Here is a 57671-nt window from a genome sequence, read left to right as displayed (position 1 = left end):
TGGCTGAGTCTGAGTGCTTCCTCCATAATCCAGCAGAGGCCCCAGGTGGGGGTCCTGGCCGACAATGTTGCCATCGAGGCCGTCTGACACGCCGCAGGTCCCGACGGGGCCTGCGATCAACGTGAAGCGCGCCGTCAGGCTTGACCCGGATGCACCAAGACAATCGCCATCTGGATGGCCGGCAACGATGCTATTGTGCATCGTTAAGCTGCCGCTGTTGTAAATTCCGGCGCCATCGCCATCTTCAGAGGACTTCAGAAGTAACGGCAACAGGGCAGCCTGATGGACGCCCGGGGCGCCAACCAGGCTGTTGTTTGCCACAGTAACGTGGGTCAATGTGAGCGTTCCGGCATTCTGTATGCCGCCTCCACTGCCGCCCTGCGTTTGCCACGCCAGATTGCCGCTCACGGTGCCGTTGGTCATCGAGGCATTTCCGCTGGAAAAAAACCCGCCGCCTGAGCTGGTAGACCGGTTGCCGCTCACAGTGCTGTTTACCATCGAAATCGTTCCCGAATTGAACACGCCACCTCCGGGAAGAGCGCAGAAGTTATTCCGGACAGTGCTATTCTCAAGCCGAAGCGTGCCCTCGTTGCGAACTCCGCCACCACCATAGGCGAAACTCTCGTTTTCCTCGACAATGCTGTCGGTCACCAGGGCCAAACCCGCGTTGTAGAGGGCACCACCGGCATTGTCTCCCACCGTGCTTTTCTCCAGCAACACGGTTCCCAGGTTGACAATAGCGCCCGGGCCCGCTGACTGATTAAAGGTGACACGGGAACCAGCGATTCGAATGAAACCAGAGTTGAAAATCGCCCCCGTCTCGCCAGCAGTCGCACCATTGCTGGCGATGTTGCTGTCGTCAAGGAACATGGTGCCACCGTTGGCGATGCCGCCGATACCCTGATCAGAGTGGTTATCACTAACCAGTACCTCCGTGAAGGTCATCACACCGCTGTTGGCGATTCCACCGACATATCCGTCAACTGGCGCCCGGTTGCCAGTGATGTGGCTGGAAGTTAAACGCACCCTGGCACCACGAACAACTATGCCGGCGCCATAACCAGACACATCTACCTGGTTATCCCTGACAGAGCTATTGGAAAACAGCCCATCACCGTTGTCAATGTAAACACCAGCGCCCAAACCCTCAGCATCGATTTGGTTGCCTTCGATCACACTGTCGACCACAGTGAGGCGACCCGTGGCGCTGTGGATACCGCCGCCAGTGCTGCCAGTTCCACCATGGTTGCTGGAAATGTACGAATTCGTAAGGGTGACCGTGCCCGTGTTGAAGATTCCGCCGCCAGCGGCGTGTTCGCCTTCGACCATATTTCCAGCCACAACGCTGTCGACCAGTTGCAGGGTGCCGGCATTGTAGATACCGCCACCCTGCACAGCCTTGCCGCTTGAGACGCGGATTCCATCCAGAAGCAGGGCGCTCGACGGGTTGACATAAATTATCCGGTTCTGGTAATCTCCCGTCAGAGTCACAGTGTGGCCATTGGCCAGTAGGGAGGTGTCGGAGCCGATCTGTATCTCCGGCACCAGGATAACGCCGTCACATTCAAAAGATATCTCGCCTCCAGCCGGTAGGGCGGCATGCAACGTGCCGGGACCGGGGCCAAATCGGCTGCAGTCGGTCACCACACTGATGGTTCCCGGGCTGAGCAGGATGGGGAAAAGGGTTAGAATGAACAGGTAGGGCAGGCTAATAAGGGAGTCTGGAATTCGAAACATAAAACAGCACCATTTCACAAGTTCACAAATAAAGCACAAGTATTTACATAACATTCTATTCCACACAGCAAACACTGCTGAGTCCAGGAGGGGACCACGGGATCTCGCCAGGAGACATTCGTGCGCCATCTGATCAGGTTACGAAACTGAGCAATAAACAGGGAGGAATCGGCCGAGCGGCGCGGGTCGACGCGGGTTTGCCCGGGCTGGCTTTCCATCCCAAATCGGGATTGCAGTTGCAAATGATAGAGCGCTGGCGCGGGAACAGGGCTAATGGAGGCCGATTCTGATGTACACACTATGGCTGTTATGTCACCCAATATCCCTTCGGAGGGCTGTATCTGGTCCGAACTTGACATAGTTACCACTCCTGACCGGAAATTGCTCTTTTGCTCACCCCCTACTGCCAGGACCGACGAATCCAGCAGTTGCCTGCGTACACTCCAAAGAAAACTGGTTGAGTTAGCCCGGAGAATCGAGGAGATGCGAACGTGCGACGCCGAAGACGAGCGAAATAATCTCCCGCAGCATCTTTTATGTCAACAAATTGCTTCGCATAGTATACGAGTTTCTAGAAAACCCTCTCCTCCGTGCCAGCAACGATCCCGATATTGCTCCAAGGATCGGAGCTCCCAGCTATTTTCAGAGAACCCTGACCGGCCGCGATGGCAGGTGGGGCAGAATCATGAAGGCAGCTGCCCTGATGAACCAACCGCCCCACTTTGCCGGGTCTCTCTGGTCCATTTTCAGTTCAGCGCTCGGATTCCCTGTCTCATTTGCTCCCGTTCCAGAAGGCTTTCCCAGCGGCTCCGGATGACACCGAAGCTGTCGACAAAGAAAGTTGTCGGCAGGTAATCAACATCCAGGTATTGCCGTGCGCTTCCCTGCTCGTCCAGAAGTACGAGCAGGGACATGCCATGCCTGTCGACGAATTCCTGCACAGCAGCCCGGTCTTCCCCTTGATTGATTGCCACGATCAAAACATCGTTATTTCCGTAAGCAAGCTGCGCCTCCTGCAAGGCAGGCATTTCTTCAATGCAGGGAGGGCACCAGGTTGCCCAGAAATTGAGTAACAAAGGCTGTCCAGCCAGATCCTGGAGATTCATTGGTTGCCCTTCCAACGTTTCCAGCTCGATATCGGGCAATCGTTGCGCCATAGGATCGCCGGGCAACGAAGCCTGATTCCAGGCCAGGAACAACCCCACTGCCCCACCGATGATCAATGCCACCGGCACCGCAATGGCAATTCCCTTGACCAGCATATTCCACCAAGTGGATTCAGCACGCATTTCGCTCATAAACCACCCTTCAAATCCGTTTCGCAAAGCCTATCGTTTAGTCAGGAGCATCAAAGTGTAAAGATATAGCGGAAATTACTACACGAAGACCTGGTATAACCACCCGCATTCTCCTGCTCCCGAACAAATAGCCTGTCCGGACGTACCGAGGGTGCAGCGCTCGGGAAGCTGGGTCACCCCATTTTCCTCGCCATCCAGGTATACTTGAGGCGCTGCATTGCCCTGCTGGTCGGTGTTTTGCGCCACCGATTCTTGTATGCTACAATCAGTTGATTAAAATTAACCAAAACATACTCGATTTCGTTGATTTCCATGCAGCTGTTACGCACACTTTCCATTGCCGGTCTTGTTCTGGCAACCATTGCGCTTATCTTCCTGGCGGGCTTCGGCACCCACGCCCTCATTACCGGCTCGGGTCGGGATCCGTTGTCGGTTGCCAGCGTTGGATTCGCGGAAACCCAGGCCGACCTGCAGGATACTGATTTCGATGTCTTCTGGGAAGCCTGGCATATTTTACAACGAGATTTCTTTGGTGACCAACCGGATACCCAACATCGAACGTACGGAGCGATCCAGGGGCTCGCACAAGAGTACGAGGACCCCTACACTTACTTCATCGAACCACAGCCACGGCAACGGGAGCGTGAAGAACTAAGCGGAGAGTTCGGTGGCATTGGCGCCTGGGTCACCAGAGACGAATCTGGAAATATCCGGCTCGATCCTATGCCAGACCGGCCAGCGGACAGAGCCGGCATTGAAAAGGAAGACATCCTTGTCTCGGTCGATGACACGACCATCCAACCTGATATGACCGCCGACGATGTCGTAGCCCTGATACGCGGCCCGGTTGGCGAGCAAGTAAGCCTTCAAATCCGGCGCGGTGACGAGCCGGCACTGCTTACGATGGCTATCGCCCGCGAACGCCTTGAGACGCCCTCTGTGGAATGGCGCATGCTCGAAGAGGTGCCCCAGGTTGGATACGTTGCTATCAGCCTGTTTAGCGATCGAACGGCCAATGAGCTGGATCAGGCGCTTACGGAGTTGCGAGATCAGGAAGCCCGGCATCTGATAGTTGACTTGAGAAACAACAGTGGAGGCCTTCTTCAGGCTTCTGTTGACGTGGCTAGCCGCTTTCTGAAGGATGGGGTCGTGTTATTTGAACACCACAGCGATGGCAGTGAACAAACGTTCCGTGTTTCAGGGGGCAACAAGGCCCCCAACTGGCCCATGGCGATCCTGGTCGACGGAGCAACGGCCAGCGCGGCGGAAATCGTGGCGGGCGCGCTGCAAGACCGTGCACGAGCAAAATTGATCGGTGAGAAGACCTTCGGCAAGGGATCGGTACAGCTGGTCCACGATCTCAGCGACGGTTCATCCATTCACGTGACAGTTGCTCGCTGGTTGACACCTAATGGCCACGAGATCAACGAGATCGGGCTGACTCCCGATCTGGAAGTATCCCATGAGGACGAGCGAGATGCTCCCCTTGAAGAAGCAATCAAACACCTGCTCAATCAGCAGGGATGACAACGAGATACCGAGGATTTGATGGAAAACAACGATAGCAACAATACCTGGAAATGGATCCTTGTCCTCGCCGTAATCGCGGGCCTGGGGTTCATGACTTTTTTCGCCGGCTTTGGTGCCGGTTTCGGCACGGGCAGAGTCACCTCACCGCAGATTGCATCGCTGAAAGACATGCCCTTTGAACGGACCGGGCCAGAGGGCATGAACCTTCCCCGGATAACTGCCAATAGCGATCTTCCCAGAGAATTCGATCTGCTTTGGGAGGCCTGGGATGCTTTGAACGAAGACTTTTACGGTGAGCTGCCAGAGACACCGGAAATGGTGGGCGCCCTGGTCACCGGAATGTTGCGTGCGGCCGAGTATGAGCAAGACGAGTCTCTGGATCTGGAAGACACTTCTGACGACATCCTGGAAGCGGTCGTTGAAACGCTGGAGCAGCAATTCGGCACTCTGCCCGAGCCCAGCCCTCTGATTTACGGAGCTATCAATGGCGTGACGTTTGCCCTGGAAGATGATTACACATTCCTGCGAAACCCGGAGCAAGCTGAGTTCTTCAACGAGGGGCTCAACGGCAGTTTCGAGGGCATTGGTGCCCGGGTGGATACGGCCGAGGATGGCGGCGTCCTGATCGTGGAACCCTTCGAAGGCCAGCCGGCATGGGAAGCCGGTATCCGCCGCGACGACATCATTCTGGCGGTTGACGATGTCGATGTGACCGACATGAGCCTGCAGGATGCCATCCAGCTGATCCGAGGCCCCAAGGGCAGTAAGGTCGTTCTTCTAGTTCGTTCGCCCGAACAGGAATCACGCGAGATCACCGTGAAGCGAGACCGGATATCCATTCCAGCGGTCGAATATGAAATGCTGGACAACAATATCGCCTACATCCGGTTAGGGGAATTCAGCACGCCGTCAACCCGCCAACTAAGAGATGCCCTGGATGAATTGCAGGAGCAGGAGCCGGTCGGGCTTATTCTCGATCTCCGAGGCAATCCTGGCGGTTTTTTGCGCACCGCCGTCGATATCTCCAGTGAGTTTATCGAGGATGGGCCCATATTGGTAGAACGATTCAGCGACGGAGAGGAACAGGTCTACGAAGCCAGTGGGAATGGACGCGCCCTTGACATCCCACTTGTCGTTCTGGTCAACGAGGCCAGCGCCAGTGCCTCCGAGATACTGGCCGGTGCCATACAGGATACCAGTCGTGGCGTTTTGGCCGGCGAGACCACCTTTGGCAAGGGGTCGGTTCAGGTGCCCCATGAGTTGAGCGATGGGTCGATGCTCAGCGTTACGACTGCCCGCTGGTTTACGCCGGCCGATCAGCAGATCCACGGTGCAGGCCTGGTGCCGGATATTCAGGTGGAACGATCCCTGGAGGATCGAGCCGAAGACCGAGACCCACAGCTGGAAAAGGCAATCGAATATCTACTGGAGAACTTCGGACAGTAGCTGCAAACAATGAAATCTGACGATAACGGGATCAAGGTAATCGCGACCAATCGAAAAGCCCGCTATGACTACCACATCAACGATACGATCGAGGCGGGTATCGTGCTGACCGGCACCGAGATAAAATCAATTCGGGCCGGTCGCGTGAACCTTCGAGACAGCTTTGCCCAGATTCGCAGCGGCGAGGCGTGGCTTGTGGGTGCTCATATTGCACCTTATGCCCATGGCAATCGCGAAAACCACGAGCCCCGGCGAGACCGCAAATTACTTCTCCATCGCCGCGAGATCAACAAGATGGCCGGTCGGATCCAGGAAAAAGGCTGGACACTGATTCCCTTGCGGCTTTACCTGAAGGATGGCCGCGCAAAGGTTGAACTGGGACTTGCCCACGGAAAAAGACAATACGACAAACGGCAGACCATTGCCAAACGGGATATCGACCGGGAAATGCGTCGGGTTGTGAAAGATATGCACCGCTGACTTTGGCGCGACAGCCGGTCCGTGGTATAATCTCGAGTAATCATGGGGATGATCGGCTTCGACGGGGCAGGCTGACCCAGGATTGCAAGCCGAGGTGCGTTACCTCGTAAAACAGGCGCAAAACCTTTAACTGCCAACACTGGCAAGGCTTTCACCTTTGCTCCGCGCAGCAATGCTGGCCAACTGGCCCTCGCTGTCTAGAGTAAGGTAGCCGCCCCCTCGGGTAACAACTCGAGGCAGCCCTTGCGATGGTTCTCGCGGGTCGCAAGACAAGCTGTCATAACTGCTGAGATGCAGCAAGTCTGACGCAGATGGGACTTGCCCAAGGCCAGAGGCCCCCCTCTGGTTCATCTGCTAGCCATCCAACGGTAGACCGTCGCTGGTCGGCCGGACGGCGAACACCCAAAGCAGCGACTAAGCTTGTAGTATATCCTCGGTTGAATGTTTCGGACGCGGGTTCGATTCCCGCCATCTCCACCTGGCACGGGCTGGCCATCTACACGGTCAGCCCGTACTTTTTTACGATCAGAGTTGACTATCGCTGGAGGAACATATTGCACCACGCCGAGCTTCTGGAACTGGAACTGCCCACGGCTGAACGCCTGGTCCGGGAGGCAGGTGTCCTGGTCCAAAACGTCTACGACGGAAATATCGACGTTGAATGGAAAGGGACCAACGACCCGGTCACCGCCGCCGACCGGGCAGCCAACGAATACCTGGTGAGGGGTCTCCAGCATGCCTTTCCCGGCGATGGGATCCTTTCAGAGGAAGCGACAGATGATCTCGATCGCCTTTCGCGGCAACGGGTGTGGATCGTCGACCCCCTTGACGGTACCAGGGAATTTATTGATAGGATCGGTGAATTCTCCATCATGGTTGGCCTGGCTATCGACGGCAAACCGGCACTGGGTATCGTATTTCAACCGGTATCTGATTTGCTGTATCGCGCCGTTCCGGGTGAACTCGCCGAAGTCGTCCGCGAGGGAACAGTATCCGCTCTCTCGGTCTCCACCGAAACCTCCCCCTCACAGATGCGTTTAGTAGCGAGCCGGTCCCACCGTGACCCCCTGGTAGATACCGTCTGTCGTAAACTGGGCGTCATCCTGGATCAACCGAGCGGCAGCGTGGGTTTGAAGGTCGGTTTACTCAGCACCGGCGTCTGCGATCTCTACATCCATCCCGCCCCCGGCCTTAAGGAATGGGACACTTGCGCTCCGGACGCCATTCTGCGGGCAGCAGGAGGTACGATCACCGATGCCTGGGGACGGCCCCTGGTATACAATAGGTCGGATTTCCGCCAGCGGTGGGGATTGATCGCCAGTAACGGCGTCATCCATGCGCAAATCGTTGCCGCGACGATCGAGGCAGCCGAAGAAGCTGGCTACACCGAAGAAAGCGGCTTCTGGTAGATCTCAGCTGCGGTTCCAGTTGCCCATTTCCCGGAAAAAGCAGTAAAATAGCCAGGTCATTCACTCACACTCCTGGAAGAAAGGAAGCTGGCACCTATGGATCCCGTACGTATAGGCGTGATCGGCGGCAGCGGCGTCTATCAAATGGACGCTCTCGAGAATATTGAGGAGGTGTGGTTAGACACACCCTTTGGCAAACCCTCCGATGCCTTCATCGTTGGATCCCTCGAAGGACAACGAGTCGCATTTCTCAGCCGCCACGGTCGCGGGCACCGTATCAGCCCGACCCGATTGCCCTTTCGAGCCAATATCTGGGGCTTCAAGAGACTGGGGGTAGAATACCTGATCGGCGTAAGCGCCTGTGGCAGCCTGAGAGAGAGATTGACTCCCGGCGACATCGTAATACCGGATCAGGTCTTTGACCGCACACGCCTGCGAAGCCTTTCATTTTTCGATGATCCAAAAGTGGGCACAGAGGGGATCGTCGCCCATATCGCCGTAGCGAACCCCTTCTGCGAATACCTTTCCGAGGTCTGCCTCCGCGCAGTAAAGGAAACCGGGGCAACAGCCCACCATGGTGGCACATTTGTGACGATCGAGGGTCCCCGTTTCAGTACGAAAGCCGAAAGCAACGCCTTTCGTCAACTGGGCTTCGATATCATCGGTATGACAACCACCCCAGAGGCATTCCTCGCTCGTGAAGCAGAGATGAGCTTTGCCATCATGGCCCATATCACCGACTACGACGTATGGCATGAAAGCGAGGAGCCCGTAACCGTCGAGGCAGTAGTACGGATATTGACACAAAATGCCGTAATTGCTCAGGACTCCGTACGCAATGCTGTCAGGATGCTGGCAAACGCAGGGCCCAGCCCCTACCGCAACGCCTTACAGAATGCTCTGTTTACCGACAGGGCCTATTGGCCCGAGAAGGCCAGGAAACAGTTAAGCCTGTTCATCGACAAATACAGCTGACGTTGCATTGGGACCGAGCTCGCTTATAACGAAAGCCCAGCAAAGAACAGAGGCGGCGCATCGCTTACATCGACGATGCGCCGCCTCTGTTGCCAGGTGAAACCCCGATCAACGTCTGTGGCCGGCCTCTCCCGGCACCGACTCAACGGCGTACTCCGGTTCCCCTCCGAGGACATCTGCCAGAGCCAGGAAGAACAGGCCCAGCATGACCAGTGCAGAAGCGACGCACCATGGGCAAATCGCCAGGATCACAAAGAGTTCAAGATAGGTCAAATAGACGGAGAAAAGCAAACCAACCAGGGTAACCAGGAAAAACAGTTGAGTTGCCAGCTGGCCCAGGTCTCTCCAATCGAACCATTTCACGAGGAATAACACCAGAAGTGCCAGATAGGTCAGCAAGCCGAGGATGGCGACCGGAATCCCGAACAGCTCGGCATATGGGCTGGTCTGCACAGCCTCGCAGTTACCCACTCCGGCGCAATACGCCTCCAGTCCGAATAGCTTGATGTATGTCAGGTAGGTGGCAACAGCAATTCCTGCAAAGATCAGAATCAGTTCCAGCCAGTCCTGCCAATTTCGAGTCTGGGCCATCATCCCCTAGCCGTCCCCCTGTGCTTCCAGCTCCGCGTCGACCGCAGCCTTGATCTCCGAATACACCGGTGATGCAACCTTCTTGCCATTGACAAAGACAGTGGGTGTCGAGTTGACGAAGAGGTTGCGAGCCTCGTTGATGTCATCACGGATCACATCGCCGTGGTCCTGGCGACTCAAACACCTGTCAAAGGCCGTGCTATCCAAGCCCAGAGCGTCCGCCATGTTGCGCAAACGGCCCTGGGTGAAGGTATTGGGGCCCTGCTTACCCTGTTCCTGGTAGAGAAAATCGTGCATTTCCCAGAACAGACCCTGATCGGCCGCACACTCGGCTGCGTTGGCTGCCCAGCTTGCACCCGGTTCATGTTGGGGTAGGGGGTAGTGCTTGTACTCAAATCGTACAACTCCCGGATTCACATACTCTTCCTTGAGTTGCTTGCCACTTGTTTCAGCGAAGGTTTTGCAGGCGGGGCAGCCGAAATCGGAGTATTCCGTGACCACCACTGGAGCAACGGCACTGCCCATTGTCGACCGATCTACCAGGTCAGCGCTCAAACCGGTAGCTGCAGGCGGTTCACTCACAGACGCCTGGCTTTGATTGGTAAAAAACAGGATGGCGCCAACCGCAACCACTGCGACTGCTGCTGCCACCCAGAGCCACGTCTGGTTTTGCTTTCGCTTGCGGTCTCGGTAGGAAGTCTTGGTTGGCGTTGTCGGCTGGGCAGTACTCTGTCCACTGCTCGATCGTTTCTTCTTTTTCTTAGCCATAGTCTCCTCAGATTCAATCAAGTTTTCAATAACAATTCGCGATAAATCGGGCACCAGTATACCACAGCCGGGGAAGCGCCGAAAATCGAACGGAGACCGAACTGGCGAAGGCCACGTTTGACAAAGGATCGCTTTGACCGTAAGATAGCAGATCAGCCCCGATTCCCGGGGCGAAATGGTGTTAATGCAATGAACAGCTCCCTTCTCGGGACCGAAACAGGGTTCGACCGGCAGCCACTGGCAATTGGACTGATCACCATTATTCTGGCTGCGTTTATCGCACTGGTGACACCACTCTGGAGCATAGCCATTCTGATCGGTATGGCTATTACCCTGGCAATCCTGGTTCGGCCCTGGCTAGGGCTTGTCGCACTTGGCCTCTCCATTCCATTTGCAGCAGCCATGCCACTGCCCGTGGGAAATTTACCGGTGGACGGTGCAGACCTGCTCTTGTTATTGGCATTGGGAGCATGGCTGCTGAAGGGATTCGCCCAGGGATCCCTGGTTATTCCGTGGGCTCCCTTGACGGTGCCTCTGGTGTTGTTCGCGCTGGCGCTGGCGCTTTCCCTTCCAGGAGCAGGCTCCTACAAGGAAGGGATTCCGGAACTGGTGAAATGGCTCCAGGTGTTAGCACTTTACACCTGCGTGGTTGCGATCCTGCCGGCTCGTTTCGCAGGCTGGGTCCTGGCAGCGCTGCTTCTGGCGGGAGTGGGCCAGGCACTGCTCGGACTCTACCAATTCATAACGCAGACGGGCCCCGATCCTTTTGTGTTGATGGGCCGCTTTATGAGAGCCCATGGTAGCTTCCGCCAGCCAAACCCCTACGCCGGCTACCTCGGTATGGTCGCGCCTTTGGCCATTAGCCTGGCCATTTGGAGCCTGACGCCCTCGGCTGGCCAGCGGCTTCACGGCTGGCCAGGGATCGTTTTGCGGCTGGTGTTGTTCGCGACGGCATTGCTGATCTCCCTGGGATTGTTGCTGAGTTGGAGTCGGGGCGCCTGGATCGCCTTTGCAGGATCGACTATGGTCGTCCTTTTGGCACTCAGTCGCCGTGCTGCACCATTACTGGTGGTTATCCTGATTGCCCTGCTCGGATCGGGTATGATATTCGGGTGGGCGAACTTGATTCCCGACCCGCTGGTTGAGCGGCTGGCCGACCTGGAGACCTATCTGGGATTGGTCGAAGTGCAGCGGATCGAGGTGACCGACGAGAACTTCGCCGTCATCGAACGCCTGGCTCACTGGGAAGCAGCCAAGGCCATGTGGGCAGACCAGCCCTGGCTGGGCGTGGGTATCGGAAACTACGGCGCCGCCTATGCCCGGTACGCACTGCCGCGCTGGCAAGAGGCGCTGGGCCACGCCCATAATGTCTATCTGAATTTTGGTGCGGAGAGTGGCCTGCTGGGCTTCGTTGCCTACCTGGTATTCTGGGTTGCCGCCGGCTGGCGCGCGATCCGGGCAGCTTCAAACCGGGACCGCTACGTGGCAGCTGTCGGTGCTGGAGTGCTGGGTGCCTGGGCACAGATCACGATCCATAACCTGTTTGACAATCTATGGGTGCAACACATGTACCTGCACTTTGCCTTGATGCTGGGTGTCATGGCAGTGCTGGACAGCGGCCCACTTATCGGCAATTATCCAAAAATCAACCAGCGTCCCATCGAAACCGTTGGAAACTCTTAGTCAATGTCTCATTCCGTAGAAACACGATTGCCGCAAACACTTTTCAACAACCTGCTCGACCGGTTATCCCATCGAACTGGCCTTAGCCCCAAGGAGTTGACCCGGTTCCTGAAGTTTGCCACCGTCGGCGCCATCGGTATGGTCGTCGATTTGACGGTGCTAAACCTGTTAATCAAGGTATTTGGCCTGCCGCTGCTGGTGGCTAACAGCATTTCATTCACGGTGGCGGTTCTGAGTAACTTCACCTGGAATCGGCTCTGGACCTTTCCCGAGAGTCGAGAACGCCCCCTTCACTCACAGTTGGCCCAATTTGCCGCTGTCAATATCATTGGCCTGGCAATCAACAATCTGGTGCTCTGGTTGGTTTACCAATTGACAAGCCAGGTTATTGCCGACCCCCTCGACTATAACCTGGCCAAGATAACTGCCATCGGTGTCGTATTATTCTGGAACTACGGTGCCAACCGGCTTTGGACCTACAAGGGGATCGAATAAGAACTCAAGGGATGTGAGATTGTAATATCGTGCACATCACCATTGATTATACCCCGGCGGTGCACCAGGGTGCAGGCATCGGTCGACACACCCGTGGTCTTGTCAACGCGTTGGCTCCTTTGCTGGACAAACACAAGGTGACCCTGCTGGTTTTCGGAAGCCCGCCCGAAGGTCTTGTCAAAGCACCCGATGGCATGGACGTTCGGATCGTCCCCATTGCCAGTCGCTGGCTGACCATCGGCTGGCATCGGTTGAAGGTACCGTTGCCTGTGGACTGGTTATCGAGCCCGTCCGACCTGTATCACGCCTCAGACTTTGCCCTGCCTCCGGTGCGACGAGCCAAAACCTTGTTAACCATCCATGACCTCAGCTTCCTGACGGTACCCGAATATGCTGACGAACGACTCCGCTGCTTCCTGGCCAACACGGTACCCCATTCAGTGCGCAGAGCGAACCATATCCTCGCCGACAGCAAGAGCACAAAACGCGACCTGGTAGATCTAATGAACGTCGACGAGGAACAGATCACCGTAGTCTATCCGGGCGTCGACCATCGCTTCCAACCCCTGACCAATTCCCCTGGCCTGCAGATTGTGCGAGAAAAATACGGCCTGGGGCGCGCCCCCTTCATCCTGGGAGTGAGCACGTTGGAACCTCGCAAGAACTGGCCTGGTTTGATCAGGTCGTGGGATCGATTGCGCCGGGAAACAGACCATCCTCATCGACTGGTAATCGCCGGGGGGAAGGGTTGGCTAACCAACGAGATATTCAGAGTTGCCGACGAGTCCGATTTCCGCGAGGACATTACCTTCACCGGCTTCGTCGAGGACGCCGACCTGCCACACCTCTATAGTGCCGCTGATCTGTTCGCTCTTCCCACCTGGTACGAGGGGTTTGGTATCCCGGTTGTGGAGGCGATGGCCTGTGGAACCCCGGTGGTCTGCTCGGACAATTCCTCGCTGCCTGAGGCCGCAGGCGACGCGGCTTTGTTGGTCGATGCGGCCGACGAAGTTGGGCTGATCAGTGCTATGAGGCTCCTTATCGAAAACGACAGCTTGCGAAGTGAGTTGCGCCAACGCGGTCTCGCCCAGGCGCGACGCTTCACATGGGAGTCGGCAGCCCAAACCTTGTTGTCCACCTACGAACGCGTTTTCTCCCGACCATGACCAGCAGGCTCAAAGGAATCGCCTTTCATCCTGTTACGGCCACGCTGATTCTCCTGATCGGCTGGCTCTTATTAGCCCTGGGCTATTGGGGAGCCTGGATATGGTCCGAGTCGGCGGCGCTTCGTATCCTCGGTCTCGACTTCCCCGAGTATGTTAAATTCGTTGCCGAGGTGCGCAGTGGCGTCATTCAATTGACGCGAGAGGTCTTTTTCCTTCCCCTGGTGACTCTCAGCCTGAGCCTGAGTCTCCTGGCACACCGCGCCGAGTTTCGGTTTCCCCGCCTCATTCGTTGGCTGTTGAATCTAGCTGCGGTCCCGGTTGCCCTGTCAATGCTGCCACCGGCCTGGACCCCCGAACTGCTGCAGACAGATGAGTTCCTGAAACAAAGCGTGCTCATCGCGTTATGTCTGGTAGCTGCGCTCCTGAGTTATCCCTTGCTCAGACGGATCTCCGGCTGGATAGTGGCCCTGTTTCTGAGTCTCCTGGCTGCGGCGTCGATTTACGCACCGCTGGAAGCCCTTGCCCGCCTCCAACCCGCCCTGGATGCCATCTTCGGGAAACCGGTCAGCGTTGGTCGGGGTCCCTGGCAAACAGCGATCGGTATTCTCCTTGTTGTACTTGCCTCCTGGCTTGCCGTCATTATCCCCGGCAAAAACAGTTCCAGCCCATCACCCTCCCCCTCTCATGAGTCTGGCCCTGATTGAATTCTCCCGATTCTATAGTTAACTGACTACACGAATTCAATGATTGAACTCTAGTCAACCGGGTTACAGTGATGCAATACCGGATGGAGCGAAAAATCGCCCATTCCGGAATCGTAGATTCCGTAGGTCGGATCGCCGAACCTGCCCATCACCTCCCCGGGGTTAGCCAAAATCGTCTTTCCCATTCTCTCCACCTTAGCCTGATGATTGTGCCCATAGCAGACCAGGTCGAATTCGCCCGACCGGGCAAGGTATTGGGCGATTTCCGGATAATGATTAACCGCCACTCGTCGCCCGTCGAAGGCCAACTCAGCAAATTCGCCATGCAAGGTCACGTTGCCGGCTGCCTGCGCGTTCGCCAATAACAACCGCGGATCGCCATCGTTGTTGCCAAACACGCAGTGTACCGGTCCATTGAAATCCTGGCCGATCTGAGCCAGAGTGAAGGGGGCACAGAAATCCCCGCAGAAAATCAGTGCCCCCGCCTCCTGTTCGGCAATTCTGTCGAGAGCATCGGAAAGATTCCAGATATTGTCGTGCACGTCGGATATCACTGCGATTCGCATCGGTTCACCTCTTTCGTTCCTGACAGTCTGCGTTTGGCCGAGACCCAGGCTGGTTTGTCACCTGACGGTCATTTGCTATAATGGCATCATGGGTAATTCATCGCGCCAGCAGCCACCCTCCACCCGGCTCACCGACTCAAGCCGGCGACGCCGAAAAGACCGCACGCTGCAATGGGCCCTGGTTACGGCTCTGATTCTCTCGCTGTGCGGCCTGGCAGGCCTGACCTGGATCTCCATCGGCGGCGAGCTGCCTGACCTGGGTTCGAGACCCTCATGGACTCCACCGCCCCACCCAACGGCCTTGCCGGCAAGTGACACTCAAGCGGCAGTCTCCGAAGGGCGCTTCAACATCGGCGATGGTATCATGAACGCCAGTGGAAGCAATGTAAACCTGCGCCGGTCGCCGGGCTATCAGAAAAAGCCAGCCGGCGACGTTCTGATTTCTGTGCCGCCAGGCAGCATGGGATGGATCCTGGAGGGACCCAGCGACGCCGATGGGCTGTCCTGGTGGCGCCTTGACATTCTGGGCACCGAGGGCTGGATGGCAGAGCGAAGCAGCAGTGGCCTTTTGCTGCTGGATCACGCACAATGATCCATGTCACTTGAGCCGGATCCTGGGATTGAGCATGGCATATAACAGATCTGCCCCCAGGTTGGCCAGGGCAAACACAAGTACAGTGACCAGAGTAATCGCCTGCAACAATGGCATGTCCCTCCGGTCAATCGCAAAAGTAAGCAGCCGGCCCAGCCCTGGGTAGTTAAAGACGTTTTCGATTACGATCAAGCCACTGATCAGCCAGCCGAAACTGATAGCAATAATGGTGATGGTCGGTAACAGCGCATTACGCAGGACGTGTTTGACGATCACCTGACGCTCCGGTATCCCCTTGGTCCTGGCTGTCCGCACATAGTCCTGCTTCAATTCCTCGACCACGCCAGCGCGCGTCAGGCGGGTTACGTAGGCAAGAAGAACCAGGGTCGCGGTCAGTGCAGGCAAGACAAGCTGGGGCAATGCCTCGAAAAACCCGGTTCCTGGCCTGATAGAGGAGTTTGCCGGAAAAAGATCGAGCCGAAAGGCGAAGATCTGAATAAGCACGAAGCCGGTCACGAACTCCGGCAAACCCACAACGGCCAGCGATGAAATACTGATGACATTATCCGCTGCCTTGTCCTCCTTCAAACCAGCCACCACACCGAGGAAAACCGACAGAGGGACTGCAATCAGCATCGTCAGCGCACCGAGCATCATGGAATTACCCAATCGCTCCATGACCAGGGGGCGCACTGGCAGGCCCGTGCTGTAGGACACTCCCCAATTGCCGGTCAGGAAGTTGCCCAACCAGGTGAAATACTGGATGGGCCAGGGCTTGTCGAGCCCCAATTCCACCCGCAATTGTTGCACAGCCGCCTCGCTGGCTTCACGTCCCAAGGTAATGCGCGCCACATCGCCCGGCAACATCTGCGTGACGACGAAGACAATCAATGAGGTCAACAAGAGTGTCAGGACCAGAAATCCAAGGCGTCTTACGATGTAACGGCCCATTGATTCACTCCAGGTTGGGCGTTGCTACGCCGATGGCGCCAGGTGCCAATTGCTGTATCATTTCCAGGTCAGCAGCCGGAATATGGCAATGAATGCGGTGCCCGTCGCTGAGTTGTTGCCATGGTGGTGCCTCGTCGACACAGACCTGTCCCAAAAAGCGAGGACAGCGGGTATGGAATCGACAACCCGTGGGCACGTTCACGGGGCTGGGCACGTCACCTTCCAGATGGATTCGGTCCTCCTCTGCATCCGGATCCAGCAGCGGTATCGAGGATAGAAGGGCCTCGGTATAAGGGTGAAAGGGGGGTTCGAATATCTGGTGGGTTGTGCCCGATTCCATTTCCTCGCCCAGGTACATAACCATGATATCGTCGGCCAGATATCCTACAACGGCCAGGTCATGGGAAATGAACAGATACGCGCTGCCTATCTCACTCTGCAGGTCATTGAGCAAATTTAGAATCGCTGCCTGCACCGAGACATCCAGGGCCGATACCGATTCATCGAAGATCAATAAATCTGGGTTAGATGCATAAGCCCGCGCGATGGCAACCCGTTGCTTTTCGCCCCCGCTCAGTTGGTTGGGATAACGATCAGCAAAGGCAGGATCCAGCTTGACGGTACTCAACAGTTTCGCGACCTCGGAATCGATCTGTGATGATGGCACGCCAGCCAGACGCATCAAGGGCCGGGCCAGGGCATCTTGCACCGTGCGGTAGGGATTGAGTGCCTCCTGGGGGTTCTGAAAAACCATCTGCAGATGGCCCATGAGGCTTCGATCCCGATCGGATATCCGGGGCTGCAACGGCATCTCGAGTAAACTGATTTCACCCGAATTTGGTTCCGTGAGGCCGATCACACAGCGAGCAACCGTGGTTTTTCCACTGCCGCTTTCGCCTACCAATCCCAGGGTCCTGCCCCGATTAATCTGAAAACTCAGACCATCAACCGCCCGCACTTCCCGACCTGGCGCACGCCGCAACCATTCTCCAAAAGAACGTTGAACTGGAAAACGCTTTTCGAGAGAGTCGACACCCAGAACCGTTGGCGAAATCCCGGAATCGTCCGCACTCGGGTCCGGGTAGGCTGTGTACTTTGACGATGGATAGACCAGGGTGCCGTCAGCGACCTCGCGCCATCGATAACAACGAACACGTCTTGTCGATTGGCCGGACCAGGACTCCGGCTGCTCCAGGATGGGACGCTCAGAGTGACAGCGATCGATGGCAATCTCACATCGTGGCGCAAAGACACAGGCCGGTGGCAGTTCGGTGAGCCCCGGAATCGTCCCGGAGATAGGCTGTAGAGCCACCTGCTGCTTGTTCTGGCCCAGCCGTGGCACGCTGTCCAGCAACGCCAGCGTGTATGGGTGCAAGGGCTGATGGTAGATGGCCGAAACTGATGAATCTTCCACCAGCTCTCCGGCGTAGAGCACTGCAACCCGGTCACAGATGCTGGTTACCACACCAAGGTTATGGGATACATAGAGAACCGCCGTCTGGCTATCCCGAATCAAGTCCCGGAAAAGATCCAAAATAGTTGCTTCGGTGGTGACATCCAGGTTGGTTGTTGGCTCATCCAACACCATGAGCAGAGGTTCAGTCGTCAAGGCCATGGCTATCATGACCCGTTGCTGCATACCGCCGCTCAATTGATGAGGATAGCTGGCAGCAACCCGCTCAGGATCGGCAATACGCACCTGAGTCAACAGTTCAAGCATACGTTCCTGGGACTCAGCCTTGGAGACGTGTCCCACAAGAGCTTCCAGAAGCTGATCCCCAATCCGCATAGAGGGATTCAACGAAGAGCGCGGATCCTGAGGCACCAACTTGATATCATCCCGCCAAACCCGCCGCATTTCGGCGTCCGACAACGCCAGGAGATCAAGGCCTTCCAGCTTGATGGAGCCTCCACGCACTTCCCCGTTCTCGCCCAACACCCGCAGGATTGCGTGAGCCAATGTCGACTTCCCGGACCCGCTCTCGCCCACCAACCCATAAGTCTGGGCTGGCTCGATCTGCAGCGATACGTTCCGCACCGCGTCCAGCCATTGGCTGCCCTGTTGATAGGACACTGTCAGATCTTCGATCTGAAGAATCGGTGGCCGATGGTGTTTCCCGCCAGAACGTATCGCTCTCGTCATCATGATCGGCCTGACGTATGCAACGCACGCTTCAAGCCATCAGCCGAAAGGTTTACGCCGATTACAAGCAACGAGATGGCAGCCGCGGGAAAAATCAATGCCCAGGGAGTCAGGGCGTAGTAGTTCCTGGCCTCGGCCACCATCAGGCCCCAGTCAGGATTGGGCGGCTGAACACCGACTCCCAGGAACCCCAGAGATGCCACCAGAAAGATCGCATAGGAAAAGCGCAGGGCGGTCTCGACAGCCAGGGCCGGCCTCACGGAGGGCAAAATCTCGCGAAACAGAATGTGACCCAGGCTTTCTCCCTGGACTCGCGCCGCCTCGATGAAGCCCTTCGGTTTGACAGAGAGGACCACGCTACGTACGACCCGGGCGACGATCGGCGTGTAGACGATCGCAATCACAACCAGCACGCTGTTTCTGGACGGGCCAATTGTTCCGAGCAAGAGAAGGGCCAGAAGAAGCGCCGGTATGGCAAGCAAGCTGTCGAATATGCGAAAGACCACCTCGTCAACCCATCCGCCCTGGTATGCGCTGAAAAGCCCAACGACTGTACCAAAAAACACTGCAATGAGGGTACCCAAACCAGCCAGAGCGAGGATGTCCCTGGCTCCCAATACAACGCGGCTGAAAACATCCCTGCCCAGCCGGTCGGTGCCAAAGGGATGGTCTGCAGAAGGTGGTTGCCTTGCCTCTGAAGGTATTTGTTCCGTAGCCCCATACGGTGCAATCAACGGGCCAAATAGGGCAACAAGCAGAAAGAGAAGGACGACGGTGGTGCCGAAAGCCGATGCTGGTCGGGCATAGAGCTGGCGAAGAATGCCAGGCTGATGGCGATTACGTCTCGCCGGTTCGTCGGTTGAAGCGAAGACTGTCACGCCTGGAGTCCCCTTTGCTGATGACGGGAGTTACAGGGAATTGCTTCAAGAAACGCCAATGGATCGCTGCCATCGCCGGCTCGACTTCCCCTGAACCCGGACTTGCAAGGCGGGCAGGATATCTCCCACCCGCCTTGAGAATGACATATCAAACTACAGTTTGGAACGACGCAGGGTGCACTACTGAACGGGCTGGATACCGGCCAGATCAGTGCGTCCAGCGAACGCTTTCATATTGAAGCCATCGAACTGGTCACTGATGGCGCCTAACTGGGCGAAGAAATAAGGAATGATCACCGGACCTCTTTCAAGCAAGAGGGTCTGGATGTCGTGGTACGCCTCGGTACGCTCCTCTTCGTTGAGAGTCGTGCCAGCCAGCTCTGCAAGTCGATCAAACTCCTCGTCACAGAAATGGGATTCATTCCACTTGGCACCACACTTCAGCATGACGTCCAGGTAGAACTGGGGAATCGGGCGGGAACCCCAACCTGTGATGCCCAGATCCGCTTCCAGCCAGCCGTTATCGCCATAATAGACGCTTTCAGGCTCCACCGAAACGTCCACATTGATTCCAGCTTCGGCCCACTGCTCCTTGAGTACCACTGCCAGGTCGGGACGATCGCCCGAGTCAGGCACGTGGATGGTCATCTCAAGGCCATCGGGATAGCCTGCATCCGCCAAAAGCGCCTTGGCCGCTTCAGTATCCCGTTCCTTGACGGGGGTTTCCTCGCTATAATAGTCGACGTAGAGCGGACCGATGGGACTGTCGCGGCCCACCGCGCCGAGACCGAGGGTAACCTGCTCGAAGATCGCGTTACGGTCCGTTGCCAGCTTGAACGCCTCGACGACCCGAGGATCGTTGCCGGGTTCCCGGTCAGAACGGAGCCGCACCAGATCGAATCCGTTGGTCGGGATCGACACTGTATTGATTCCTTCCTCCTGTTCCAGCGTCAGGAACAGCGGTGTCGGCATGCGCATCACCAGATCAACCTGGCCACCCCGCAGAGCATCCACACTGGCAGCCTGATCACTGAAGAATATGAACTCCACTGCCTCCACGCCCGGCTTTCCGTCGATGAAATAGTCCTCGTTGGCCACCAGATCCATACGATTTTCCGGCCGGTAGTCGGCAACCTTGAAGGGCCCGCTGCCGTTAAACTGGGTGAAGTCTTCGGTGCCCTCTTTGACGACAAGCGCATGATTATCGCTCAAGTTGAACTGGAAGAAAGGATCGGGTTTTATCAGCTGAAAGACCACTGTTTTGGATTCAGAAGGATCAGCCGAGTTGGGAACGGTGAAAATGTCGGTGATGTTGCTGTAGAGGTCACTGGTCGGCAAACCAGCCTCGGGATCACGCAAGCGATTGAAGGTCCAGATGACATCAGCGGCTGTCACCGGCGACCCGTCGTGGAAGGTCGCATCGGGGTCAATCTCGAGGGTATAATTCAAACCGTCGGCGCTGATCCTGGCAGCGCTGGCGAGTCGGGGTTGCACCTTGTTTTCGTGATCGATGTCTACCAGGTAGTCGTAAACGGCATTCAGGATTGCGATTTCACTGTCCGACGATGCAAAAGCCGGATCAAGTTGCACGGGAATATCCAGGGCGACCCGCAGGGTGCTGGCCTCCGGGGCTGCTGCGGGCGCTTCACCCGATTCCAGCGGCGCGGCCGGCACCGGTCCCGACGGCGCCACGCAACTTGCCGTCAACAGGGCAAGAACCAATAGAACGCTCAACGAGAGGAAACTGGGCCCAAGGGTGGGCAAGGATCTCTTTTTCATGATTTCTCCCTCCTTATTCCGGACGATCTCGATTGTGGACGAGAACGAACGGGACGAATTGAAGTGGGACCAGACGCCCTGGCCCTTCCAACCTACTTTACCTCTTGCCAGGGTGGCTATCGGTTGGCAATCTTACCATATCCGGAAGAAGGCGCCAAGCCTCTCGACAATCAGCTCCTGCATCACGGTGGAAGCGAGCGGATCACGAGCAATTCAAGGCACCATACTGCAACAAGCCGGGATACACCGGCAAGGGCTGCTGCTACCTGAGATACTCATTCCAGGGCTCGAAGCCGCTCAGGGCAGATCACGTCGCTGGAAGACGATTTCATAGGAGTAGTGACCCCAGGCGTTGCCGCTGCAATCCTCGAGAATAGGGGGAGTCTCACTGCTGACCGGATAGGAGGTGTCAGTGGTACCCGTCAGGATCTCCGTGGACCAGGTCTGGCGCTCCCAGATCGGGTAATCCAGATAGCCGGGTGGCTTGAAAGGATCGGTACCGGTGAGAAGGCCATCACCGAATCCGTTTTCCTCCCAGAACAGCACCGGAATGTACCGAATGCCATTGCCCTCCACATCGATTACCCACAGGCGAATGTTGTGATCAAAATGATTATCGCGACAAGAGATGAATCGTACCGACGCCACCGTGAATTCAGGAAACTCCTGCCGCTGCTCGAAACCAACTGTGAGCCATTGGTGCCCGTTGACGCAATCATCGTGGGTCGGAATACCAGGCGCTTCCACGGCAGATGGATCATCCTGGTAAGCAACTTGTCCGATGACCGGAGAGATTGGCTCCTGCTGGCTGTTGACCACGGCAAGCTTCCACCTACCGGCAACCGGCTGCGAATCGTCGATAACCACCCGCCAGACCCCATCCCCGCCCGTAGGCTCAGACAGGTAACTATCCTGGCCTGATTCAGCCGCCCAGACCTTTACCTGAACACCTGCCTTCGGCACACCGGCATCATCGCGGACCACACCAGCGAAGCCTGTGCTGGCGCATGACGCCGACCCCGTGATGATCTCCGAAACAAAGTAATGCCACCCCGACTCCGGAGTCGAGTCACTCAAAGCAATAAAGGGCAGAAAGAGAGGGTTCTCGCCATCCTGCGGCTTCCGCTCCTGCCCCGGTTCCGTCCACCAGCTTGGTTGCCATACCAGTTCTTCCTGCTGCGGAATCAACGCGTCGGCTGACGCAAGGATCGAGAGACCGCCTGACATTATTGTTGCAAGAGACAGGACAATGGCGAAAAAGAGTCGACTTGAAATCACGGAGACCTCCAGTCCTGTAAAACAAAATGCGGTAAAACTGAATGCTTGAGTGGACTGACGCGGACAGTATAGCCGAAGGATGCTGAACTATGCAAGTAGCGAAGTCGTTGCCGAACTCGGCACATTTGTGGTACAATAGTGTTCAGTCGGTGAAAACGATCTGTCACTCTCTTCGGCAAGGACAGATGCTTTCCATCCGCACCGCTGCCTCACGGCGGGTACAAAAAGACGCACGGAGTTTGCGCTCCAATCATTGCACACATCGTTGATCAACACGGAGTCGTAGCGAATGCCTCGCCCTCTGTTTGACTCGCCCTACATTTTCGGTATCCATGAGCCCGGCGGCGAACGCCATATGCTTGAGGCCGGGAAACCGGGTTGGGTACTGTTCACTGAAGCAATCGGCTCCGAATCAAATGATCGCGGGGGAAAGGATTTCTCTTCCTGGAGTAACCAAGATATTGGCGTTATCTGCCGCATCAACAACGGCTACGAGCCAGCCGGCACCATTCCCCATAGCAGCCGCTACACCAGTTTTGCGCAGCGCTGCGCCAATTTTGTTGGCGCCAGCAACGGTTGCAAAATATGGATCATCGGCAACGAGATGAACTATGCCGTCGAGCGCCCGGGGGTTCAAATCAATCACTCGCGGGGCCCTGTTTCCAGCCCGGTGGACCCGGTTGATGATGATCCGGTTTCCCGCTCGCGGGGCCTTCCGGAACGCTTTAGCGCCTTGCTCCCACCCGGCCGGGCAGGCAGTTCCATCGTCAATCCTGGCGAGGTCATCACCCCTCAGAAGTACGCGCGCTGTTATCAGCTTTGCCGCGATGCGATTCACGGAGTGCCAGGCCACAAAGATGACCAGGTATTGGTTGGCGCCGTGGCGCCCTGGAACAATCAGACGAGCTACAGCGGCAATTCCCAGGGCGACTGGATACAATACTTCCGTGATATCCTGAATGCCATCGGTCCACGCAACTGCGACGGCATCACCATTCATGCCTATACCCACTCCTCCGACCCGGCGGAAATCTATACCAATCGTCGCATGGGGGCCCCGTTTGAGCACTACCAGTACAACTTCCGTACCTATCGCGACTTCCTGGAAGCCGTTCCCAGCTCCATGCGCCACCTGCCTTGCTACGTCACTGAAACCGATCAGGACGTGCCGTGGCTCAACAAGAACAACGGCTGGGTCCGGCGGGCATACGGTGAGATTGACCACTGGAATCGCCGGTCCGGCCATCAACAGATACGCTCACTGATCCTCTACCGATGGCCCCGGAAAGACAGGTGGGTCATTGAAGGCAAACAGGGAGTCGTCGACGACTTCCGCCAGGCGCTGGGTCATGACTACCGCTGGCGCGAGAGTTTGATCGTTCCTGCCAAGTTCGAATTGGGCCAGCATGTTTTTGCCGCAGACCTTCTGTCTGTTCGAAAGAGCCCCGGTTACCTGAACAAACCTGAGGATGACCTCGTCGCGAAACTGCCCCGAGGCAGCGAGTTCACCATTCTTTCGAGCGCGAAGATCGCCGACGGCCTGGTATGGTGGCGGGTTCGCCATCGCGACGAGAGCGTTTCCGTCGATGGTTGGGTTGCTCAAGCCAGTGCTACCGGGGCAGCACTGCTGGTGGAAACCAGGCCCGCCGAACCGCCAGCGCCGGAACCACAGCCATCCCTGCCTTCCGCGCTGGAGCCGGGAATGCGCATTGTCGCCCGGCAAGAGGTAACTGTTCGAAAATCGCCTGGTTATCGGGACAAGCCTAACGACGACGTGTTATTTCATTTGGTTCCTGACAGCGAGGCAACTGTCCTCAAGGGCCCGCAGCAGGTCGACGGTTTGATCTGGTGGCAAATCCGCTTTGTGGAGCCGGGACGCCGCCCGGTAGATGGCTGGGCAGCCGAAAAGAGCGCCAGTGGCAAGGTATTACTTTCCCCCAGAGCAGAGGTCCCGGAACCAGAACCTGTGCCCGAGCCAGAGCCGGTGCCGGCGCCCGAGCCAGAACCGGCGCCTATTGAAATCGGCGACCAGGCCACCACCACCGCTGTTATCCCATTGCGACGAACTGCCGGTCGCATCGGCAAACCATCCAACGACATCATTATCAATGTTCCCGCTCGACAGCAGCTGACGATCTCTGAAGGGCCGGAGCAGAAAGAGGGCGTAACGTGGTGGCGCGTCAAGTACATCAGTCGCTACGGCAATCCCTTTGCGGGCTGGGCGGCCGAGAGCTACAGCGATGGAACAATCCTCCTGGTGGCAATGCCTTCCCCGGAGCCAACACCTGGACCAGCGCCCACCCCGCCGCCCGTACCGGCTCCCCAACCTGCACCCAGCCCGGAGCCGGTGCCAGAACCAGAACCGGTTCCTGTGCCAGAACCGCCGAAACCAGCGCCTGTACCGGTGCCGGTTCCCGTGCCAAGGCCGGAACCAACGCTGCGAATTGGCGAGCCGGCTATCACCCGCGAGACAGTCGTGCTGCGACGCACGGCCGGCTATCGCAACAAACCGCCAGGGGATATCATCTACGAGATCCCCGGCGAGATTCGGGTTGACGTCGTGCGCGGACCCGAGTTTGCCGACAATCTTCTCTGGTGGGGCATCCGCTTTGTCAGCCAGTTCGGAAATCGATTCGATGGTTGGGCGGCTCAGGCAGGCCCGCTAGGCGCTGTACTACTCGTGCGCGACATCCCAATGCCACCGCGACCGGAGCCGACGCCAACAAATCCGGTTCCCGATCCGGTGCCGCAACCTGTTCCCGAGCCAGGGCCAGAACCCCAAGAGCCGAGGCCAGCAGCGCCCTCGCTGGAGGAAATGATTCCCGGCGATCGGGCAAAAACAACAACCACTATCTATCTGCGCCTGGCGCCCGGTTGGCGCAATAAACCCGATTCAGATATTCTCCATGAGATCCCACCTGAGGTTGAAATCGATATCGTCGCTGGCCCTCAGGACGCCGACGGTTTGACCTGGTGGCTCATCCGCTACACAGCCGCCGGTGGTCGAGCCTGGGAAGGTTGGCTGGCCGCCACCTCCCTTGCCGGTACCCCGGTGCTGACCGTGTTGCCGCGAGTCGACGCGATCCCGCCGGATCCCGAACCGGTGCCCCCTTCCCCACCAGAGCCTCAACCCATCGATCCGGAGGTAGAACCGCAACCCAAACCTGTACCGTCGCCCGAACCCAAGCGTATTACCCCCGGAGATTCCGCTTTCGCGGCCACGGTCTTGAATGCCCGAAGATCTCCAGGTTATGTAAACAAAGACGGTGATGATGTGCTCTTCGAGTTGCCCTTCGGCGCTGAGATAACGGTACTCGATGGCCCTACCGAGAAGGATGAGCTACCCTGGTGGCACATTCGTTTCCTCACCCTGGAAGATCAGGCCATCGAGGGGTGGGTTGCCGAGATCAGTCCCAATGGCACCACTTTGCTGGCTACCAGCCAACCTCCAGCGCCCTCGACCGATAAACCTGTGCCCACGGCCACCTTCCAGCCTGGTAACAGCGTTTACAATGCCTACATCGAAGGGGTGAATATGCGCCGGTCGCCCGGATATGCAGACAAGAATGATTCCGATGTCCTGGGTGTTTTACCGCCCGGCAGCGAGGCTGTAATCACAGCTGGTCCGGAAGAGGCGGACCTTCTGGTCTGGTGGCACATTCAGGCAGACGTTGACGGCAAAAAGATCGAGGGATGGGTCGTTCAGGTGGGTGCGACAGGAGAGCGTTTCCTGGTTCCCATTCAGTTTCAGGATCGCATCATCCTGGGCACACCCTTCGAAGGGCGATGGCGAGTAACCCAGCTATTTGGAAAAAACCCTCAGTATTACAAACAATACAGCTACAACGGCGTCGCCCTGCGCGGCCACAATGGCCTCGATTTCGGCACTCCGAACGGCACAAACCTCCGGGCAACCGACGACGGCGAGGTTACCCAGGCCGGCTTCGACAAGGGTGGCTACGGCAACTTTGTGAAACTGACCCATGAGTGGGGAGAATCGATCTACGGACACATGGAGCGAGTCACCGTATCGATCGGCGATCAGGTATCTCGCGGCCAGCCTCTTGGCCCGTCGGACAACACCGGTGGCAGCACTGGTCCCCACCTGCATTTCGGAATCCGTATCTACCCCTTCGATCGAGCCGACGGCTGGGGAGGCCATTGCGACCCGCAGTACTTCATGAATCCCGACGACCTCATCATACCCGACAGTGTCCGTCCCGTGGACACCCTGCCGCCCCCTGCCATGTCACCCGACGCGCCAGGGCGAATTCGTCCCTGATGGCGCAATCGCAGCTGCCTGATCAGTGAAATCGAAAAGGCCCCGCAGGTGACTTTTGCCCACGGGGCCATTATTTTCCTCCGGCAGTTCGTACCAAAAGCCAGCTATTCTGCTGTCAATGGGGCGTGCGACGCTCGTGCACCGGCACGAGGAACACTGGACAGTTCGTGTGGTGCACCACGCGGTCGGCCACACTGCCAACCACCAGACGGTCCATTCCACCCCTGCCATGGGTTGCCAGCATAATCAGATCGGCTCCTTCGGCCTCGGCGGTTTCCACGATAGTGGTCGCCGGCCGGGAACCTGTCACGATAGCCCGAACGTTGGCCCCATCTTGCCGCAGATTGTGCGCCACCGAATCCAGATAGCGCTGCGCGTTGACCTCTGCTATGTCACGCAGTTCCTTGACAGCATCGTAGTGAGCGCCATACATTTCCGGTTCAGGTACCTGTGGCACGGTCAGCAGAATAATTTCGCCGTCGATAGCATCGGCCAATGTTTTGGCATAGGGAAGCACGCGCTCAGAATAGCTGGAACCATCCAGGGTCACCAGGACCTCGTCCATTTCCAACGTGGTGGGAGGCATTTCGTCATCGGGCCGTAGCAGCATGATTGGTGCGGTAGCCAGTTGTACGACTGCATTGGCGACGCTTCCTATCAGGAAGCGATCCATGCCCGATCGTCCATGGGTACTCATGATCAACATGTCGGCATCGGTTTCGCGCGTTACTGTGTTGATGGCCTCTGCCACCGGTCCGACTGCCACATAGTACTCTGTCTCAATGCCGGCCGACTGCATCTTTCCAGCAACCTGGCTCAAGTAGGTTTCGCGCTCGGCCTGCCCCGACTCCATCTCACCGCCGGGTGAATTGGGCAGGACCCGCAGCAAGCCCTTGACCGGAATCACCGACACAAGAACCAGTGATGCACCGGTAACCTCACATACAGCCTGGGCCATGGGCAATGCGTATTCTCCAAACTCCGAGCCGTCCAGCGAAACCACTACCTTGTCGATCTCAGCCTTTTCTCCTCGCCAGCTACTTGCTGGAACGATAAGTTGGTCGGTACCGGTGATGGCCGCCTGCGCAGCGAGTGTGGAACCGAAATCTACCATTGCTGCGTCAGGCAGATCAGCTGACCCGGGCGGTATTCCCAAACCCCACATAGCCTGCTCGCGCTGTCCCAATTCCTCCATGAGGGGGCTTGGATCGCCCAGCTTGCGGCGGAAATAGGTGAAAAACAAGAATAGGCCAGCGATCATTGGAATATAGAGCCATGCACCTTCCGTGAAACGTTCAACGAAAATAATGGTAGTAGCACCCGTCGAAAGGACGGCGGCAAAAACGACCCCGATCAGCATTACTATTTGCTTGCCGCCCTGGCCTTCCCTGATAAACCGGATCAGGCGTTTGGCCGTAGCCCATCCTGTCATGCTCAACAGGATAAAAACGCCAGCGGCATAGATGGCCAAATAGGTCTCCTCGTTAGTTCCAGCAACCAGGAACATAAGCACCACGATCCCGACCTCGATCCAAACTGGCCAGTTGGCCACGCCAAATTGATTGCGTTGGCCGAGAATCGCCGGAACATAATGCCGGTCTTTCAGGCCCAGTGCCAAATTCTGAAGGCCCTGAGCACTGGCCGCCGAAGCTGAGAGCAGTACAAGGATTCCGACGACCGTACCGATCATCGGAAGCGGCGATGGAAGCAATGTATCCATCGTCTGGGTAAAGACAGACACCTTCTCCGCATGCTCAATGTCGGAAAGAGCGGCAATTGCAGGGCCAACGATCAACATGGTCAGCGAAGTGGTTCCCATAACAATGACCAAACTACCGAAGGCCTTACGCGATTTGGACTCGTCGTCACCCTCGTAGGCAGCCACCAGATTGGCGAACACCTCGATTCCGGTCATCAACGCCAAGATGCGGGCAAATCCGCCCAGGGTATACTGGAACAGGTACTCCGGTTTGAAAGCTTCGAGGTTTATGCCGGGGACCAAAGGGACTCCGTGAAGAATTCCATTTGGAGCATAGCGCTGCCAGATACTGGTCAGGATCATTATCCACAGCAACGCCAGCACTCCTGCTGTTGCAGGGCCGAAGACACGGGCAGCAACTTTTGGCCCTCGATTCACCAACCAGCCTGTGATGATACTGAGAATGATCGCAACGAAGGTGCGGTATTGGATGCCAAAAATATCTTGATTAAGGGCGGGAAGGCGATCAGCCATGAAGGTGACCATGGCCGCCATACTGACCAGGAAAGTCAACGTATATTCGATAAAGGTGATGCCTGCGTTAACCTTGACTGCCCAGGGGCCAAATTCCTCTTCACTCAGGCCGCTACCGCCGCTGCCATCCGTCACCCAGCGCATCACCAGGCGATACATAGCCGACACCGCTACCACCGTAAATACCACCAGCCAGATACTGGCACCAAAGGTGATCTTAGCCACGCCGGCAATGACGATAAGTTTCAGAAATGGTCCAAAAACGTAAAGGGGTGAGGTTGCGGGATCACCGCCGCCAGCCAATGCGCCCTCGAATGAATTAGAGAGCTTGCGGGATATTGGTGCCGCCATACGTATCCTTTCTTCCAATGCGCCGCAGAGCTAACGACTGAGGTGCTGGAACGTACTCCGAGATGCTCTGAAGCAGGTGAGTGTGCGGGACGTGAAGCATCGATTGTCCAATATTGAACAACGGGCCTATTATAGACGACATTTTATGCAGCGTCAATAAGATCAGTCGGTCAAACCGTTCAAATGGTTGAGCAAGCTTGTCATCATGCTTATCGGCTGCTACAATGAACTGATATGGACGATCAAATCCTTGAAACCCTGATTCGCTTGGTGACGGAGCATGGTCCCAGCGCCCTGTGGGCTGGGGCCCTGCAATGGATCGCGGAAACCTACGGCGCCCGTGGTGGACAGGTCCTGGTTGATCTCCAGAATCCCGAGCGCCATGAGACTGGATATCTGGACGAGGCCGCGCAAGAGGCGATCAAAAAATGGGAGTCAAAGCTTCTCGATGTCGTCGATTGGATGCCTTCGGGACGTGGTTCGCTGCGAAGCCTTCCACCCATAGCAAGTTCGGAGACCCACCCTGTATTGCCCCTATGCCATGTCCCGATCCGGCAGGGACACGAGCTTGTTGGCGGCCTGAGTCTTTTTTTTCCCCCGGAGTCCCTGTGTTCGCTATCGAAACTGCGATCGATCAACGCGCTGGTCCAGACGATCAGCAGGCTGAGCCTCCTTGCATCGGAACGTTACCAGATGCAACGCCGGCTGACCCAGCTGAACGTGCTCAATGAGGTCAGCCTGGCCATCTCCTCCTCTCTTGATATGGATGCGATTCTGGAAGGTACGACGGCTCTGGCCGTCAATGCGCTTGGGGCCACATCATCGTCAATGTTGCTGTTCGACAACGAAACGCAGGAACTGGAAATCGCCTATTCGTATGGCGAAAACACCGATCGACTTCAGCAACTCCGCGTGCCTGTCACTGAAGGTGTAGCGGGTTGGGTCGCGCGCAATGGGCAACCTGCCATCGTCAATAACGTTCGAGAGGACGGCAGGTTTTCCCCCCGTGTCGACGGATCCTCGGGCCAGGTCACCAGAAACATCATCTGCGTTCCTTTGATGGTCAAGGGACAGGCGCTTGGAGTCTTGGAGGTGCTGAACAAGGAAGATGACGAGGACTTCAGTGCGGAAGATCTGGACTGGTTGACCTTGTTGGCCGCCCAGGCTTCAATTGCGTTGGACAACGCTCGCCTCTATATCAGCTTACGAGAAGAGCGAGACCGGATACTTCGGACCGAGGAAGATGTGCGACACCGATTGGCTCGCAATCTGCACGACAGCGCTGCTCAGATTATGTCGGCGCTGATCATGAATCTTGAAGTCACCCGTCGCCTGGCCATCTCGGGCGATAAGAACCTGGAAGAGGAGTTCGATTATCTCAGAGATCTGGCTCAGCAGGCCAATAACCAAATCCGCCATTCCCTATTCGAACTTCGCCCATTGATCCTCGAAAGCAAGGGATTGCTGGCGGTTCTCCAAAGTCATGTCCAGCGGCAGCGCCAGCGGGGCCATGACATCAACCTTACGTCGGAGCCCCTGCCAACGTTCACCAACCGGGACAACGAGGCGATTGTCTACCTGATCATGATGGGAGCGCTGAGCAACATCATGCGTCATGCCAACGCCAGCCAGATATGGCTGCGTTTGTGGGTACGGGAACCCATGTTGATCGTCGAGATAGAAGACAACGGTGGTGGCTTCGATACCGGCACGACCGACAGAACCCATCGAGACCGGGGAAAATTCGGCCTGCTCAACATGAGAGAACGAGCCGAGAAAATCCAGGCCGTTTTGACCATCACATCACCGCGACCCGGGCAAGAGAATGGTACCATGGTCCTTTTGGCCGTTCCCCTGGAAGAGCTGAGTTAAACAAACGGCTCCGTTGCGCAAGAATCCGCAACGGAGCCGTGATTGCCCATTTTGAGGTTAGTGCTGGTTGAAAGCCTATTTGCCTTCTTCCTTTTCCTTCCTTGTTTCCTCAATGATCTCCTGAGCGATATTGTTGGGAACGATCGCGTAGTGGGAGGTCTCCAGCGTGTATACCCCTCGTCCCTGAGTCAGGGAGCGAAGCTCTGTGGCATAGCGTTGCATCTCGGCCAGAGGCACCTGAGCCTGGATCACACTCTTGCCACGTTCCTGGCCCATGCCCTGAACCAGAGCTCGACGCGTGTTCAAGTCACCGATAATGTCGCCCACGTACTCATCTGGTACGGTCACAGCGACGTCGACGATGGGCTCCAGCAAAACCGGACCCGCCTCGGAAAAGGCTCCTCGGAACACCTCGCGACCGGCAATCTGAAATGCGATATCCTTGGAGTCGACCGGATGCATTTTGCCATCGTAGACCTCACAGCGCACATCGACCACGGGATAGCCCGCAATTACGCCATTTTCCAGAACAGACCGGATTCCCTTTTCGATGGAGGGGAAAAAGGAGTTACTGATCGAACCTCCGAAGACACGTTTCGTATCATATTCGAAGCCGACACCCCGGTCCAATGGCTTGACTTCCATATGAACTTCGGCAAACTGTCCTGCGCCGCCAGTCTGCTTCTTGTGGCGGTATGAATCCTGTGCAGATCGGGTAACCGTTTCGTGATAGGGTACCTTGGGCACGCTTGTAATCACACTTACGCCGAACTTCTCTTCCAGGTTCCGTACGGCAACATCAATGTGAGTATCGCCCATACCGGAGAGAATGGTCTGGCGGGTACCGGTTTCGTAGCGCCAACGGAGTGTAGGATCCTGTTCCCGAAGGCGAGTCAAGGCAGGACCCATCTTGGCCGAGTCTTGCTGGGTTACAGGATGAATGGCCACTTCGTAGAGCGGGCTCGGATACTCCGGTCCCACCACAAATATCTCCTCATCCCGCACAGCCAGGGTATCACCGGTGATCGTCTCGCTCAGTTTGGCGACCGCTGCGATATCTCCAAGAGAGGCACCGTCGATATTGATGAGCTCCTTACCCTGAACGACATAAAACTGGCCGAGGCGTTCTTCGGATTCTGTCCTTGTATTGAAAAGTCGGCTGAACTCAGAATCCAGCTTTCCACCTACTACCTTGAAGTAGGTCACCTTACCAACGTAAGGGTCGGCTACCGTCTTGAAGGCAAAGAGGATCGGGGAACGCGAAGGATCAGGGGCCAGCAGGCTTTCCTCGCCACCAGAGTCCTTTACGGCCACTCCATCGCCACCGGTGAAGGTGGGTACCAATGTCGTGAGGGACTGTAGGAAGCCCTGAATACCGATATTATGGGTAGCAGAGCCAAAACATACTGGGACAATGTCACCACTACGTATGCCAGCCTCAAGGCCCTGCATGATCTCGGAAGGTTCCAGATCTTCGCCTTCCAGGTACTTCATAATCAGATCATCATCGCCTTCGGCAGCTGCCTCCATCAAGTTGGTGTGAGCCTCGGCGACCTCGTCTGCCAGATCCGCGGGCACGTCACCCTCGGTGCCATCCTCGCCCAAATACGATTTCCTGGAAATCAGATCGACAACCCCACTGAAGGATGTCTCACTGCCGATAGGGATCTGCACTGGCACGAAGTTAGCGCCAAATACCTCGCGCAGGTTCTGCAGCACACGCTGATAATCGGCGTTTTCCCGGTCCATCTTGTTGACAAAGATGATATGGGGAACGGAAACCTCATCGGTCACCTGCCAGGCAAGTTCGGTACCAACCTCGACCCCTGACACAGCATCAACGACGACCACGGCGGCATCGGCCGCCGAACAGGCACTATAGACATCCCCCACGAAGTCCATGTAGCCTGGCGCGTCCAAGACGTTGACCTTGTAGTCTTTCCACTCCACCGGAACGATGGCCATGCTAATTGAGATGCCCCGCCGTCGTTCCTCGGAATCGTAGTCGGAAACGGTGTTGCCATCCTCGACGCGCCCCATGCGCGTAAGGCCACCGGCGTCGAACAACATGGCTTCCGAGAGCGATGTCTTGCCAGAACCGCTGTGTCCGACCAGAGCTATACTGCGAACATGGTCGGAATCATACTTCTTCATAAACGGTCGATCCTCCTGACTAAGTCATTTTGGCCTTATATCTAGCTGCCAGCCTTGCAAGCAATCATCGGTTCGCGCTGCTCGACCAGGGTAGTCGAAAACTTTGATCGCGATATCCGCAAATCACCGGCCCTGGGCAAACAAATTCCGCCGCCAGCGTCACCTCAGGGCGAACTGCCGGCGGCTTATGTTTTATTCTAACCGATATACCATTAGCTGTCAAAAGACGTCAAGCCTGGCGACGACTCATTTCGCTATCCCCGCATCGTAAGAGCGAACAACAGTCAGATCCTGATCCACCAACGCCAACGCGCGCCGTTCAGCCTCCCACAGGATCCGATCCTCATCCATCGTGAGCAGGTTGCGGTCTTTCATCAACCATTGCCCCGCCACCATGACGTGGCTGATATCGTTTCCCTGAGCCGCATGTAATAGATTGGCCATCAGATCATGCCGGGGACGCCAGTGAGGTTGGTCGCAGTCAACCAGGATCAGATCGGCCGCCATGCCAGGGGCAACAACGCCACTATCAGGCCAACCGAGCGCTCGAGCGCCGTTTTGCGTCGCCATGCGCAGCGGCAGATCGCCCGGCATGATTTCGGGATCTGCGTGCTCATGCTTCTGAATCAAGGCTGAAAGACGGGCCTCCTTCAGCATGTTGAGATCGTTGCTACTGGCCGTACCGTCCGTTCCCAATGCGACATTGACACCCAGGCTTAACAATTCAGGTACCGGCGTTACCCCCATCCCCAGTTTCATATGGCAGTTGGGGCATTGAACGACGGTCACGTCATGGCGGGCAAGGATCTCCTTATCCACCTCGTTGAGGTAGATGCAGTGGGCGGCGATGGCAGGCACGTCGAACACGCCATTGGCCTCCAGTACTTCCACGGGAGTGCGGTCATGGCTTGCCAACGAATTGGCGACCTGCTCTCGGGACTCGGCCAGATGAATGTGGATACCAGTGTCGATACGGGCCGCGACGGCAGCCGTCCGAGCCAGGAAATAGGGAGAACACATATAGGGCGAATGGGGGCCCAGAACCGTGTGGATGCGATCGTTGGCAGCCCCTTGCCACCGTTGAACAAAGTCGACTGTTCCCGCCAGGTCGATACCGATGGTGTCTTCTTCCCCAAACACACACCAGGCCAACATTGCCCGCAATCCTGTTTGTTCGACAACTTCCGCGACGCGGTCCATATAAAAGTAATGATCGGCAAAGCCGATCGTACCAGCACGGATCATCTCGGCGGCCGCCAGCATCGCGCCCCAATAGACATCATCCTCGCTGAGCTGGGATTCAACGACCCATACCCGCTCATTGAACCATCGATCCAAAGGAAGATCTTCAGCCCAACCCCGTTCGAAGGTCATGGGCGCGTGGGTGTGAGCATTTACAAAGCCAGGCATCAGAACCTTGTTGCTGGCGTCGAGCATCTCATCGGCATCGAAACCTGAAGGAACCTCCCCGACCGCGACGATCCGATCACCCTCCACGGCAACCGAAGTGTCTCGAAGGACCCTGCCGGGCTCGTCGAGAGTAATCACATCTGCATGTTCAATCAACACCCTTGCCACTGCCCTCTTCCTCTCCGTTTCACTCAGCTATGTGATGGGGTGATCATCCCGCTCTGCCAGGGCCTCTCGTAGAGCCCTCAGTTCCGTCTCCAGAGCCAACAAGCGATCCTCGATCGATTCCAGTTTTTTGACCACAACTGATTCGTCAGGCGCAGGTGGTGGCGAAATATCACCCCTTGAGTCACCGGCCACAGCACGTTGAAAGACCAGGGACCAGCTTACATGCCGGTTCCAGGGCAACCCCATGCCGTAAAACACGTCAGACTTGCCATCGACCTTGGCCCAATAGGGACCATATTCCTCCTTATTGGGATCATAGTTGGCGTAGATTCCCCAGTTGGCCAGATGAGCACCAAAGATCTTTTCGGATACATGCTCGTCCTCGTCCGGCCACTTCTTCCACGGCCAGCCGTGGACTACCGTCGTGCCATCCAGGCGATTGCTGTTCTCATCCACCACATCCACGTAAAGCGAATGCTGGCCCCGCGCATCGATCTCGTTGATAAAGTTGGCCGAGATCAATTGGAAATATTGTTCTCCATCTTCAAGATTATACGCCTCGCTGGCCGGTAACACGCCACATTTCACGGCACTGATTTGACCGCCGTCAACACGGAGTTCGTTGAGGTTTTCGTCCCAGTTTATCGCCATAGCCTCTTCTCCAGAGTTTCAGTAGCTGTTTGAAAAGGGGTCGAAGGTCTCCCCTGGCCGCTCGAAAGCTGAGATTCAGGCCTGGAAACCCGCCTGATGCAGCGAGGCACACTTTGAAGACCCAACAAGCCCATGGACTAGACTGTTCAAACAGTCCCGCAAAGTCGCACGCATGCCAGCGACCCCTTTTCCTGTTAGCGGGTAGACCCTACGCGGGAACCGCATCGATCTCTGCCGTCTCGGACACACCGTCCGCCGGGTCACGCCCGTTTTCACTAGGACTATCCCCAGGCGGTTCCAGCGCCGCTTCCAAAACATCGTCGACCCACTCCGCAAAGATGAAGGTCATATCCTCCCGAACACGTTCGGGAACGTCGTCCAGGTCCTTCTCATTGCGGACAGGCAGGATTACCGTACCGAGGCCTGCCCGTCGGGCGGCCAGCACCTTCTCCTTGACTCCACCAACGGGCAACACTTTTCCACGCAAGGTGATTTCACCAGTCATTCCCACATTGGCCTTCACCGAACGTCCCGTTAACAGGGATACCAGCGCAGTTGCCATCGCCACCCCGGCACTGGGACCATCCTTGGGCACAGCACCGGCCGGCACATGCAGATGGATATCCGAGTTCTCAAAGAAGTCGGGATCAATACCCCATTTGTCTGCGTTGGCCCGTACCCAGCTCATGGCAGCGCGAGCGCTTTCCTTCATGACGTCGCCCAACTGGCCTGTCACGGAGAAGTCCTTTTTCCCTGGCATGCGCGTCGCCTCCAGGAAAAGGATGTCTCCGCCGGTCATGGTCCACGCCAACCCTGTGGCTACCCCCGGGATCTCGGTACGATCGGCAACCTCATCGAAGAACTTGGGCTTTTTCAGATAATCCACCAACACGTCAGGCGTGATTACATACAGCGCTTCGGATCCGTTCTCAGCAACCTTGGTCGCTACCTTGCGGCAGATCGTGCCGATGGTGCGCTCCAGACCTCGCACACCAGCCTCCCTCGTGTAATCGCGAACAATGCGACGCAGTGTCTCCTCCTGAAACTCGATCTCATCAGGTCGCAGGGCATTCTCACGGATCTGGCGTGGCACCAGGAAACCCTGAGCGATCTTGACCTTGTCGTCGGTGGTATAGCTATGGAGCTCAATGATCTCCATGCGGTCGAGCAAGGGGCCAGGGATCGTATCAAGCATATTGGCAGTGGTGATAAACATGACATGGCTCAGATCAAAGGGAACATCCAGATAATGATCGCGGAATTCCCGATTCTGCTCGGGGTCGAGCACCTCCAGCAAAGCGGAACTTGGATCGCCCCGGAAATCCCTGCCCAGTTTGTCAACTTCATCAAGCATGAAAACCGGGTTCTTGGATTCCACGCGACGCAAACTCTGGATTACTCGACCTGGCATGGATCCGATATACGTGCGGCGAAAGCCGCGAATCTCCGCCTCATCGCGAATGCCGCCCAGAGCAAGTCGCACGAATTTCCGTCCCATGGCCCGGGCGATGCTAAGGCCGAGTGATGTCTTCCCGACACCAGGAGGCCCGACGAAACAGAGGATCACTCCCTCGCGTTCCCGTCGAATCATATCAGCCTCAGTGAGCTCATCGGTATCCTCGCTCTTGCGGTCCAGCTTGAGCTTTCGGACTGCCAGATATTCCAGGATCCGATCCTTGATTTCGTCAAGCCCATAGTGATCCTCATCGAGGACCTGGCGAGCATGAGCGATGTCAAGGTTGTCTTCAGAACTCTGCTGCCAGGGCAGACTCACCATCCAGTCCAAATAGGTTTTGATCACACTATACTCGGCGGCCTGGACCGGCATCTTGCGCATGCGATCCAGCTCACGGCGCGCCTCTTTCTCAGCCTCCTCGGACATGCCCGCTTGCGAAATGCGTTCCTCCAACTCCTGGATCTCAGTTTCCTGATCATCGCCCTCGCCGAGTTCCTTCTGGATAGCCTTGAGCTGCTCCCGCAGGTAGAAATCCCGCTGCATCTTCTCCATCTCGCCCACGGCCTCCGACTGGATTTGTCGACCCAGTTCCAATACCTCCAGTTCCTTGGTCAGGTAGGCAGTCAGCTTGTGCAGTTTTTCGGTAACACTGTCCAGCTCAAGCAATTCCTGAGCTGTCTCGATCTCCAGCCGGAGACTTGATGCGATAAGATAAACCAGCTGGCGCGCGTCTTCGACGTTCATTGCCGCCATCTCCAGTTCTTCTGGCAGATGGGGGACAAGGGATATCAACTGGCGGAACTGTTCCTGCGCATTTCGAGAGAGCGCCTCCAACTCAACGGTTTCCTCCATAAGGTCAGGAATCTCCGTGACCCGGGCACGCAGGTAGGGATCGATCTGGACATATTCCTCGATCTTGATACGCTCCAGCCCCTGGACAATGAGACGGATAGTGCCATCCGGCGCACGCAGCATCCTATGCACTACCGCCATGGTACCAATTTCATATATTTCATCAGGTAATGGCTCTTCGTTTTCGGGGTCTTTGCTGGTCACGAGTCCGATGATCCGAGGCTCCGATTCTCCCAACGCCTCATCGATGAGCCGGACCGACCTTGCCTGCCCTACCGTCAGAGGTAGCCACATCATGGGAAATACCACTACCCCCCGCAGGGGCAAAATGGGCAGTTCCTGATTCTCATATTCGATGTCCGCCACGTCGATGTCCTGTGGTAACTCATCCATATCGAATTCTTGATCCTCAAACATACTCTCTTCGTTTTCCTTACTTCGTCCGAATAATGCCACGCGATTATCTCCGCATTCAGCCTGAAATCTCGATCTTCAACAGGTACACTTCCCGTTGTTGGAAGTTCTACGCGCTGTCCTCTGAATCAACAGTGTCGACCGGTACCTGACGCGGTTTCGGTTTTTGCAGTGTAATGACCAGAAAGCCATCGGCGTAAACAGCTTCGGCCTCTTCGGCCTTCGTGACCGCTCCAGGCAGTTCTACCCGGGCAAGAAACGTGCCAAATGGAATCTCAAGGCGATAATAAGTCACCTTGCCCGCCAACGGCTCGGGTGATTGGCGCCGGCCTACGACCGTGAGCACACGATCCTGCTCCGAAAGGGTCACTTCGTACTCGCCCTCCAGCAACCCGGCGACCTCAACAACCACAACGACCAAGTCATCGGTTTCATAGACGTCGGTCGGGGGTTGGAAATGCGTGCCTCCGGAAGCCCACTGACCTTCCCGGGCAAGCCGGAGTCGTCCAATTCCCATATGCTGATAAAGTATTCGTTCACTCATCCGAATTATCTCCGCACTCAAATTGACCTTTCAGCCTGATGATCCTGTCGCATTATACCACAACTGGGGATCCCCTGAAGATGATTATCCATCCAGTTGACAGAATCTAACAAAAGTCTAATAGTAGCGTCCAGCCCCGGTAGAACTTGGTAAACCATCTAACCTGTCGTACAATGCCGTTGGCATTTGCTTTTCTCCCTTTACTCGTAGCAGCATTTTAGGAGGGTTACGACCATGATACGCACATTCGATCTGGACAACTTCCTGACAACTTTGGCATCGGGTAGCCCAACCCCGGGAGGAGGCAGCGCCTCGGCGTTGGCTGGAGCCCTTGGTGCCTCGCTGGCGGCCATGGTCGGCCGGCTGACAGTAGGCCGCAAAAGATATGCCTCTGTGGAAGCTGAAATGACGGCGGTTGTCGCCCAGGCTGACGCGCTGCGAAGTCACCTGACGCAGCTTGCCGATGACGATGCAGCCGCCTACAGCCAGGTAAGCGCCGCCTATCGACTGCCAAAATCGTCCGACCAGGAAATCAGTATTCGCGATGAGGCCATCCAGGATGCTCTCAAAGAGGCCAGCCTGACACCTCTTCAGACCATGGAGGCTTGTGTCGAGACCCTGGAACTACTGCTAAAGGTCTCGATATCGGGAAACGTCAACGCCCTCACCGACGCCTCCGTGGGGGCCTTGATCGCCCGCGCGGGCCTGGCAGGCGCGTCCCTGAATGTGATGGTTAATCTGGCCGACATTGAAGATGAGCAGTTTGTCCGAAAGTGCCAGACCAGGGCTGATGAGCTCCAGGAACAAGGCGCATCGCTGGAGGAATCGGTGACGCGCATCGCCCGTGAGCGTGCCTAAAACCGAGCTCAGTAAGCCCGCTTTGCTTTTCTCCACCCCTCACCAATGACCCAAAATCGTCGCTGGCAACGCCACCTGATTATCCTGGCCCTCTACCTGGGCGTCACCCTGATCATGACCTGGCCGTTGGCCAAACATCTGGGTAACGCCATTCCGGGCGATGGATTCGACGGATGGCAGAACGTCTGGAATCTCTGGTGGATGCGATCAGCCTGGCTCGAGAACCAGAGCTCCGCCTACTTTTCCGACATTCTCCATGTTCCGACAGGCGTTGACCTGCGCTACCAGACCATGGCGCCCTTCAACGGGCTCATGTTCCTGAACATCCAAACAGCGTTTGGTCTCCTTCAAGCGTACAACGCAGCGGTCCTTTTCAGCTTTATCTTCGGTGCCTACGGCGCCTATCTACTGGCTCTGTACGTGATCGGGCGATGGCGAATCGACGGTGATGGCCGGGATATATCGTCTGGCAGTCAATCCATCATACAAGTTGGCGCTTTTCTTGCGGGACTGGTCTTTGCCTTCTCTCCCTACCACTTCGCACACCTGCTGGGCCACCTCCAGCTGATCGTCCTTCAATGGATTCCCTTTTTCATTCTAACCTTGCTGCGCGGCCTCGACCGTTCAGAGCAACGGGCCGTAGCGGGTGGCAGATTTGGTTATGTTCTGCGCCCGGCGGACGCATCGTCAAGAAAGCCGAACCTGCTCTGGCGGCCCTGGCTGGCCGATACCCTCAAGGCAGGTTTGTTCCTGATGTTTGTGGGGTTATGCGACTGGTACTATGCAATGTACTGCATCTTCTTCACGGCCCTGGTGCTCCTGGTCCGCCTTGTCCAGCGCCGTCTGACCTGGCAGGGACTGGGCATGGTCATTGCGGCCGGCGTGTTTTTTGGAGTTACACTCTCGCCCCTGCTGCTGCCCATGGTTTTTGGAGTCAATCAAGGCGAAAACACCTTTCTCGTGAGGGATTTCGGCGAGACCCTCACCCTCTCGGCCGATCTCCTGGCTTTCGTAACGCCCCAGGTGTTCCATCCTCTCTGGGGTCAATGGGCCCTTGCCCGCAGCGCCGCATTTACTTCGACGCCAAGTGAGTTTTCGGTCTTTGCCGGATTCACCGTGCTTTTCCTGGCAGGCATAGCCTTATTGACTATACGAAAACCAACAAAGGAACGCCGGGCTATCACAACCATCCTTCCCCTGGGGCCTGGATTCTGGATCCTGGCGGCACTGGTTTTTGCCCTGTTGGCCCAGGGGCCGGTGCTCCATGTCAATGGGCGCACCGACCTGCTGCCGGATGGCGGCGAGATTCCCCTGCCCTATGCCTTGCTGTACAATGTGGTTCCCTTCATCAAACTCAGCCGGTCAGTCAGCCGCATGGATGTCATCGTCATGCTTTGTCTTGGCATCGCCGCTGCCTTTGGCCTTGTCGGGCTGACAGATTGGCTATCAACAAAACTTCCGCGGTCGCCAGGAAAACTCATAGCACCTGCTGTTTCGGCCATTGCACTGCTGCTGATCCTCTTCGAGTTCCTGCCGGTCCCCTACCCGCTAAGTGCGCCGGATACCCCCGACTGGTATCAAACGTTATCCGACGACCCATCGAACCTGGCGGTCTTGAATCTGCCCGCTAACTGGGAACGACCAGGCTATCTCCTATTCCAGACAGTGCACGGAAAGCCAATCATCAATGGCTACATCACACGTGACGATCCGCAAACGCTGCGCGAACGTGCTCCTGTATTAAATCAATTCAGGTTTCTGGGCGAAGATATCCATACCGGCAGCTTTGATCTGGGCGAGCAAGGCATGCAGGTGCTGAACGATCTGCTGGGCGTCGGCTGGGTTGTACTGGATCGTTATAAGATGCCTGGCGGCCCCGAAAGAGAGATCACCGAGGCCATGGCACGGGAGATCTTCGAGCCCTACGGGGCAAACCCCGATTACGAGGATGACCGCTTAACCGTATTCCGCGTGGCCGAACCGGCGGTGCGCAAGCCATACATGATCCTCGATCCAGGTTGGGCACCCCGGCAGGTCGACAGTGCTGGTTTATTTTGGCGGGAATTATCACCGGAAAACCCGTCGAGCCTGGAACTGGTGCTGCCCCAGGCGCAACCCTTGATGATTGAACTTAGCGCTGAGCTTCCGGCCAGTGGCACACTGCGTTTGCTGACAGAAGATGGCAGCGAGTTTATGACCTGGCAAAGTCAAACAACAAGTACCTTCCGATCTGATGCGATTCTCTTTCCAGAGGGAAACACTCGAATCGCGCTCCAGTACGAGGGTCCGCCCGGCAGTAGGGCCACCATCTATGCCATCAAGGTCGTGCCCGGTTGACATTATGGTTGTTGGTTATAGAGATGTGGTATGGCGTCAAGGAAGCTTCGCACAACCTGGGCTCCGCTGCATATTCGGAATTGCTGCCCACTCTCTCCGTTCGGTTTGACAACAGTCATTTTTGAGTGTACTATTCGCATCGCATCAACAACCCCCAAAGGCATCGTGCCCGACTTAAGGAGTAAAAAATGAGACGTGTTTTTCTGCCCCTATTTTTGATTCTGATTCTCGTCTTCGTTGCCGCCTGCGGCGGCGGCGACCAGTCCGCCCCTGAAGACACAGCTGTGATAGATCAGGACGCCGGTTCCTCGGAAGTTGTGGAGCCAGAAGACGCCGAGGAAACCGTAGCACCGCCGCCAGCGCCTGCTGCGGAAGAACCGACCGCGACACCCGTCCCTCCAACAGCGACGCCCGAACCAGTCCAGGAGGAAGCTCAGGAAGATGAGGCTGTGATCACCGCGGAACAGCTTGCCTCGCTGGATGACCTGGACAGCTATCGCAGTACCACCATGGTGGTAACCAAGTCCACCGGCGATGATGAGTTGGCCGGCGAGAGTCGCGTGGAAATCACGTCCGAATACACCCGGGATCCCATGGCTCGGTACATGACGATGAGCTACGAAGATCTGGGCGCTGACGCTGATGCCAGTTTGGACGAGGAGACCATTGAATTCTACCAGATAGGCGACGAGTTCATCGGAAACCTGTCTGGCGAAGGATGGATCCGCATCGGTGGCGCTAACACCCCCTTCGGTGATCCGAATAGTGCCTTTCTCACCAACTCCGGGGTGCTCTTCTCCAACCTGGAAGATCTGCACCGCATCCGTCCCGACGAAAAAATCAACGGGATGGCCAGCCGCCACTATGCCTTCAACGAAAACAGCATGGCACTCTGGCTGGGCACCGACACCAGCAAGGTCGATGCTGAGGGCGAAGTCTGGATCGCCAAGGATGGCGATTTTGTCACCAAGTATGTACTCGATGTGGTGGTTAAGGAAGGGGGCGGCGGTCCCCTGACCATCGGACTTGGAGAAGGTTCCATGCACATGGAGTTCGAGCTGTCCGACGTTAACAGCGACCTGGTGATTGAAATCCCGGATGAGGCAACGCAGGGAACGGAACTGGCAGGCTTTGAAGATGAGGGCTTTCCCACCCCGGATGGCGCCACCGTCATGATGGCAAGCGCCGAATTCCTCACGATGGCAAGCGATTTGTCAGTGGAAGACGTTCTGGTCTTTTACGAAGAGGTGCTAGCGGACCTGGGTTGGACCAAGAACGAGGACTCCTCGATGTCCATGGGTGGCTTCACGAGCCTGGAGTTTACAAAAGATGGCCAGTCTTTAGCGGTACTCATCACGGAAGACGACAACACCGGTCAAACCCAGATCATGGCCACCACCGAGTAATCGACAACGGAGCTTACTTCCCGCAACAGCCATCGGTCTCAACCGCTGGTTGCTGAGATATCAACAGAACCTGCCCGGGCAATGCCCGGGCGAAAAAAGATTTAGAAAGGGCCGCGGGTCACAGATCCGCGGCTCTTTCCAATTGCTCGCCCGCTTTCGAGAAATCATGGTAGAGCTCAAGAGTCATGCCGGCAATCACTGGCCAGGCAAGACAGGTCTCAACGGCATCCAGTGCCCGGTTTGCCCGTCTTTCGGCGGCGATCGGATCCCCCAGCGTCTGGATGATTCCCCAGGCCAACGAGTCCACATTTTCGGAAAAAATGGTCAGGCCGGTAACCTCATGAGTTACCACTGTTCCCAGGCCTCCCACACCACTGGCAACTACCGGCGTACCGGCAGCCATGCTCTCGAGGGCAACAATCCCAAAGGGTTCGTACCGGCTTGGAAAAACACAGCAGTCTGCGATGACATAAAGCTGGTCCCGGTCGAGGTCGCTCAGATAGCCGGCTAAGATCACTCTATCCTCCAGGCCCAACTCGGCGCTGCGCTGCTCAAGGCCGGGAAGCAGAGGTCCGCGACCACCAATGACAAACTTCGTTTTGGGAAATCGTGTTAAGATGGCCGGGGCAGCCTCGATGACAAGATCAGCACCCTTTTCATAGACGAGGCGGCCCACATTGAATATGATGCACTCGTCTGGCTCTGCGTATTGAAGACGAAACTCGGTGTGGTCCGATTCTCTCAACGGCCGAAACCTCGTAGCGTCGACTCCGTTGGGTATGACGCTGAGCTTGTGGCAGCCAATACCAAAATAGTTACAGACCTCATGAGCCATGACCTTGCTGCACGCAATGATTTGGCCAGATCGCTGAGCCAACTCACATTCAACAGAGTCGATTGCCCGGGACATTTCGCTGTGAAGAGACCCCCGATAACGCCCTCTTTCAGTGGCATGCACGGTGGTCAATATCGGAACACCGAAGGTCTGATTCAGCACCAGACTGGCCGGTCCGGTCAACCAATCATGAACATGGATGAAGTCAACATCGCCAGACTCGCGATAGATATCATCTGCCGCTGCGGCGAGCACCCTGTTGGCGCGCTGCACATCGTCGAAGAATTCGTTTCGCCGTGGCCTTTCGACGGCGACCCGGTGGATGGTCAATTGCGGCGATTTGTCGACCGCTGTCTCGCCGAAAAAGGTCGGGGTTACAACGTCAACCGCCAGACCAGGGTCCAGCGCCAGCAGGGCGGGCACAATCTGCTTCACATGCTCTCCCATGCCTCCGGTGATATGAGGAGGATACTCCCAGGACATCACCATTACACGCATTTCCTAATCCTCCACGGCAATGCCCGATTCTACGGGAAAAAGATTCAAAGGAGCGTCCTGCCATCGCCAGCATGGCACGTCAGAACCGCAGTCGCAGGCCTGCCAGCTTACCTGGCCTGAAACCCCCTGCCAGCCCTGCTGTCCCAAAGCCAGAATCGCTTCCCGCACAGACTCGCGCGTCAGCGAGTCCCTCTGCTCCACGGTCCGCTCGATCGCATCGAGATACAAGTTTGCCGCATCGTAGATCAGTGCTTCCTGTGGACCGGGGTCCATGCCTGCCAACTCCCGGTACGCCTTAATAAAAGCTGGATCTAACTGTCCTCGCCCGGGGCCGGAACTCATCCACCAGGTACCGGCGGCTGCGGAGTCTGCGCGAGCCGGGAACACCGATGAACCAATCCCCTGGCTGCCAATCAGGGGAGAATTTGCCAGGATGTCAGAACTGATTTGCTCTGCGAGTCTGGCGCCATCCTCGGCCCCGTTGAGCCACACATATCCCTGCCCGGCCGGTGCAGGGGCCTCCACATCTAACGGCATCTCCAGAAGATCAATCCCGGACATGGCAGCGGCCCTGCGGGCACCAGCGAATGCAGTTGGCTGGTCACTAAAGATGACGATCCTGTCGTCGACTCCCTTTTCGACCAGAAAGGTAACGGCTCTTTCGCCCAGTTCCTCCGGCCCGGCGGCCAGGCCAAAGCCATTCCCCAAATCCTTTGTCTCGATTGAAACAGGCACAATCCAGGGCAATCCATGGGCGCCCAACTCGGAGCCAGCTGCAACGGCCGTATGCAACTGGATTGGGCCGATCACGCCCAGGACATCCCGATCGACAGCCAGTTTCCGAGCCTGCAGGGTAGCTTCTTCGGCGCGGCCGTTGTCGTTTAGCGCCAGCAGGGCTACCGAATGTCCGGCGATACCGCCCGATGCGTTTCGCCGGTTAATAGCCAGTTTTGCGGCATGGAGAGCGCGGTAACCATCATCCCGGTACAACTCTTCGAAAGGTGCAATCAAGCCCAATTTTACCACTGGCCTGGTACTGCCGTAGCACCCAAGCAGAAATTGGCTCAGGACCACAACCAGTAACATCCCAACATAGAATGATGGAGACCGCCTGCAAATCGATGGGTCTAACACTTCTTTTCCTGGTAAACGCAAACAGGTAGGCCAAAAACGCTGTTCATGCAGGCTCAACCTCACGGTCGATTACTGTGACTGGTAGGCTGCCACGTTTGCCTCATGTTCGGCCAGGGTTCGGGCAAACACATGACGGCCCTCGTCGCCGGTGGCGACAAAAAAACAATACTGCGTTTCAGCAGGTCGAATCGTCGATTCCAGGGCTGATAAACCGGGAGTGGCAATGGGACCTGGAGGCAGACCCGGATATAGGTAGGTGTTGTAGGGATCCTGAACGTGCTGGTAATCCTCTATAGATTGGGGCTTCCACCACCAATCCCCAGGACGACCGCGGGCATATTGCACGGTGGGATCCGCCTGCAAATAGAGGCCGCCCACCTCTTCGTCGCAGGCACCTGACAGCCGATTCCGATAAACGCTGGCAATAAGGGGCCGTTCATCCGCCTGAACCGCCTCTCGTTCGACAATGGACGCCAATATCAGAGCCTGATAGAGACTCAGGCCAGAGGCAACGGCTGCGGCTCGCATCTCAGATGAGATCTTGGCGTCGAAATTGTCCAACATGACGCCAAGGAGATCCGCCGGATCAGACTTAGCAGGAACCCGGTAAGTGTCGGGAAATAGATAGCCCTCCAGGCTGGCGCTCAGTGGCCGATCGGCCAAAAAATCATACTCGCCCAATCCGAGTGCCATTGGATCACCGGCGCGAACTGCCGCCATAAAACCGTCGGCATCCATGATTCCTTCTTCGGCAAGCATATCGGCAACCTGTTCGGCCCGCCAACCTTCCGGCACCGTGACAACCACCTCCTGAACAAGGGCCCGCTGCAACGATTGAGCAATTTCAGGCATGGTCATATTGGGCGCAAGCACGAAGTCACCTGCTTCCAGTTTCTGGTCGATGCCGTTGTAGCGCATGTACAGCCGGAATAGATCAGCATCGCTAATCAGCCCCATCTCCGCCAGCCGGTCGGCGACACTGGTGGCCGTCTCGCCCGAATCAATAAAAAACGGAACGGGTGCATCGCTGGCACCCGGTGCCGCTGTCAGCGATGACTGCTGCATTCGCAGGTATAAGCCGATCAGAGTGTCCTCGAGGTTATCGAGACTCAGGGCCTCGCCCGTTGCCTGGCCGGGACGAACAAGGCCCAGGGCCGGTTCCGGTTTCGCTTCCCACTGCTGGTTCAAGTGCTGACCACCTACTACCAGCATCAAACCTACAGCCGATAGCGCAACCAGCGAAATCGCCAGCTTCAGATAAATGCGAGGATCGAGCAAACGGACGTACCAGGGCAACGGTTTCCGCTCCGCCGGCGCTGGTTTCTGCCCTACATAAAGTGGTTTGCGGGCACGGCGCGGCAAGGTCCGCGGTTCGGGTGCAGAACCCACAGTTCGCCGCTTGATATTGCCTTGGGTATCGGTCTGTTTCGATTCGGTCATTTTGCAGAGAAGTAGATAGGTGAACAAGTAGGCAAGTAGACAAGTAGACAAGTAGATAAGTTAGCCGATGCACCAAGGCCTGGCTCCTTGTTTACTTGTTTACTTGTTTCCCTGTTCCTTGTCTACCTGTTTCCTTGTTTCCTCAGTCTGCCCTTGAACTGCTGCAATGGACGCCCTATTCAGGTAATCCTGCAGAATGATGGCAGCCGCTTCGGCGTCGATATGGGCGCGGTTCGAACGCCTGCCAGTTACTGCAAGCCGCCTGGCTGCCTCCTGGCTGGAGCCATATTCATCCCAAAGAATCACTGGTAAGGCCAGGGAACTAGCAAGTCGATGCCCATAACGGGCAGCCTGTCTGGCCTGGGTTCCAGCACTGCCATCAGCGTTGAGCGGAAGACCAACCAACAGCCCAACGATCTCGTTTTCCCTGGCAATGTGTCCAAGCCTTTGGAAATCCTCAGCCTTTGAACGCCTGGTCAACACCGACAGCGGCGTTGCCAGAACCTGGCGGGCATCGCAGATTGCAACGCCAACCCGTCGCTCTCCGGTGTCAATGGCCATCAGACGGCCCTCATTTGGCAAGGGGTTTTCACTTTCCATCATCGCACCGCTTGGTGGGGTGTGCAGTTACCTGGTACCCGCTAACCGATGAACTCGACCCGAACCTGGGTCCGAAATGGCAGCCAGGGCACCCGGTCCGCCACCTGCACAGGCAACCAGTTGAAATCCAGCTCTCGCAGCACAGGAAGCACCCATTCGGGTCCCAGGGTCAACTCAGGAGGCGATTGCAGTCGCCAGTTTTGCTGGAGCTGGCCGACAGCCTCCCCCTCCGGGAGCCCTCGAATCGTGGCCCGCACCGCGGCGGGATCGATGTCGATTACCGCAACGCCGCTGGCGGTCATATCAAAAGCGATTTCCGCGTTATCTTCCCCGTCGAAGGAAACAGTCTCGCTTCCCCGGGTGAAACCAATGGACTCGGAAAGCAGCCGTCCTCGCCGGGGAATCTCATCGCCCAGCGCACGGAGGGCAAATTCCTCAGCAGAGGCCCCGTCAACGGCGATTCCGGTAGCAAGAAGGCGCAGTCGAAGGCTCACCTGATCGGCTTCCTCGTCCGTAAAGCGGTCGTATGTCTCGGCAACAACCAGGCTTCCAACCGTATCGGGGGGTACAAACTCACCCTCGTCCAGCAAATCACCCAGGGCCACGTAGGCCTCTTGTGTCACCCGCTGCAACACCTGGCTTCGTAGCCGATCCTTATCTGCCTGGGTTACCACGGCCACCTGCTTGACGGTACCGCCGGCCATGTTGGCCGGATTAATGACATTTAGCGACAATGCCATCGGCCCCTCGACCGTATTGACCGAAAAGGCTCGCACGTTTCCTGCCGATCCTGGCTCGAGCGCCTGCACCGCCACGGGCACCCGGGCACCGCTGCCTCCCTCCAGCAATGCCGGTTCCAGCGTCTCAAAACGGACGTTGGCGCCGGTAGAGGTAGCGACCACGGTGCCTGCCGGGATCTCCTGGGGCTGGGAACTGCGATTGGTGAATACGACCTGCCCGACCGCCGGCTGATCGGGAGCCGAACGGTTGCCGGTAGCCTCGATCGTGCCATCCCCCTCTACCCGTTGGCCAATTCGGCGGGCGGGTATCAGAAGCTTACCGTATTCAGCAGTCTCGGCATCGGTGCGGGCAACCAGGGAAATCCGATGGGCAATAGGCTCCTGGGCAGGCACCAGTTTGACCGATGCCAACGGCACCACGAACGCCAAAAGGGCCGAAACAGCGGCCACACTCAGGAAAAGCACAGCAGCCAGCGCAAACACTTCCAGAAGGGGCGATGTCGATCCCGGCCGCCCCTGGGAGACTTCTACACGCCGAAAACGCGAAGGCAACCATGCCCTGCGCTGACTGCTGATTGTGTCTCGCTGGTTCCTGGACGGTCCGGGAGGGGTGTAGTCCAAATGGGAACGGCCCATGTTCCAGCTATGATCCTGCGCGCCATCGACCGTGCTGAAAACGGGCAAACCGGCATCGTTGGCCTGGGTACGCAAGCGCTCGTTGCGTGTAACGATGGCAACTTGACTGCCCTGTGCATCGGCCTGTCGACGCAAAACCTGAAACAGCACCAGGCCTGCCTCGTCGGAAGGCCGCCCCTCCCGCTGAATCTGTGCCCATCCCCTGGTAACGCCAGCGGCCGCATCGTTAGCACCTGGATTCGACCTGAAGACCAGGGCAATTCGACTGCCCGCGTGTTGCAGCAAAACCTGGCGCACGGCTGCTGCCGAGATATCTTCCGGCACTTCAACCACGGAGAGAGCAGGCTGGAGCGATGCTTGCCCGGATTGTGGTGAAGCTGTTTGGAAGTCGTCACTCATCGAGCTAAACCGTGACTCAACCCTGGGAGTCGGAGAGTTGTTCCGAAACCAGCCCAGGTACCGACCGAATGGCTGACTGCAATCCTGCCAAATCTGTGCCGCCTGCCCTGGCCATGGTAGGCCGGCCACCACCGCCGCCGCCTACCTGCTCGGCCACCGCTTTAACCAGCTTTCCGGCATGCATTCCCTTTGTCACAAGATCATCCGTTACAGAAGCTATGAAATTGGGTTTGCCGTTGATCGCTGCACCCAGGACAACCACACCGGAAGGCAACTGATCGCGGAACCAATCGGTCATCGTAGCCATGATGTTGGCATTGGCAGCATTTACCTGGGCAGCCAGCACGTCGATACCATCTACCTGGACGACCTGGTTCAACAAGCCTTCGAACTCCTGACGAGCCAACCTGTCCTGGAGACGAGTGATCTCCTTTTGTTGAGCCGAGGCCTGATCGACCAATGCCCTTGCTCTTCGGGCCACCTCCCCTTCCGGTACTCCCAGGATAGCTGCGGTATGCTTGAGAAGCGCAAGACGTTCCTGCAGGTACTGCTGTGCGCCGCGACCAGTCACCGCCTCAATGCGGCGGGCGCCGGAACCGACGCTGCCCTCGCTGACAATATGGAATGCGCCGATTTCACCGGCGTTCCTGACATGAGTGCCGCCACAAAGCTCCTTGCTCCACTTGTCGCTCGCTGGCCCGATTTCCACTACCCTCACTTCGTCGCCGTATTTTTCTCCGAAGAGCGCCATCGCGCCGCTATCCAGTGCTTCCCGGTAGGTAGTCCACCGGGCGGTCACCGGATCATTCCTGAATACGGCGTCGTTGACCGCCTGCTCGATGCGCTGCAATTGTTCATCGCTGACCGCAGAGGGATGGGTAAAATCAAAGCGGAAGCGGTCGGGTGCCACCAATGACCCCGCCTGGCGAGCATGATCCCCCAACTCCCCGTGCAGTGCACTGTGCAGGATGTGGGTGGCGGAATGATTGCGAGCTATATCTGCCCGGCGCGCCAGATCAACCGCGGCCATCGCACGATCGCCGGTGGAAACCACGCCACGCGCCACACGTCCGGCATGAACGATGACACCGGGAATGGGACAGCGGGTGTCGCTCACATCCACCTGCCACCGGGGATGATCGCAATCCTCGCTAATGGCTCCGGTGTCACTCACCTGACCGCCGGCCTCCACGTAGAAGGGGGTGCTTGACAGGATGATTTCCACCTCCTGCCCCGCCTCCACCTGGTCGACCAGGACGCCGTCGGCGACAATGCCTGCGACCTCGGCTGGCAGTTGCGTGTCCAACAGATAAAGATGATCGACGCCACCATCGGGCAAACGATCGAGAGCTTGCACGTATACTGAAAGATCCTCGCCCTCGGCCGCACCAAAGTGGGCGGCTGCCCGGGCACGCCTGCGCTGTTTCTCCAGAGCCTTCTGGTAGCCCACCATATCGATGGTCAAGCCGCTTTCCTCAGCGATATCGCGGGTCAGGTCCAAGGGGAAACCAAAGGTATCCCAGAGCTTGAATACCTCGTCGCCAGGCATCGTCGTCTCGCCCTGCTCCGTTAGCTGTTGGACGAGATTGTCAACCAGGCTAAGACCCACGTCCAGCGTGCGAAGGAATCGCTCCTCCTCGTAGCGGATCGTGTCCAGAATGAACTGTGAACGTTCGACGATTTCCGGGTAGACGCCGCCCATCGTATCGATCACTACTTGCGACACGTCGGAAAGGAAGGGTTCTTTAAAACCAAGCAGCCGGCCAAACCTGGCCGCTCGCCTCAGGACCAGGCGCAAGATATAGTTACGGCCTTCATTGCCAGGCAGGACCCCGTCGGCAATGAGGAAGGTGATCGCCCGGGAATGATCGGCAATCACGCGATAGGCGACCGTCTCAGCCTGCATCTGCTGGTCACTATGTCTCAGCATCTCCTGGACGCGCCGCATAATCGGTTGAAAGACATCGGTGTCGTAGTTGTTGTCGACACCCTGGAGAATACTGACCAGCCGCTCGAAACCCATGCCGGTGTCGACACCATGTTGGGCCAGCGGCGTGCGGGTGCCGTCGGCATGCTGGTTGTACTGCATGAAAACCAGATTCCAGACTTCCAGCCAGCGTTCACACTCGTTATCCAGCGCCACGCTGCACTTGGGGTCGCCGCAGGTGCAGGCATCCGCTCCCTGATCATAGTGCAGCTCACTTGTTGGGCCTGTTGGGCCGGTATCGCCCATCGACCAGAAGTTGGTCTTTTCCCCCATTCGCATGATTCGATCGAGGGGAATACCGATTTCGTCACGCCATACGGCCAATGCATCATCGTCATCCTTAAAGACAGTGATGACCAGACGATCCTCGGGAATGGCAAACACCCTGGTGAGACATTGCCAGGCGAACAAGATGGCATCCCGTTTGAAATAGTCGCCAAAGGAGAAGTTTCCCAGCATCTCAAAAAAGGTATGGTGTCTTGGGGATGGACCGACCTCTTCGAGATCATTGTGTTTGCCACTAACGCGCATGCACTTCTGGCTCGACGCGGCCCGATCATAGGGGCGTTTTTCCAGGCCCAGGAAGGTATCCTTGAACTGGACCATCCCCGCGTTGACGAACAACAGGGTATCATCCCCTTGAGGCACCAGGGGCGCACTCGCCACATGGGTGTGGCCATATTCTTCGAAGAAATCCAAAAAAGCCTGGCGAACATCGGACGCTGTTCGCGGTGGGGCGATCTTCATACCTGAAATCCCGTTTCCTTTTTGTTGACTGCACCTAAAAAACTGCGCGCCGTCCAGAGGACGGCTGCTTCAATTGTATGCCAATTAACGGCAATTGTCAAAGGATTCCTGGTAAAAAACCGGTGTGGACATTTTGTAGGCACTGATTTGTTATACTCAGGAAAGGGAGAAGTGGAGAAGTAAACAAGTAGACAAGTCAACATGATCGTTGGTACACGCCATTCGCCTGAAAACGTGAGGCTTCCTCGTTTAAAGAAGAGAAAGGAGAAACATTTCACACAGAGCATTCCTCGTGGCCACAGATGAGCAGTCAACCCTTTTCCGACAAAGGAGATCAAATAATGCCGAAGCTAAACCCCAGCCAGGACATGAGAACGACCTACGATGAAGAAACGGGCGCCGTTCGCAGCTTCTTCGGAACAGAACTGGTAGAAGTGCCGGCGGGCGCTACGCTCGAAGCCAAAAAGGCACCAGAGCAGTTTCTGAAAGCCAACAAGGACCTGTTCAAACTGGATGGAATTTCCCTCACGGAAACGGAGACCGTGGAGGGCAGTTCGACGCGCTCCGTACGTTACCAGCAGGAACACAATACGCTGCCCGTTTACGGGGCTGAGATGGTGGTCTCGATGCGCAAATCGGACAATCAGATCAGCTCGGCGGTCAACGGTATCGACTACGATCTACCACCCTCGTTGGGGCCGGCGCAAGCCCAATTGACAGAAGACGCCGTCATTGAGCAACTGACGGACCGTTTCGAGACGCGTTTCGATACCTTGGAATTCGGGACACCCAATCTTTTTGTCTACCGCCATCGCCCGGTGGACGCGGATGGTGTCATGAATGCTCCAGCCATTCGCGGTGAAATGCTCGGCCTGACCGAAGGCACCGTGGGGCAACCTTACCTGGTCTGGCAAGTATTCATGGATACCACCGGACCAGATGGCCAGTGGGAGCTGTTGGTAGACGCGAGCAACGGTAAGCTGGTTGCAGTCAAGGACCGGCGCCGGTATGCCACTCTAAAGGGAAACGTCTTCTGGCCAGATCCAATTCGCAGTTCCCAGAACGACAACCTGAGTTGGAGCACCCTCGAAAGCACCCTCAACAATGAATTGAAGGAAGTCGATCTTCTCAATCTGACATCGCCCTCCAACGGCAAGTACAAGCTGGAAGGCACATGGGTGAAAAACGCCGAGCGGGAATCGCCGACATTCGCTCCGCCAGAGGCTACGAGCAACTTCAAATTCACCGCCAAGAAACGCAAGCTCCTGAACGTCATGGTCTACTTCTATCTGGACGAATTGATCAGGTACCTGCGGGATCGCAATCTCACGGCCTATAACAACGCCGCAACCAGCGCCATCGAAGTTGATCCGCAGGGGTTCTCAGGCGAGGATAACTCCCATTTCGTAGTGCCGGTCAGTGGTTCCATGTTCATCGCCTTTGGCGAAGGTGGTGTACCAGATGCCGCAGATCCAGGTGTGATTGTGCACGAGTATGGGCATGCATTGCACTACCTGATCGGATCAGAACAAACCAGCTACGAAGAGGGCTTTAACGACTTCCTGGCGGCAGCATGGCTGGACCGTTTCAATGTGCATCAGTTTCAGCGCGAGGAAGCCATGCCCTGGGATCAGCACTTCAGTGGCACGAGCCACTGGGGACCCACCAGGCGGATGGACCTGAGCCATCGCTTCGACGACAGCGGTTTCGCGGGCTATGGCATGTACCTCAAGGGCAATGTGCTGGCGACGGCTCTGTGGGATATCTTCCTCAACATCGGCGGGGACTCCGACATCGCCGCTGTGCGTGAAGCAGCTGCAAACAGAGTAATCAGCACCTACATGGAGATGTTGACCACGGTGGTTGACAACACGAGCTCAACCAACCAGTTCAATCATGCCAGGGTATTGGCCAACGCTCTGATCGCCATCGATGGCAACCGGACGGGCGGACTCCACAAAAAGGTCATCTGGGATGCCTTCCGTCGGCGTGGCTTATGGACCAACCTGACCCAGATTGGCAACGTTGATCTCTACATTCGCGACAGCGCCGGTGACACCGGTGCCCATGCCAGTCCCCAGGTGCATTGGCACTCCCCGGACATCTGGGTACGCAACAATCCGCCGCCGGCAGACCCAACAGATCCAACCGATCCGAATTTCGGCGAGAACCCGGACGACGGGCACCAACCCCCCATCAACAATGTCCCGAACTATCTCTATGTGAACGTCCACAACCGGGGAACGCAAGCGGCGCAGGCCGGCACCTTTTCAGTAGAGGCATTCAACTGCAATCCTGGCACTGGCATGCTCTGGCCAACCCACTTCAACAGCATGGGCACGCTGACCATTACCCAGGCCATTCCGGCGAGCGGTTCAGCGCGGATCGGCCCCTTCATCTGGACACCACAGATTGTAGATCACGAATGTCTGCTCGCTGTGGTGAACGGGGCAAGTGATCCCGCCATCACCGCTACCGTTTCCGGTGTGGTCGATCACTGGAAACTGGTGCGCTTTGACAACAACGTTGGTCAACGAAACGTCAGCCCGCAGAACGCGGTGCCAGGCGGCAAGACCAAGACCAGCTTCATGATCCGCGGGACCACTCATCCCTCGATCAACACACTCAATATCGACGCAAGCGAACTGCCTTCCGATACCAGCTTCACCCTGCGTCTGGCTCGAACCCTGGTCGATGAGGCCGCCAGCATGTCCGGCTTCCAGGTTCAGAGTTCTAACAGCCGCTGGATGTATTTGAGCCTGGAAGGTGGCGCTATCGGCCGACTGGAAGACTTCCCCCTGGCGACCCGTGAGGAGAAAAATGTGTCGATGGAAATCGACTTCTCTCACCAGGCCGAGGATATGAAGGTCTATCCCATTGTCATCGGGCAGGAGCAGGATGGTGTTCTGGCCGGGCAATTGACGATCGAAATCACGGCGGTGAAGGAGTCGGAAGACTACGTATATGGCAACCCACGCAGCATGGAGTTGCACACGATTCACTGCCCCTACTGGCCTCGCATCAGCCAGAAAAACAAGATCCCGTTCGCCAGAGTTCAGGACGGACTGGCTCGTGGTTACGATGGCTGCGCTTTCTGCCTGCCAGAATACCATATCGACTGATCGCGGCTTGAAACATGAAGTAGGGGATCGGGCGATTGGTCAGCCATCGGCCGTCGTCCGATCCCCTTTGATTAGGAGTAACGATTATGTCAACTTTTGATCTTGAAATCTACCCTCCACCCGATAAGCGGCAGCCGCCGCCAGCTCCTCCCGTTGCCAGGGCAGTCTCCAGGCGAAAATGGACAGGCATACTGCCGGACAAATTCATCGCAGTTTTGACCGATCTGGTGTCCCAGACAAACCTGTCGAATTGGGTGCACCACCTGAGCAGTTACCACACGCGACACACTCAATCGACCTATATCGATCAGGCGGCCACCTGGCTAAGCAGTCAGTTCTCCGGCTTCGGCTACGGTTCGGTAGTCTCCCACCAGTATTCACGGGAAGGCCACCAATTGAAGAACATCATCTGCACCAAACCTGGCTCCGACAGCAACCCCAAGCTTGTTATTGTCTGTGCCCATTACGATTCGATAAATGTCCAGGGTGGGGTTACAGACCGGGCACCGGGCGCGGACGACAATGCCACTGGTGTGGCCGTTCTACTGGAGTTGGCCCGCATTCTGGCAGATGTTGACCTGCGCGACACGGTACAGTTCGCGGCATTTTCCGGCGAGGAACAGGGCTACTGGGGATCGACCGCCTACGCGCAGCACCTGCAAGACGGGGGAATCAATGTCCATCGGCTCATTAACCTGGATCAGGTTGGTGTCCCTCCCGCCGACAATGCGATCAATATTGAGCGGGATATGGGCAACAGCGTCAGCAGCAACGATCAGCTCTCACAAGCTCTGGGAGATACCATGGCCCAGATGGCGGCAGACTATTCTGACATGCCCGTATTGCTTTCCCACATCTATGGTAGCGACTACATGCCTTTCGAGGCACGCGGGTGGGTCGTCGCGGGAGCCTACGAAGCAGGTCACAACCCACACTATCACACCAGCAACGATGCGGTGAGCATGGTCGACTTCGCCTACGTGACGCAGGTGGCTCGCATGACTCTGGCAACACTGCTCCATCTGTGCCTTGATGTCACCGATGAAAGCGGCTCAGCGGTGAATCTCTTCATCCGCGACAGCGCCACGGACACGGGCGACCAGCCCAGCATGTCGCCACACTGGAAGAGTCCGGACATCTGGGTACGCAACAACCCACCCCCTGCCGATCCGACTGATCCGACCGACCCAAACTTCGGTGAGGATCCTGCCGCCGGCCACCAGGCTCCGATCAATGGCGTGCCCAACTACATGTACGTGCAGGTGCACAATCGCGGCACACAACCCGCGTCTGGTATCGTAGTGAAGGCATTCCACTGCGACCCGGGCACCGCCATGCTTTTTCCCACTCACTTCCAGCAGATGGGAACGATCTCCTACCCGGGTTCGATTGCGGCCGGTGCTTCAGTGCCGGTGGGACCTTTCATCTGGACACCGCAGATCGTTGATCATGAATGCCTGCTCGCGATTGCCAGCGCACCAGCCGATCACAGCCTTCCGGAGATTTACTCCGGCCAACTCGACCATAGTCTTCTGGTACGCTATGACAACAACGTCGGCCAACGCAACGTGAGTCCGCAGAACGCCGTTCCCGGAGGGAAAACCAAGACCAGTTTTCTGGTTCGAGGCGGCATGACACCGTCGAGCAATACACTTAGCATCGATGCCAGCCAATTGCCTGAAGACACCGACATACAACTTCGAGTTCCGGTGTGGTTGGCGACCACGAGTGTGACCTCCCACCACGTCACATCAGTGAGCCAGAACAGCCGTTGGGTGCGGTTGGCTCTGCCGGGCGGCAAAAAGGGCCAGTTGATCGACTTCCCCCTGGATGTGCTTCAACAGGGCACCGTCACCATGGAAATCGATTTTTCGCACCAGGCCGAGCACTTGAAGGTTTACCCCATTATCATCGGGCAGGAGCAGGATGGTGTTCTGACCGGGCAACTAACGATCGAAATCACGGCGGTGAAGGAGTCGGAAGACTACGTATATGGCAACCCACGCAGCATGGAGTTGCACACGATTCACTGCCCCTACTGGCCTCGCATCAGCCAGAAAAACAAGATCCCGTTCG

General features: G+C 56.9%; 39 protein-coding genes and 1 other RNA gene (1 of these 40 running past the window's edge). 18 read left to right on the top strand and 22 right to left on the bottom strand.

Annotation, left to right across the window (positions count from 1 at the left end; translation table 11 throughout):
• Together U9R25_19375 and U9R25_19370 are read right to left on the bottom strand one after the other, a co-directional pair.
• Positions 1-1737, bottom strand: the 5' portion of a protein-coding gene (locus U9R25_19375; GenBank protein MEA3338056.1) for a choice-of-anchor Q domain-containing protein. Its footprint begins 174 nt before the window's first position; only the first 1737 of its 1911 coding nucleotides appear in the window; its start codon is at positions 1735-1737; its stop codon lies off the left edge, out of view.
• A gap of 746 nt (positions 1738-2483) precedes the next feature.
• The gene (locus tag U9R25_19370) at positions 2484-3035 is read right to left on the bottom strand and encodes a TlpA disulfide reductase family protein (protein MEA3338055.1); all 552 of its coding nucleotides are present in this window, start codon (positions 3033-3035) and stop codon (positions 2484-2486) included.
• A 312-nt stretch (positions 3036-3347) separates the two neighbouring features.
• On the opposite strand from U9R25_19370, the gene U9R25_19365 reads away from it, so the two are divergent.
• From U9R25_19365 to mtnP, 6 genes are all read left to right on the top strand, one after another.
• Positions 3348-4562, top strand: coding sequence for a S41 family peptidase (locus U9R25_19365; protein MEA3338054.1), 1215 nt, complete (start codon positions 3348-3350; stop codon positions 4560-4562).
• Positions 4563-4583: 21 nt separating this feature from the next.
• Positions 4584-6011 (top strand): S41 family peptidase, encoded by a 1428-nt coding sequence (locus U9R25_19360; GenBank protein ID MEA3338053.1) that lies wholly within the window; start codon positions 4584-4586, stop codon positions 6009-6011.
• A 9-nt stretch (positions 6012-6020) separates the two neighbouring features.
• Complete coding sequence (smpB, locus tag U9R25_19355; GenBank protein MEA3338052.1) at positions 6021-6491, top strand: SsrA-binding protein SmpB; 471 nt, start codon at positions 6021-6023, stop codon at positions 6489-6491.
• 44 nt (positions 6492-6535) lie between these two features.
• Positions 6536-6971, top strand: a transfer-messenger RNA (tmRNA) gene (ssrA, locus tag U9R25_19350).
• On the top strand, positions 6929-7900 hold the full coding sequence (locus U9R25_19345) for a 3'(2'),5'-bisphosphate nucleotidase CysQ (GenBank protein ID MEA3338051.1): 972 nt from the start codon (positions 6929-6931) through the stop codon (positions 7898-7900). Before ssrA ends, U9R25_19345 begins: the two co-directional genes overlap by 43 nt.
• Before the next feature lie 96 nt (positions 7901-7996).
• Positions 7997-8875 (top strand): S-methyl-5'-thioadenosine phosphorylase, encoded by an 879-nt coding sequence (gene mtnP / locus U9R25_19340; protein MEA3338050.1) that lies wholly within the window; start codon positions 7997-7999, stop codon positions 8873-8875.
• A gap of 108 nt (positions 8876-8983) precedes the next feature.
• On the opposite strand, the gene U9R25_19335 is transcribed toward mtnP, so the two are convergent.
• Positions 8984-9469: a vitamin K epoxide reductase family protein gene (locus tag U9R25_19335; GenBank protein ID MEA3338049.1), complete on the bottom strand. Its 486-nt coding sequence runs from the start codon at positions 9467-9469 to the stop codon at positions 8984-8986.
• Between the two features lie 3 nt (positions 9470-9472).
• Positions 9473-10234: a thioredoxin domain-containing protein gene (locus tag U9R25_19330; GenBank protein MEA3338048.1), complete on the bottom strand. Its 762-nt coding sequence runs from the start codon at positions 10232-10234 to the stop codon at positions 9473-9475.
• 189 nt (positions 10235-10423) lie between these two features.
• Here U9R25_19330 and U9R25_19325 point away from each other — a divergent pair, with 189 nt between their 5' ends.
• From U9R25_19325 to U9R25_19310, 4 genes are read left to right on the top strand one after another with little or no spacing between them, the layout of a single operon-like run.
• Positions 10424-11917 carry an O-antigen ligase family protein gene (locus U9R25_19325; GenBank protein MEA3338047.1) on the top strand — a complete coding sequence of 498 codons (1494 nt, stop codon included), beginning with the start codon at positions 10424-10426 and terminating at the stop codon, positions 11915-11917.
• A 3-nt stretch (positions 11918-11920) separates the two neighbouring features.
• Positions 11921-12412: a GtrA family protein gene (locus U9R25_19320; GenBank protein ID MEA3338046.1), complete on the top strand. Its 492-nt coding sequence runs from the start codon at positions 11921-11923 to the stop codon at positions 12410-12412.
• Between the two features lie 29 nt (positions 12413-12441).
• The gene (locus U9R25_19315; protein MEA3338045.1) at positions 12442-13578 is read left to right on the top strand and encodes a glycosyltransferase family 1 protein; all 1137 of its coding nucleotides are present in this window, start codon (positions 12442-12444) and stop codon (positions 13576-13578) included.
• Positions 13575-14282: a hypothetical protein gene (locus tag U9R25_19310; GenBank protein MEA3338044.1), complete on the top strand. Its 708-nt coding sequence runs from the start codon at positions 13575-13577 to the stop codon at positions 14280-14282. Before U9R25_19315 ends, U9R25_19310 begins: the two co-directional genes overlap by 4 nt.
• A gap of 50 nt (positions 14283-14332) precedes the next feature.
• Here U9R25_19310 and U9R25_19305 read toward each other — a convergent pair whose 3' ends face one another.
• The gene (locus U9R25_19305; protein MEA3338043.1) at positions 14333-14848 is read right to left on the bottom strand and encodes a metallophosphoesterase; all 516 of its coding nucleotides are present in this window, start codon (positions 14846-14848) and stop codon (positions 14333-14335) included.
• Positions 14849-14936: 88 nt separating this feature from the next.
• Between U9R25_19305 and U9R25_19300 the strand changes: the two genes are divergently transcribed.
• Positions 14937-15440 carry a hypothetical protein gene (locus U9R25_19300; protein ID MEA3338042.1) on the top strand — a complete coding sequence of 168 codons (504 nt, stop codon included), beginning with the start codon at positions 14937-14939 and terminating at the stop codon, positions 15438-15440.
• A 6-nt stretch (positions 15441-15446) separates the two neighbouring features.
• On the opposite strand, the gene U9R25_19295 is transcribed toward U9R25_19300, so the two are convergent.
• The 5 genes from U9R25_19295 to U9R25_19275 all read right to left on the bottom strand — a co-directional run bounded on the left by U9R25_19295 (position 15447) and on the right by U9R25_19275 (position 22469).
• A complete protein-coding gene (locus U9R25_19295; protein ID MEA3338041.1) occupies positions 15447-16391 on the bottom strand; it encodes an ABC transporter permease in 945 nt (314 codons plus the stop codon).
• 4 nt (positions 16392-16395) lie between these two features.
• On the bottom strand, positions 16396-18534 hold the full coding sequence (locus tag U9R25_19290) for an ABC transporter ATP-binding protein (GenBank protein MEA3338040.1): 2139 nt from the start codon (positions 18532-18534) through the stop codon (positions 16396-16398).
• Positions 18534-19412 carry an ABC transporter permease gene (locus U9R25_19285; GenBank protein ID MEA3338039.1) on the bottom strand — a complete coding sequence of 293 codons (879 nt, stop codon included), beginning with the start codon at positions 19410-19412 and terminating at the stop codon, positions 18534-18536. Before U9R25_19285 ends, U9R25_19290 begins: the two co-directional genes overlap by 1 nt.
• Before the next feature lie 180 nt (positions 19413-19592).
• Positions 19593-21191: an ABC transporter substrate-binding protein gene (locus tag U9R25_19280; protein MEA3338038.1), complete on the bottom strand. Its 1599-nt coding sequence runs from the start codon at positions 21189-21191 to the stop codon at positions 19593-19595.
• A 297-nt stretch (positions 21192-21488) separates the two neighbouring features.
• Positions 21489-22469, bottom strand: coding sequence for a hypothetical protein (locus U9R25_19275; protein ID MEA3338037.1), 981 nt, complete (start codon positions 22467-22469; stop codon positions 21489-21491).
• 289 nt (positions 22470-22758) lie between these two features.
• Here U9R25_19275 and U9R25_19270 point away from each other — a divergent pair, with 289 nt between their 5' ends.
• Positions 22759-26751: a M23 family metallopeptidase gene (locus tag U9R25_19270; GenBank protein ID MEA3338036.1), complete on the top strand. Its 3993-nt coding sequence runs from the start codon at positions 22759-22761 to the stop codon at positions 26749-26751.
• Between the two features lie 115 nt (positions 26752-26866).
• On the opposite strand, the gene U9R25_19265 is transcribed toward U9R25_19270, so the two are convergent.
• Positions 26867-29335, bottom strand: coding sequence for a universal stress protein (locus tag U9R25_19265; GenBank protein ID MEA3338035.1), 2469 nt, complete (start codon positions 29333-29335; stop codon positions 26867-26869).
• A 234-nt stretch (positions 29336-29569) separates the two neighbouring features.
• Between U9R25_19265 and U9R25_19260 the strand changes: the two genes are divergently transcribed.
• On the top strand, positions 29570-31207 hold the full coding sequence (locus U9R25_19260; GenBank protein MEA3338034.1) for a GAF domain-containing protein: 1638 nt from the start codon (positions 29570-29572) through the stop codon (positions 31205-31207).
• A gap of 75 nt (positions 31208-31282) precedes the next feature.
• Here the strand turns inward: U9R25_19260 and fusA are convergent, their stop codons facing one another.
• From fusA to U9R25_19235, 5 genes are all read right to left on the bottom strand, one after another.
• Entirely contained in the window at positions 31283-33361 is a 2079-nt protein-coding gene (fusA, locus tag U9R25_19255; protein ID MEA3338033.1) for an elongation factor G, read from the bottom strand.
• 246 nt (positions 33362-33607) lie between these two features.
• Positions 33608-34939: an amidohydrolase gene (locus U9R25_19250; GenBank protein MEA3338032.1), complete on the bottom strand. Its 1332-nt coding sequence runs from the start codon at positions 34937-34939 to the stop codon at positions 33608-33610.
• A gap of 27 nt (positions 34940-34966) precedes the next feature.
• Positions 34967-35590, bottom strand: coding sequence for a hypothetical protein (locus tag U9R25_19245; GenBank protein MEA3338031.1), 624 nt, complete (start codon positions 35588-35590; stop codon positions 34967-34969).
• Positions 35591-35798: 208 nt separating this feature from the next.
• A complete protein-coding gene (lon, locus tag U9R25_19240; protein MEA3338030.1) occupies positions 35799-38315 on the bottom strand; it encodes an endopeptidase La in 2517 nt (838 codons plus the stop codon).
• A 106-nt stretch (positions 38316-38421) separates the two neighbouring features.
• Complete coding sequence (locus tag U9R25_19235) at positions 38422-38856, bottom strand: Hsp20 family protein (protein ID MEA3338029.1); 435 nt, start codon at positions 38854-38856, stop codon at positions 38422-38424.
• 234 nt (positions 38857-39090) lie between these two features.
• Here U9R25_19235 and U9R25_19230 point away from each other — a divergent pair, with 234 nt between their 5' ends.
• The 3 genes from U9R25_19230 (at position 39091) to U9R25_19220 (ending at position 43457) form a co-directional block, all read left to right on the top strand.
• Positions 39091-39714 carry a cyclodeaminase/cyclohydrolase family protein gene (locus tag U9R25_19230; GenBank protein MEA3338028.1) on the top strand — a complete coding sequence of 208 codons (624 nt, stop codon included), beginning with the start codon at positions 39091-39093 and terminating at the stop codon, positions 39712-39714.
• 45 nt (positions 39715-39759) lie between these two features.
• Positions 39760-42051 (top strand): hypothetical protein, encoded by a 2292-nt coding sequence (locus tag U9R25_19225; protein ID MEA3338027.1) that lies wholly within the window; start codon positions 39760-39762, stop codon positions 42049-42051.
• A 188-nt stretch (positions 42052-42239) separates the two neighbouring features.
• The gene (locus U9R25_19220) at positions 42240-43457 is read left to right on the top strand and encodes a hypothetical protein (protein MEA3338026.1); all 1218 of its coding nucleotides are present in this window, start codon (positions 42240-42242) and stop codon (positions 43455-43457) included.
• A gap of 118 nt (positions 43458-43575) precedes the next feature.
• On the opposite strand, the gene U9R25_19215 is transcribed toward U9R25_19220, so the two are convergent.
• The 6 genes from U9R25_19215 to alaS form a co-directional block, all read right to left on the bottom strand.
• The gene (locus U9R25_19215) at positions 43576-44790 is read right to left on the bottom strand and encodes a glycosyltransferase family 4 protein (protein ID MEA3338025.1); all 1215 of its coding nucleotides are present in this window, start codon (positions 44788-44790) and stop codon (positions 43576-43578) included.
• Between the two features lie 3 nt (positions 44791-44793).
• Positions 44794-45801 carry an ABC transporter substrate-binding protein gene (locus tag U9R25_19210; GenBank protein ID MEA3338024.1) on the bottom strand — a complete coding sequence of 336 codons (1008 nt, stop codon included), beginning with the start codon at positions 45799-45801 and terminating at the stop codon, positions 44794-44796.
• Positions 45802-45993: 192 nt separating this feature from the next.
• On the bottom strand, positions 45994-47364 hold the full coding sequence (gene mltG, locus U9R25_19205) for an endolytic transglycosylase MltG (protein MEA3338023.1): 1371 nt from the start codon (positions 47362-47364) through the stop codon (positions 45994-45996).
• A gap of 99 nt (positions 47365-47463) precedes the next feature.
• A complete protein-coding gene (gene ruvX, locus U9R25_19200) occupies positions 47464-47925 on the bottom strand; it encodes a Holliday junction resolvase RuvX (GenBank protein MEA3338022.1) in 462 nt (153 codons plus the stop codon).
• A gap of 80 nt (positions 47926-48005) precedes the next feature.
• A complete protein-coding gene (locus U9R25_19195) occupies positions 48006-49739 on the bottom strand; it encodes a baseplate J/gp47 family protein (GenBank protein MEA3338021.1) in 1734 nt (577 codons plus the stop codon).
• Positions 49740-49755: 16 nt separating this feature from the next.
• Positions 49756-52473 (bottom strand): alanine--tRNA ligase, encoded by a 2718-nt coding sequence (gene alaS / locus U9R25_19190; protein MEA3338020.1) that lies wholly within the window; start codon positions 52471-52473, stop codon positions 49756-49758.
• Between the two features lie 341 nt (positions 52474-52814).
• Here alaS and U9R25_19185 point away from each other — a divergent pair, with 341 nt between their 5' ends.
• Together U9R25_19185 and U9R25_19180 are read left to right on the top strand one after the other, a co-directional pair.
• Positions 52815-55595, top strand: a complete 2781-nt coding sequence (locus U9R25_19185; protein ID MEA3338019.1) for a M36 family metallopeptidase — start codon at positions 52815-52817, stop codon at positions 55593-55595.
• Positions 55596-55681: 86 nt separating this feature from the next.
• Positions 55682-57671: M20/M25/M40 family metallo-hydrolase (locus tag U9R25_19180; protein ID MEA3338018.1), on the top strand; the 1990-nt coding region annotated here is incomplete at its 3' end.

The organism is Chloroflexota bacterium, assembly GCA_034717495.1.
Classification (GTDB): Bacteria; Chloroflexota; Anaerolineae; order JAAEKA01; family JAAEKA01; genus JAYELL01.
This window is presented reverse-complemented; position numbering and strand designations above follow the sequence as displayed.

What these genes read in the sequence shown, in the direction of transcription:
- U9R25_19370 (MEA3338055.1), bottom strand. Translation starts at nt 3,035, where the DNA reads ATGAGCGAAATGCGTGCTGAATCCACTTGGTGGAATATGCTGGTCAAG.
- U9R25_19365 (MEA3338054.1), top strand. Translation starts at nt 3,348, where the DNA reads ATGCAGCTGTTACGCACACTTTCCATTGCCGGTCTTGTTCTGGCAACC.
- U9R25_19360 (MEA3338053.1), top strand. Translation starts at nt 4,584, where the DNA reads ATGGAAAACAACGATAGCAACAATACCTGGAAATGGATCCTTGTCCTC.
- smpB (MEA3338052.1), top strand. Translation starts at nt 6,021, where the DNA reads ATGAAATCTGACGATAACGGGATCAAGGTAATCGCGACCAATCGAAAA.
- mtnP (MEA3338050.1), top strand. Translation starts at nt 7,997, where the DNA reads ATGGATCCCGTACGTATAGGCGTGATCGGCGGCAGCGGCGTCTATCAA.
- U9R25_19335 (MEA3338049.1), bottom strand. Translation starts at nt 9,469, where the DNA reads ATGATGGCCCAGACTCGAAATTGGCAGGACTGGCTGGAACTGATTCTG.
- U9R25_19330 (MEA3338048.1), bottom strand. Translation starts at nt 10,234, where the DNA reads ATGGCTAAGAAAAAGAAGAAACGATCGAGCAGTGGACAGAGTACTGCC.
- U9R25_19325 (MEA3338047.1), top strand. Translation starts at nt 10,424, where the DNA reads ATGAACAGCTCCCTTCTCGGGACCGAAACAGGGTTCGACCGGCAGCCA.
- U9R25_19320 (MEA3338046.1), top strand. Translation starts at nt 11,921, where the DNA reads ATGTCTCATTCCGTAGAAACACGATTGCCGCAAACACTTTTCAACAAC.
- U9R25_19310 (MEA3338044.1), top strand. Translation starts at nt 13,575, where the DNA reads ATGACCAGCAGGCTCAAAGGAATCGCCTTTCATCCTGTTACGGCCACG.
- U9R25_19305 (MEA3338043.1), bottom strand. Translation starts at nt 14,848, where the DNA reads ATGCGAATCGCAGTGATATCCGACGTGCACGACAATATCTGGAATCTT.
- U9R25_19300 (MEA3338042.1), top strand. Translation starts at nt 14,937, where the DNA reads ATGGGTAATTCATCGCGCCAGCAGCCACCCTCCACCCGGCTCACCGAC.
- U9R25_19295 (MEA3338041.1), bottom strand. Translation starts at nt 16,391, where the DNA reads ATGGGCCGTTACATCGTAAGACGCCTTGGATTTCTGGTCCTGACACTC.
- U9R25_19290 (MEA3338040.1), bottom strand. Translation starts at nt 18,534, where the DNA reads ATGACGAGAGCGATACGTTCTGGCGGGAAACACCATCGGCCACCGATT.
- U9R25_19280 (MEA3338038.1), bottom strand. Translation starts at nt 21,191, where the DNA reads ATGAAAAAGAGATCCTTGCCCACCCTTGGGCCCAGTTTCCTCTCGTTG.
- U9R25_19270 (MEA3338036.1), top strand. Translation starts at nt 22,759, where the DNA reads ATGCCTCGCCCTCTGTTTGACTCGCCCTACATTTTCGGTATCCATGAG.
- U9R25_19265 (MEA3338035.1), bottom strand. Translation starts at nt 29,335, where the DNA reads ATGGCGGCACCAATATCCCGCAAGCTCTCTAATTCATTCGAGGGCGCA.
- U9R25_19260 (MEA3338034.1), top strand. Translation starts at nt 29,570, where the DNA reads ATGGACGATCAAATCCTTGAAACCCTGATTCGCTTGGTGACGGAGCAT.
- fusA (MEA3338033.1), bottom strand. Translation starts at nt 33,361, where the DNA reads ATGAAGAAGTATGATTCCGACCATGTTCGCAGTATAGCTCTGGTCGGA.
- U9R25_19245 (MEA3338031.1), bottom strand. Translation starts at nt 35,590, where the DNA reads ATGGCGATAAACTGGGACGAAAACCTCAACGAACTCCGTGTTGACGGC.
- lon (MEA3338030.1), bottom strand. Translation starts at nt 38,315, where the DNA reads ATGTTTGAGGATCAAGAATTCGATATGGATGAGTTACCACAGGACATC.
- U9R25_19235 (MEA3338029.1), bottom strand. Translation starts at nt 38,856, where the DNA reads ATGAGTGAACGAATACTTTATCAGCATATGGGAATTGGACGACTCCGG.
- U9R25_19230 (MEA3338028.1), top strand. Translation starts at nt 39,091, where the DNA reads ATGATACGCACATTCGATCTGGACAACTTCCTGACAACTTTGGCATCG.
- U9R25_19225 (MEA3338027.1), top strand. Translation starts at nt 39,760, where the DNA reads ATGACCCAAAATCGTCGCTGGCAACGCCACCTGATTATCCTGGCCCTC.
- U9R25_19220 (MEA3338026.1), top strand. Translation starts at nt 42,240, where the DNA reads ATGAGACGTGTTTTTCTGCCCCTATTTTTGATTCTGATTCTCGTCTTC.
- U9R25_19215 (MEA3338025.1), bottom strand. Translation starts at nt 44,790, where the DNA reads ATGCGTGTAATGGTGATGTCCTGGGAGTATCCTCCTCATATCACCGGA.
- mltG (MEA3338023.1), bottom strand. Translation starts at nt 47,364, where the DNA reads ATGACCGAATCGAAACAGACCGATACCCAAGGCAATATCAAGCGGCGA.
- ruvX (MEA3338022.1), bottom strand. Translation starts at nt 47,925, where the DNA reads ATGGCCATTGACACCGGAGAGCGACGGGTTGGCGTTGCAATCTGCGAT.
- U9R25_19195 (MEA3338021.1), bottom strand. Translation starts at nt 49,739, where the DNA reads ATGAGTGACGACTTCCAAACAGCTTCACCACAATCCGGGCAAGCATCG.
- alaS (MEA3338020.1), bottom strand. Translation starts at nt 52,473, where the DNA reads ATGAAGATCGCCCCACCGCGAACAGCGTCCGATGTTCGCCAGGCTTTT.
- U9R25_19185 (MEA3338019.1), top strand. Translation starts at nt 52,815, where the DNA reads ATGCCGAAGCTAAACCCCAGCCAGGACATGAGAACGACCTACGATGAA.